Origin of the sequence: Acinetobacter sp. NRRL B-65365 (assembly GCF_001605865.1) — a bacterium.
Taxonomy (GTDB): Bacteria; Pseudomonadota; Gammaproteobacteria; order Pseudomonadales; family Moraxellaceae; genus Acinetobacter; species Acinetobacter vivianii.
In genome coordinates, this window is record NZ_LRPD01000038.1 from 1 (window position 1) to 45,425 (window position 45,425).

The window sequence follows — 45,425 nt, forward strand, 5'->3', positions numbered from 1 at the left end:
CCGCTCTGCCACGCTTCCAATGGCGGCTATAATATAAATAAAAGTTCGACTTGGCAAATCTTTTATTTAAAAACCTGCATCAAATGCTCAAAATAAAATCAACAAGCTGTATTTTTACGAATTTTCAGGCTTTTCATAGCGAATTGAGTTGATATACCACAATTTTTTGCCCAATGGTGTATGCACTTCCACTTCATCATCAACCTGTTTACCCAACAATGCACGTGCCATCGGTGACTCAATCGAAATATGTTGCGGATGGTGGTCATAGATTTCATCGACACCCACAAGACGCAATTTTTTTTGCTCCCCTGCATCATTTTCGATTTCTACCCAAGCACCAAAATAAACCTTGCCTTCTTGCTCAGGCACATAATCTACAATTTTTAATTCTTCCAGACGTTTGCCTAAATAGCGGACACGACGGTCTATTTTTCGAAGTAACTGTTTATTGTACTGGTAATCGGCATTCTCTGAGCGATCACCTAAACTCGCAGCCCAATTCACCTTTTTGGTAATTTCAGGACGTTCATCGTGCCAAAGTTTCTTGAGTTCGGCGACCAATAAATCATGTCCAGTACGCGTAATTAAATTCGATTTCATAGGCTTAAAAATACGTTAAAACAACATTCCACTTACAAGTTTTTGCATTGTATTCCTTATTTCGCCACGACTAAAGTGTATAAATTTTATTCTTTTTCGAAATCATGTATTTGTGATGCAATTCTCATATTTTTTTAATCCAAAATTTGACAATCACATTTTTGACGCTTAATATGCGCGCCTAAGTTTGTTTTTGTCTATTTTTTGTACGCCTTATAAATGTTGTGAAACATTTGCGTCTTTTTTTCCTTTAATCAATGTCATTTTGAATGACGTTCATGATTTGCCCACCCCTTATTGAATTTATCAACTTTTAAAAGTTAAGGCAGTGTATTGCTGAACTTTTAGGGCATAAATTACCTGTAGCGGAGACAACATGCACAGTAATTCAAGTTCTGGGTCTAGGCCTAGCCTTAACTCTTTATCTTCCACGCTCCCGTTTCAAGCATTAGCTTTAACTATTGCGGCTTTACCTTTCAACAGCTTGAATGCAGAAAAATCGCATCAATACAACACTGTTGTAACCACCAATGTCCTTACTGTCGTTGCAGTTGAAAGTCCAACAACAGTATTTAACGATGGTCAATTTTTACATGGCTTTGGCTATGATCTAGCACGTAACTATGCGCAAAGCCTGAATGTAAAACTTGATTTTAAAACTGTCCCAGACAATGCCACTGCATTAAAATGGGTTGCTCAGGGCAAAGCCAATCTTGCCATGACCACAGCAAACCTCGCTGCAATTGAAAACAAACAACTTGTTTCTTTTTCAGCAAGCTGTGGCGATCAGGCTAGCCTGAGTAAGAATGGTCTAAATCCCGAGTTAAACTGGGTATTTAAACAGGCAGATGATCCACTCACTTTAACAGCGAGTGGTTATGTATGTCAGAGTAAGCAGACGGGTACGACCCAACAGCTGGCTTCATTTTATAATCGTAATGTTGTGAAGCCAGAATCATGGTCAACGATTCAGAAAGATCTGAAACAACGCTTACCAATTTATAAAGCTAGCTTTAAACAAAGTGCATCTAGATACAATTTGGACTGGCACTTACTCGCTGCAATTGGCTATCAAGAATCTTATCTTAAACCGACCTCAGTCTCTCCCACTGGTGTTCGTGGTTTAATGATGTTGACCAATAGCACAGCTCAAGCCATGGGTGTGAGTAATCGTTCTGATCCGAACCAAAGTATTCAAGGCGGGGCCAAATATTTTGATCTGATGCTAGACCAGTTCTCGAATGTTCCATATCCGGATCGTAACTGGTATGCATTGGTGGCTTATAATATGGGCCCTGGCGCAGTCAGCCAGATCCAGAAGCGTATCCGTGCCCAAGGCAAAGATCCTAATCAATGGGTCAACCTATATGATCACTTGCAGCGCAATCAGGCGCGTAATGGTCGTTATAAGCAAGCGCTACAATATGTCACGCGTATTCGTACTTATTTAGAGCACATCAAAACCAATAGTCGTATTGATGTCTAAATTTAAGGCAATAAAAAAGCTTACCTCAGGGTAAGCTTTTTTATAGGGAAAGGATTTAAGCAGTTTGCTCAAGTACTTTCTTGAATAAATCTTTTTGCTCTTGGCTTGGCTTCGCTGTTTGTAAAGCCATAAGCTGAGACATATCACCTTGAACCTTGATTTTACCAGTCATGAATGCTTGCATTGCAGCAGCCATGTCAAACTCAAGGAATACTTTACGTAAAGTTTCAGCATCCATGTTCAAAGTTGTTTTAGCATTTGAAGATAAACCTTTTTGGATTTTACCCGCATCTAAAGCTAACTCTGTATTACCAGCTGCATCTGTTACAACCAAGTTAATCGCTAAATTCGCAAGCGCAGGTGGCAAGTTTAAATCACCAGCTTCAGCAGTAAGTTTTTCAACAGTTGCAAACCAATCATCAGTTAAAAATGCAGCCATGATTATTCCTCAAATGTATTTGTTCAATTTCTTGTGTCATCTATCCAGACGACATCTCATGAAGCAATTTGCTTGTGCCCTGTTATAGCATGTAATTTTTATTTTAGGCTATGATTTTTTGTACGCGGGATTCAATTTTTAAATTTTTTATAAAAAAAAGGTACTTAACCAGTACCTTTTCAAAAAGTTTTACACTTTACTCTGCTGCAAAACTCAGGTTGACCACATCAAGACGGTTCTTCATCTCTTCTGGATCCTTCATATCAAACTCGCGTTGACCATCTAAAGCTTCAAAGTCGAATAACTCACGATCTGCCAATTGCGATGGAGAAACGTTCTGTAACGCACCGAAAATGCTGTGCAGACGTTTTGGATGTTGCTTGTCCCATTCACGTAACATGTCATTGATAATGGCACGCTGTAAGTTTTCTTGCGAACCACACAAATTACATGGAATGATCGGGAACTGACGTAATTCAGCATACTTGATGATGTCCTTCTCTTCGACATAAGCCAAAGGACGGATCAAGATATTCTTTTTATCAGAAGATAGAAGTTTTGGCGGCATCGCTTTCAAACTGCCACCATGGAATAAATTCAAAAAGAATGTTGCCATGATGTCATCGCGATGGTGACCCAACGCCACTTTAGTCGCGCCGATTTCCTGTGCAAAGCCATAGAGTGAGCCACGGCGTAAACGTGAGCATACCGCGCAATAGGTCTTACCTTCAGGCGTTAAACGCTTGGTAATGGTATAGGTATCTTTTTCCAGAATGTAATATGGAATATTGTTCTCTTCCATATAACGTGGCAAGACATCTTCAGGGAAACCTGGCTGTTTCTGATCTAGATTGACCGCCACAACATCAAAGTTAATTGGCGCAATACGCTTGAATTGCAACAAGATATCAAGCATGGTATAGCTGTCTTTACCACCAGACACGCAGACCATGACCTTGTCACCCTCTTCGATCATGTTGTAATCACGAATCGCATGCCCCACCTGACGACGAAGTTTTTTCAACAGGCGATAATACGCCGAACTTGTCGGAAGCTCTGGCTTGAAATTAAATCCTTGGTTGGACTCCACTGGCGCGTACATAGACGTGATTTACTCATAAACAAAAATACCGCGCGATTTTATCTCATTCCGAAAAAATGCGCATCTAAAGAATTTTTCAATTTCTTTCAATCGTCATATTTCAGTTTCATACTGGTAAAATTCTGATCAAAATAATCCAGAATGGCCTAGATCGCTTATATTTCAAACTTTTCCACAGTTGTCCACAAAAGCTGTGGATAAATTTGTGGATTTCTTAGCTATTGACAAACTGCTTTTATCTTAAAATAAGGCTTCCCATTAGATTGATCATTTTTTAACCAATCATTTTATTCAATTAAAATCAATAACTTATATAAGTCAAGACTTACTTTTTAAAAAAAATATTTTAATTTTTTTTGCTGAACATTCGAACAAATTGACTTGATTTTTGTCTGACACTAAAAAATAAAAAAATTGTAGCAAAAGATCTTTTTTTACATTTTTTTGTTAAACTGCCACATGAAACTTATGCTCATCCTTTCGCGAATATTATAACGATGAACAAAACAACTTATTTTTTTGCTGTTTGCTTGGGAACAATCGGTTTTTTTAATGGTACAGCATCAAGTTATGCTGGGCAGACGATTTATCAATTTAAAGATGATAATGGTACAACGCTACTCACCAATAAGAAGAAAGCAGAGTACAGTCATTTAAAAGTCGTTAAAGCAACTTATTATCCCGACAGTAATATTCATAGCTATAGTAACTGGGGTGCAAGTGAAGCCTCTGTACTGCCAAGCTATAGTCGCAATAAAAATGCATTTGACCAACTGATCCGTCAGGCCGCTCAACAGCACGGGATTTCTGAAGGCTTAATCAAAGCGATCATGCATACCGAGTCTGGATTTAATATCAAGGCTCGCTCTCCTGTGGGCGCTCAGGGTCTTATGCAGCTTATGCCTGCTACAGCCCGCCGATTTAATGTCAGTAATGCTTATGATCCGCAACAAAACATTTTTGGCGGTGCCAAGTATCTAAGCTGGTTACTGAAACGTTTTAATGGTAATACCCAATTGGCCATTGCTGCCTATAATGCGGGTGAAGGCAATGTAGATAAATATGGCGGCATTCCCCCATTTCGTGAAACGCAAGATTATGTCCGTCGTGTCACCAGCCGTTATCAAAATCTCTATGCATCTGGCTTAGGCACTTTTACAGATTCAAGTAACAACAACCAAATACTGGCTCAGTCAGCCAATTACAGCTCATCATCCAATAATATTGTCGAACCGCCTCCAGCGCCTAAGCAATATAACCGTCAGATCATTACCCTGGCAGATGGTACCTTTACCGATGCCCCATCTGGTACCTATACCACCACCAATGCCACTGCATCGGCCCGAATACGTCTCAGTGATTAACAATTCAGGCCATCCATTCTCATAGAATGATTTTGCCTGCTATTTTTTAGACAAAACAGCTTTTAAGTCCCTGTTTCACAGCCAGTTCATAATTTTATTGACTAAATGTATCTACGCCCATTTTTTTCTTGAATTTTTAGGGTTCGCCCTGCATATTAGCGTTATGATTTATAATTTATAAATCAGATCACTTTTTCTTTATAAGAGGGTTTTCTCAATGATGCGGATTGGTTTGTTCTTGCTAACCAACCTCGCGGTACTGGTTGTAGCTGGCATTATCTTGTCACTCTTCGGTGTCGGTAGTTACCATGGCGCGGGTGGCTTGAATCTAGGCAACCTACTGGTCGTCTGTTTTGTCTTTGGTATGGTGGGTTCTATTATTTCCCTATTCATGTCGAAGTGGATGGCTAAAAAAACCACTGGGACAGAATTAATTGACCCAAATGCACCCCGTAGTCAAGCAGAAGCTTGGTTATTACAAGAAGTGGCGCAATTATCTCAACGTGCAGGTATTAACATGCCTGAAGTGGGTATTTTCCCTTCTTACCAATCCAATGCATTTGCGACAGGTTGGAATAAAAATGATGCTTTGGTAGCTGTTTCAACAGGTCTACTCGAGCGTATGAACAAAGATGAACTTCGTGCTGTACTGGCTCACGAAATCGGTCACGTTGCAAATGGTGACATGGTGACCCTTGCGCTGATCCAAGGTGTCGTCAACGCCTTCGTGATGTTCTTTGCACGTATTGCAGGTGATTTCATCGACCGTAACGTATTTGGTCGTGAAGATGGTGAAGCACCAGGTCTTGCTTATTTTGCCATTACGATTGTACTCGACATCGTATTCGGTATTTTGGCTTCTACCATCGTGATGTGGTTCTCTCGTCAACGTGAATATCGCGCAGACGAAGCTGGCGCACGTTTAGCTGGTAAACAGGCCATGATTTCTGCCCTACTTCGCTTACAAGCAGAGTCAGAAATGCCAGATCAAATGCCGAAAGAAATGAAAGCATTTGCGATTACGGAAGGTAAGGAACAAGGCTTTAGCTTAGCGGCTTTATTCCAGACCCACCCAACCATTGAACAACGTGTTGCTGCATTACAGCAATTAAACGTTCAATAATCAGTATCAGATAAACGATAAAGCCTCCACAATGGAGGCTTTATTTTTGTCTAATCATCTAGTGCGATTGGAAGGATTGATAAAATTGCCACAGATAACTAAAGCCAGCCCATACCGCCAGCACCAGTAATATCACCACCGCAATTCCCAATAGATCTGGAATTCGTAACCAGATCCAGCTCACCACTGGATTACGCCAAAAGGCAGAAGTTTTCTGTTTTTGCTCAAGTGACTCATGCAGGAATGGATGAACCACATGAATATCGCTGTGTACCTGATATTCATCACGAATATGTGCATGCACAATCTCAAGCGTCTTACGGCTCGGACGTATAAATACGTCAAATACGGTCCCGACAATCGGTACGAAGCCAACCAGCATATCCATGATCGCCAGTTTCACCACGCCTTTGAGCTTATGTTGTGGTACACCCACTTCTCTGGCTTTTTTAAAGGCATATAAAGTCAGGATAAAACCAGCAATATCTCCGGCAAACGGAATGGTGCTCAATGCAGCATCCGCCCCAACGCCCTGCTTGGTAAATGGTATGCGAACCAAGCTGTCCATAGTATTGGCGAATTTTGCCAAATCACGCTCGACCGCGATGGCTTGCTGCTGAGTTAGTTTTTTTTGTTCTGGATAATCAGTCATTCACTCAACCTAAAAACGATGTTTATCCTTGAGAATAAAGTAGTTTTTAGGTTTTGTCGGTACAATTATTATTACGGCCTAGAATAAAATCATCGAGGCGATAAATAAGTAAACGATTACGCCTGTTGCATCACAAATCGAAGTGACCAGAGGCGCTGAAGCACTGGCTGGATCAAGCCCTGCTTTATTTAAAATAAAAGGTAAGCTCATCCCGATCAGACAACCCATCAACACAATCCCCATCATGCTTAATGCAAGGACTAGAGCCACCATTTCGTCACCACGGAAATAACCCAGTAGTGAAACAGCCACCGCCATGGTTCCACCTAAACACAGAGCGACCAGACTTTCCCGACCTAGTAACGAGAACCAGTCTTTAAATTGAACATCTCCTGTTGCCAAAGCACGGACCATCAATGTGGAAGATTGGGAACCCGCGTTTCCGCCACTCCCCACCAGCAATGGCAAGAAGAATACCAGTACCAGATTCTGCGCAATGACATCTTCATAATGCGCAATCCCGATCCCAGACAATAAACTTCCAAACACCAAGAAAACCAACCAGAACACGCGTTTCTGGTAGAGCTGTAAAATCGGCGCAGATTTAATACTGAGTTTGGATGATGCATCAACCGCCCCGACTTTTAAGAAGTCTTCAGTGGCCTCTTCACTAGCAACATCCATCGCATCATCGTAGGTCACGATCCCGACCATCATGTCATGGTGGTCAATAATTGGTAGTGCCAATAGATCATAACGTGCAATAGTTTTGGCGACTTCATCCTGATCGGTATCGACATACGCGGTCAGGACATTGGTTTCCATCAACTCATTAATATTCTGTTCTTCAGCCGCCAGAATTAACTGTTTAAGAGATAAAACCCCAAGGATTTTTCTGGCCTGATCCAGCACATAGGCAAAATAAATCGTTTCAGTATCTGGCGCTTCCAGACGCAACATTTTAATCGCATCTTTCACGGTGATATTCGGCTTAAGCGTGGCGTATTCAGAACTCATGATCGCCCCTGCTGTTCCTTCCAGATAAGAAGAAAGTTGGCGAATATCTTCCCTTTCAGCCTGAGCTAAAGCAGGCAATAAAGTATTCTGTTGCTCCTGATCCAGACACTTGAACACATCGGCGCGCTTATCCGAAGACATCTCGCCAATAATCTCTGCCAGAATATGTCTCGGCATGGCTTTGGCAAGTTTGACCTGTTCATTGGGCGGAAGATAAGAGAAAACGTAGGCACGCTCAGGTAAATGGGTGAGCAATAGTTGGCTTTGCTCTACAGAGAGCTGGGTTAAGACATCGGCAATATCCACTGCCCGAAAAGTCTGTACAGATGCGAGTGCAAGTTCAATATGATTATTTTTGAGCGCGTCGCTTAATAGATATAAAAAATTATTGTAGCTCATGTCAGCCTCTTCACTACAAATGCTCTGCAATGAAGAACTACAAGCAGCTTATGAGTTTACTGCTAAATAGAAAGCTTCATGCAGATTTTGATGAATATAAAAATGTGTAATCTGGGATAAATTACAACTCTGCGTGTCCATTTAGGCAATCAAACCTCATTAGACCGTTTATACGGCACGGCAATACTACAAATTTTTTTTAATATTCTCAACTTACTCAACAAAAATGAACAATTCCTGTCTGATCTTAATCAAGGAATCATTCATTTCTGTTGAGGTACTGAAGCCATTTTATTGAATGGCTTCAACCTTTTGTTTAGGCTTAAACCAACTGGTCACCAATACATACATAAAAGGAATGAAGATCAGTACCAGTATCGTACCAAAAACAACCCCGCCAAATACGCTATAACCAATTGCCTGTCGGCTCAACGCGCCCGCACCGCTCGAAAACATAAGCGGGATAACACCCGCACCAAAGGCAATCGAGGTCATCAAAATTGGACGTAGACGTAAGCCTGCTGCACGTAAGGCGGCTTCCAGTGGCGCCTGACCCTGTTGTTGCAGACTGGCTGCGAACTCAACCATTAAAATGGCATTTTTACATGACAAACCAATCGTGGTAAGTAAGGCAATCTGGAAATAAATATCGTTGGCAAATCCAAACAAATAACTGAATAAAATCGTTCCACCGACACCTAGAGGAATTGCAGCCATCACCACAGATGGAATTGACCAGCTTTCATAAAGTGCTGCAAGACACAGGAAAATAAAGGCGACAGAAATCAGATAGAGCCAGATCGCCTGATTACTTGATTCCTGTTCCTGATAGGATAATCCGCTCCACGCCAATCCAACATCAGGCATTTTATCGACTAGTCCCTGAATGGCCTGCATCCCTTGTCCACTACTGAAACCACTGGCTGCATCCGCTTCTGCGCTAATTGCTGGATAGCCCATAAAACGTTCTAGCATTGGTGGGGCACCTTGCCATCCAATCTGACTAAACTGTGAAAATGGCACCATTTGTCCATTGGCATTTTTCACATACCAGTAATTGAGATCTTCTGGCTTAGAACGGTATGGTGCATCACCTTGTAAATACACGCGCTTGATCCGACCACGATCAATAAAGTCATTGATATAGCTACCGCTCCAAGCCGTCGATAAGGTGCGATTAATTTCACTGACATTTAGGCCATGTATCATTGCCGCTTTATGGTCAATCTTGATATTCAGAACCGCCTGATCGTCGTTGCCTTTTTTATCCAGATTGTCAACGGAATCCAGTGCATTGCCCTGTTGCTGTAAATCCTGAAAAGAAGCTAACAGACTTTGTCTGCCCAAACCCTTGGTATCCTGTAGCCAAAAATCGATCTTATCCGAGTTACCTAATCCTCGAATAACAGAAGGCATTAACACCATAATGCGCGCCTGATTATTCTGCGAAAAATACTTCATTGCACGCGCACGAATTTGCTGGGCACTATTTTCCGCCCCCTTTCGATCATCCCAATGTTTTAATGAAACAAAGGCCTGCCCAAGATTTTGTCCAGTTCCCGAAAAATTGCGTCCATGAATCACCATCACCCCATTTAAGTTGGCCTTTTCATGTTGGAGAAAATAGTCGGAAATATATTTGCCGACTTCTTCCGTTTTACTCATCGGTGTCCCTTCTGGTAAACGGAACTGCACCCCTAAAGTTCCCTGATCTTCTTGAGGTAAAAAGCTGGTTGGCAACTCACGATAGACCCAGACAAAACCGCCAATCAGGATTGCGATACCAATCAAGGAAATACTTTTTACACTGATGACTTTCTTAGACACGTTCAGATAACGTGTTTTGATATAGTCGAGCCCGTTATTAAACATAACCGCCCAACGCGCTTGCTTATGTTGGGGTTTCAGCAAAATGGCACATAAAGCTGGTGTCAGGATCAAGGCCACCAATAAAGACAGTCCCATTGCAACCACTAAGGTAATGGAGAACTGTCGATAAATAATGCCTGTCGCACCGCTAAAAAAGGACATCGGGATAAAAACGGCGGTCAGCACTAAGGTAATCCCGACCAATGCACCACTAATTTCCTGCATCGATTGAATAGAAGCCTCTTTGGCACTGAGCTGCTGTTCATGCATGAGACGTTCAACGTTCTCAACCACAACAATCGCATCATCGACCAACAAACCAATCGCCAGCACCATAGCAAATAAGGTCAATGTGTTAATACTCATGCCTAAAACGGCCAATACCGCAAAAGTACCTAAAATCACCACAGGAACGGTGATCGCAGGGATCAAGGTCGCACGCCAGTTTTGCAAGAAGATGAACATCACCAGCACGACCAGACCGATGGCTTCAATCAGAGTGGACACCACTTGTGACATAGATTCTTTAACAAATGGCGTGTCATCTCGTGGATACATCACGAAATAGCCTTCTGGTAAAGTTTTTTCCAGACGGGCAACTTCTTTATACACCGCATCGGCGACCTGCGTCATATTGGCGCCAACACTCAAAGACAGTGAAAGACCTGACCCTGGATAACCATTCAAACGGTTAAAAACCTGATAATTTTCTGCCCCGATCTCAACACGCGCGACATCTTTTAAATAGATAAAACTGCCATCACTATTAGCTTTAATAATAATATTTTCAAATTGCTCAGGCGTTCGAAGCAACGAGCCTGCAGTGACTTTGGCATTCAAGTATTGATCACTTGCTGCAGGTAAATCTCCAATCGCACCAGCAGCCACTTGTGTATTCTGATTTTCGATCGCAGTTCGGACATCACTGACTTGAAGCTGATAACGTTCCAGCCGTTGCGGGTCCAACCAGATCCGCATGGCATATGGCGAACCAAATACACTGACTTCGCCAATCCCTTCGATCCGGCTCAGATTCAGTTCAAAATTATTGGTAATATAATCTGAAATATCAAGATTGGTTGATCGGCCAGATTTGTCACCGACCCCAATCACCAAAAATGAATCACTCAAAGACTTACGAACATTGACGCCTTGTCGTTGAACATCATCAGGAAGACGGTTAATCGCACCATTAACGGCATTTTGTACCTGAACCTGTGCCTGATCCGGATCGGTACCTTGCTCAAAGAACAAACTGATTCGGCTATTACCACTGGCATCACTGCTAGAACTAAAATAAAGCAGATGATCAATGCCTTTAATTTGTTGCTCTAGAACCTGCGTCACACTATCTTCAACCGCTTGGGCATCAGCACCACTATAGTTAGCCGCAACAGTAATTCGGGGAGGAGCAATATCGGGATAACGTTCTACAGGCAAATTTAAAATTGCAAATAGGCCAACAGCCATCACAATAATTGCCAGTACAGTCGCAAAGATAGGACGATGAATAAAAAACTTAGATAGCATGGCTGTTTATTCCATTAGCGAAACAGTCAATTTTTCAAAAAGATAGGCAAATACAGGCACTTTTCAGAATATGATCATTACCGAGCTTACAGGCAAACGCCATCCCTATTAACATATCATTTCAAAAAGCGTAAATTGCGGAGAAATAATGAATTTCAGGTTATTCGCAATAAAAATTAATGCGTTAGCTTTGCAATAATTCAACAGCTTAACTGTGCTAATCAATTTAATTTGCTGTGCAATCAAAGACTTCTTAATTTTGAATTGACACGTCCCCCACTTAAACCGATATTAGCACGCTTAGTTAATCTCCCCCCATTGTATTAGGCATATATGAAGGCCAGCTTAAAAAACTTGAATATTCTGCTGCTGATCTTACTGCCAGCCTTGATCACAGGCGGCTTATTGATTGCAGTTGGTAATCTATCTGATGGTTTAAGACTTGGCTTTTTATCATTGCCTGGTGTGCTTTTTATTTATCTGGCGATTAGCAGACAAAAAATCTATTGGTATATCCTTGCGATTATCTGGTGGTTTTTGGCTTGGTTAGATGCCTTGCTTCGCTCAAGCACATGGCTTTTATTTAATAGTGATAATGAAGCCTATTTCATTATTGAGGCACTTGCCAATACGAATCGTCAAGAGAGTCTGGAGTTTTTTCAGCTTCATCTTGGCACAATGCTCACTGTGGCGGCAGGACTATTTGCCTTAGTCATCTTATATAGTGTTGCTGTTTTCAAGCTGGTTAAACCGATTCATTTTAGCCAACTCTGGCAAAGCCGTATTTATCGTGGCTGTATTATTTTACTGATCTTACTGGCAACCACCAGTTATCTGATGAAACCATCACGCAAGGTACACCCAATTGTGTTCTGGACTGACTATCAGGCCAAAATTCAGGATTTCAAAGATCGAATTAAACAACATAAAAATGTTCATCAACAATGGGACAAAAGTGCCAAGCAGAATCTGGTACTGACAGAACAGGCTAAAGGTAAACAAACTCATGTACTGGTACTTTCTGAAAGTTTAACCAGTTTAAATCTAGGCGTCTGCGGCTACCCACGCAATACCACGCCTGAGCTGGCAAAACGACTGGATGAGATTAAGGTCTTTTGTAATGCTTTCTCTCCTTCACCGTCTACAATCAATGCATTACGTGTACTGTTAACCGAAAGCCCTGCTTCAGAACATAATAAATATTCATCTGAAAGTGTATTGGCCTATGCACGAGCAGCAGGATATAAAATTTACTGGCTCAGTAATCAGGACGATACTTACTTATCTTCTTTATTCGGTTCCTATGCCGATAAAGCAGTCTATAAAAACAAACGCTCTGGTCGTAGTAGCACCTCGTTGGATGAATCACTCATTCCAGAGTATCAACAAGCTCTTGCCGATCCTGAGCCGAAGAAACTGATTATTCTTCATCTTATCGGTGCCCATCCAAACTATAAAGAGCGTTATCCAGCTGCCTTTAACTGGTTTACAAGTGAAAGTAACGATGCCGTAGAAACTGATCTAAAAAATAGAGATATTGATCCGTGGATTCGTTCATTGCGCAATGACTATGATAATGCTGTCTTATATGAAGACTCATTACTCAGTCAATTTCTTGATGATTTAAGAGCAGATGCTACATCAGATTTTAGATCTTTTACTATGGTTTCTGATCATGGCAATGAAGTCGGACATGAAATTGATTATGCAGGCCATAGCCCAAATACCAAAGCAGGATATCAAGTGCCTGTGATCATGTGGTCAGATCGCTTAAAGAGTACCGGTGTAGATCAGAAAAAGACTTTAAATACCGCTGAACTAGACAATAATCTGATGCGCATCATGGGACTGAAAGACAAATCATCCCCATCTCAAACCTATTGGCTTGATGACAATTATGATTTCACGCCAGAAGCCAGCTGGCCTTATTGGAGGAAATAGCTCGTAATTATCTAATTGTTTTTGAATCCAGTTTGGACCCAAGCTCAAACTGGATTTTTTATTTCAGTGTGACTGCTTTTAAAATTCTTAATATTTTCATAAAACCATCATCTCATTGTCATGTGTTTGATAACTTCAATGCTCAAACTAGCGGCTTGAATAAAAAACACATGAGCTTATCTATGTTTAAAAAAGCAGTTCTTTGTCTGAGCCTGATCAGCCTTGCTGGTTGTAATGATGACAATAACAACCAAAACAATACCAAACAGCCTGATTACCAACTTCCTAAAATTCTAGTGATAGGACATCGCGGTGCCAGTGCATTACGCCCAGAACATACCCTTGCCTCTTATCAAAAAGCGATTGATGACGGCGCTGACTTTATTGAGCCAGATCTGGTTTCAACCAAAGATGGGATTCTAGTTGCCCGTCATGAAAATGAAATTGGGGGTACCACCAATGTTTCAACCCTGCCACAATTTGCAGACCGTAAAACAAACAAAGTGATTGATGGAACATCTTTTAATGGCGGTTGGTTTACTGAAGACTTTACATTAAACGAATTACAACAACTGAAAGCACGTGAACGTATTCCACAATATCGTCCTGAAAACCAGAAGTATAATGATCTCTATACTATTCCGACATTAGAACAAATCATTGAACTTGTAGACGCACATTATAAGAAAACTGGCAAAATCATTGGTCTTTATATCGAAACCAAACACCCGACCTATTTTCAAAAACAAAATTTGGCAATGGAAGACACACTTCTTAAAACGCTATCTAAATATAAATATACTCGAGATATCGCACCGATCTATTTGCAGTCTTTTGAAGTGGGCAATTTAAAATATTTAAAAAACCAGTTAGATCTACACAAAAGCGTGAAACATGCTCAACTGATCCAGCTTTATGATGCTCCTGATACTCAACCTGCTGATTATGTAGCAGAGAATAATCCAAAAACCTATGCAGATTTGGCAACAGCAAGTGGTTTAAAAGATGTTGCCACCTATGCCAATGGCGTCGGTCCATGGAAAGTCTATGTCTTTAAAGATGACGCAATGACTAAAACCACGTCCTTTGTTAAAGATGCACATCAAGTCGGCTTAAAAGTACATCCATATACTTTCCGTCCTGAAAATAATTACCTACCAGCGACGTTAAAATGTAGTGCAGATAAAGCCAAAGAAGCAGAACGTTGCGCAACAGGCTCAATCAAGGAAATGCAGCTGTATTTCAAAGCAGGTGTGGATGGTATCTTTACCGATGATCCAGCACTGGGTCGCCAAGCAGTACAAAGTTATCAAGCCACTGCAAAATAAATCTTGTTTCTAAAGAAGGGCAGCCTATGCTGCCCTTCTTTATGCATGGCCAAGTTGTTTTTGTTTGACCTGTTCCCATTGCCACCAGCCATAAGCAGCCAGCCCGACAAAGGCAGCATATAAAGCCGCGGTTAAAAATAACTCTTTATAACTAAACATCCCGACATAGAAGATGTTGACGAAGATCCATAAGATCCAGGTCGCAATATGTTTACGACTGGTCCAGTAAGTTGCCAATAAACTAAATGCCACTAGTTGCGAATCCAGCATTGGTACCGCAGCATCAGTAAAATGCTTGAGAATAAGACCAAACAGGAAACCACCCAGTACGGCGAGACCGAGTTGCAGAAGTACAGTTTTGATGGCAATCGTTTCAATCCGAATCTCATGATCTTGGCGTTTGCCTTTTAACCAATAATAAAAGCCATAAACATTCATCAGAATAAAGAAGAATTGTAGAAGTGTTTCTCCATATAATTTGACCGTAAAGAAAAAACAGGCATACAGCGCACAGGCAATAAAATTAAACCACCAACACCACATATTCCGTCGGATGGTCAAAGTTACACCAATAACACTAATAATCACTGCAATAATTTCTAGAGGAGACAAGAGCACACTTCTTTCATAATTGAATGGCATTATTATGGAAAAATATTCAATTTAAGCAATCACAAATTCTGCCTTTGCACTGATTATATTTTTATCTTTATTTGAGAAAATGCCTATTTTTCAAGCAGGCCCTATGCTATAAAAGATCAGAATCATCTTCGAATGTCTTATATGTTTAAGCCTAAAGTTTCCTCTCCACACCCGAATGCGATTGCGCATGACATTGCTGTCTATGCGGTATGGCGACGTGTCTACGCGTTACTGCGAGGGGACTTTATGTATTTCAGATGATGACACTCTAAAACATCAATTGAATTCAAAGGTCGCCTCTGTAGCGACCTTTTTTATTGTCTTAATTTTACCGTTGTTATAACAGGAATTATGCCATGACACAGTTACCCGAAAAGAATGTTCTCTCCATGCCACAGCTACAACCGGCTGTAGCCCCTGTCACCCCTCGCCTTGCTACAGTCGGTCAATTCATTGCCGTGGTGCTTATCTGGTCTTTCACACCTTTAGCTGCCGTCTGGACAGTGCATGAAATTCATTGGGCTTGGGGATTATTCTTGCGATTTAGTCTTGCTATTCCACTGGCATTGGTATGCCTGCTTTATTTTCGCTTGAAACTGACGATCAATAAAACTGCGCTGCTGAGTTATGGTGCAGGGGCTATTGGATTGTTCGGCTCCATGACCTTTTGTTATCTGGGCGCAACACGCGTGTCTTCGGGCATGATCTCGATTATTTATGGCACAGCACCGTTATGGTCTGGGCTAATCGCAGTGTTTATTCTAAAACGCGAACACTTCCTTAAACGTCAATGGTATGGACTTACTCTAGCTATTTTTGGGCTCTTTCTCACCTTAGGGATTGGTGCAGCACATATCCAGCTAGATACGCTCGGTGTCATCTATGAAATAATCGCAGTGTTGCTCTATGTCCTGTCCATGTTTGCAGTTGCACAGATTGGTGCGGGAATTCACCCGATTATTCAAACAACAGGTTCCACTATCGTTTCATGGTTGGGATATTTGTGTTTATTACCATTTTTCCTTAGCCATGCCCCCACCCAGCTTCCGAGTCTGCAAACAGGCTTAGCCTTGTTATATAGCGCATTATTTTCATCAGTACTGGCCATGATTTTTTACTTTCATTTAATCCAGAAACTAAACCCGACCACGGTGATGCTAATTACAATCTTAACACCCGTACTTGCAACTTGTTGGGGGATATGGTTCAACAACGAACCTTTGAGTTCGCATCTGGTCATTGGGCTGATTTTTTTATGCTTCGGCTTATTTCTTTATGCTTATCGTCGAAAAGAAGGTGTAGATTAGGTTTTAAAACTGGCAGGTCAATCAATACGGCCTGTCAGCAATAGTATCTATCAACAGGGCACAGTAAACTATCTCAATCACATCGTGATTTCTCAAAGATTTGCTCAAGGATGAAATAATCTATGCGTTCTTACGTCTTCTGGCTCTGCTCCAGTTTGTTGTTTGTCTTGCAAGGCTGTGTACATGCCACTTCACAATCAGCATCTGTTACAGGCAAAAGCGTCGAGCTAAAACAGCGCTATTATCAGGCAAAAACAACGGCACCTGATGGAACTGTACTGGCCTTTACGGTTTATCAACCCCATTTAAAACCAGGCCAGACTGCGCCTTTAATTCTGCATACGCATGGCTTTGGCCTTTCTCGGATGAAACGACCAGAACTGAGCTTATATGGTTTCCTCTTGCCAACAGGACAGGTCGCAAAAACAGCATGGAAAAATGGCTATTGGGTGATGAGTTATGACCAACGTGGTCACGGCGATAGCCAAGGGAAAATTCGTCTGACTGATCCAGAAAAAGAAGCCCAAGATGTCATCACCATGATGAATTGGGCAGAAAAAAACTTGCCGCAACTGGCAACAAACCAACACGGTGTGCGAACAGGCATGATCGGTGAGTCGTATGCTGGTGGCGTGCAATATATTGCTTCGGCGCTTGATCGCCGATTACAGGCCATCGTTCCTGTCACCACTTGGTATGACATCATGAATAGCCTTGCACCGAATGGTGTACCGAAAAGTAACTGGATCGGTTTTCTCAACCTGATTGGGGATTGGTGGAACTGGAATAAGTTTGATCCCGAACTCAAACAGGCTTATCTTGAAACGCAACAAGGTCAACTTAAAACATCGACCTATAATTTTCTAAAAACTCATCAAGCCAGCTGGTTTTGCAATCACGCACAGGCACCTCAAGCCGATGCACTGATTATTCAGGGTTTTAGAGACATTCTATTTCCATTTAACGAAGGCGTAAAAGCAGCCCAATGTATCCAGCATGCTCAGCATGAAGTTCATTTGATTGGCGTACAGGGCGGACATTTGCAGCCTTTTGCACAGCATTCTCCTCGAGGCAATACGCCATTTTGGTATATTGGTAAATCAGTGAGCTGTGGTGATCAGCAACCCTATAACCTGCAAAAAACCATATTGGTCTGGTTCAACCAAAAGTTGAAAGATCAAGTACCCACAACGACCTTACCAGAAGTATGTGTGGATCAAAGTCCTGTAACAACCTTAAATGATCTAACCGCAACAAATGCTTATAGATTGAATAAAACATGGATAACGCCGACTGCAACTCAAGCAGTATTTGTGCCCATCCATACCGCGACCCAGCGCAGTTATATCACTGGTGCTCCACTACTCTCTTTAAAGGTAGAAGCACCATCTAAAGTAGATCCGACCCTATTTATCTCTGTTGCCATTAAATCCAAAGTCACAGGAAAATATGACGTTTTAAATGATCAAACTGCGCCGTTTAATGCGGTCCGAAAACAAAGTTATGATCAGATGATTCACGGCACAACTCAACTGGATGCACAACATTCCACGATTGAGTTACCCAGTATCAATGGGCAATTGAATCAAGGCGATACGCTCGGTTTACTCATCAATACACAGAGTATTTATTATCAGAAAATAAAACAGCCTAAAATTGAAGCATGGATTTCAGGACAAATTGTTTTACCTAAACTTTGGAGTGAAGCTGCTTCAAAATAATTACTTTTATAAAAAAACCAGCGAGAGTGAATTCTACCACTCTCGATTGGCAATCAATTCTTCCATTTCAATATCCAGATAACCAACATCTTGCACCACCATCATCATGGCTTCAGCAATATAATCTGCGGCAGTGTCATCTAAACTTGAATCCAGATCTTCAAATTGCGGTTTCATTTCGTTAATTTCGATCATGGTTTGATGTGCAAAACGATAGATTTCCGTTTCAGATAAGTCAGTCCGGCTCACCTTTTTTGAAAACTTCTGGATATGCTGTTTCACTTCAGCAACGAGAATATCGGGATAATATTCATCGTCAAACATGGGGAGGAGTAAATCTTCAAACATAAAAAATAATATGCCAATAAAACGCCATGCTTATAACATAATCTAACCAAAATCACGATATTTAGATATAAAAAAAGCGGTTTTTCCGACCGCTTTTTTTAGCTTATCCAACTCTAATCCTTTTTCGCACTTAAGCTTTTGGCAATCTTCGCCAACTCGACAAACTCCTCTCGCATTTGATAAGGATCAGGTTTCGCTGATTGTTGTGCCAATTGGATAATTTGATCCCATCCCAATGTACCATTGTACTGCCCGCCTTTTAACTGCTGGGCATAAGAAGCAACTGCGATCGCAAAACGGGTATCATTATTGGCTTGAGCAAGGGGCTTACTTTCAGCTTTTACAGCTTGGTTTAAAAGAATGCTTTTTTGCTGATTTGGCAGCTTATAGCGCAAGTTTACAAAAGCATATTCAGACTTTTTCGCTGGTTCTGTTTTTGCCGATGCCTGATAACGTGAATCATTGAGCCAGCCCTGTTGACCGACTGGAACGATTTCATAAATCGCCGTGACATTATGTCCAGCGCCAATATCCCCTGCATCAACTTTATCATTATTGAAATCTTCCTGTTTCAACATCCGGTTTTCATAGCCGACTAAACGGTATTCTTTTACGGTTGCTGGATTAAATTCGACCTGAATTTTGACATCCTGAGCAACGGTTGCAAGCGTTGATGAAAGCTGACGTTGTACCACTTTTTTCGCTTCATTTTTATTGTCGATATAGCTGTAATTGCCATCGCCTGCATCCGCCAGTTGTTCCATCAACTGCTCATTGTAGTTTCCTGTACCAAAACCTAATGTCGTTAAAGAAATACCACTTTTGCGTTTCTCAGCCACCATGCCTTTTAAGGTACTAAAATCAGTAATACCCACATTAAAGTCACCGTCCGTCGCCAGTAAAATGCGGTTAATGCCATTTTTCACAAAGGCTTTTTCAGCCTGCTTATAAGCCAGTTGAATGGCTTGCTCACCTGCGGTTGCACCACTTGCCTGTAATGCATTAATCACGGCCAATATCTTATCTTTTTGGTCACCAGCAGTTGGTTCCAGTACCAGCTTTTCACCGCTGGCATAAGTAATAATGGTGACTTTATCCTGCGCTCGAAGTTGCTCTGTCAGTAAACGCAAAGTTTGTTTAACCAAAGGCAGTTTGTCGGCTGCATCCATACTGCCCGAGACATCAACTAAAAATACCAGATTGGCAGGTGGCAATTGTTTCGTGCTTAAATCTTTGGCTTGAATCCCAATTTTGATCAGTTTGGCATTTTCTTTCCACGGCGAATCCACCGTTTCAGTCGTGACTGAAAATGGATGAATACTATTGGGTTGTGGATACTGATAATCAAAATAGTTAATCATCTCCTCGGCACGGATGGCATCGACAGGCGGTAAACGACCATCATTCAGGAAACGACGTGTGTTGGTATAGCTACCTGTATCCACATCGATACTAAAAGTTGAAACGGCTTGATCAGCAACACGGTGAACTGGATTGACCTCATTTTTTTGGTATTTCTCAGTGCTCTGTTCTAAACGTGGTCTTTCCATGGTCGGCATGACTGCAATATAAGATGCTGGTGCGATCATCTTACGCGTTTGTGCCAGTCGTTGATTTGACATGGTCATCGGTGCTGGCGACACAGGGATCGCAGTTTCAATTGCAGCTTGATCGTATTTAACAGGTGTACTACACGCCGCCATCATACAGCTGAGTGCAGTTAAGACGAATATTTTTGTTGACTGATGCATTATGAAAACTCCCCAATTCTAATTCGTTTTTTCAAATAAAGTCGCTATACAAAGAATTGTATGCAAAAAAAGAAAGATACACCGTATTCGAATGTATCTTTCAAGAATGGCTGATCAATGATCTAAACGGTTGTTTTACTCAATCGCATAATTGATGGTCACCACCACACGGGCAATTTTATTAATGGTGGCTTTGTCATAAGCGCCACCATAATCACTGTCATCATCCGAGCCACTTTCTGGCAGGATATAAAATGCACCTTGGCTCGCTGAACGCATCATGCCCACTTTCACACCACCCACTTTGGCAAACTCATTGGCACGGCTATAGGCATTCTTGGTGGCATTGGCAATCAAAGACATTTTGATTTCTTCTAAATTCGACACCAGATATTCAGGTTTCTGTTCAATCGCAATGCCTTTTTCATCTAGGAGGTAAGCATCTTTGGCCGCCTGTTCAATCTTTTTAATATCACGGCTCGCAATGACTAAGGATTGTAATGCCATATAGCCTTTAAATTCGCGATTGATGCGCCCTTCTCCCATATTAATTTCTTCATAATAGGGCTGAGAACTTTTATTTCCGAGTTGCATATCAGCCGCTTTAAAACCATGCTCAACAAAAAAGCTTTGTAATTCTTTCATTTGTTGATCAAGCAATTGATACGCTTGTGGAATTGTGCCAGACGTGTGGCTGGTTTGTAAGTGAATCTCCCAACGTGCTGAATCAGCCTGAATTGGTTTTTCAGCCAAGCCTTTGACTGTAATGGAGTTTTTGGTGCTATTAAACTGTTTCAGTGCATAGCCCATGACGCCAGCAGAAATAATAAATCCAAGACTCAGAATGAGAGCAAACACCCATAAACTTTTATATGTAATTGTTTTATTTTCCATTTTTAATATCACTTAGTTTATTTTATAGCCTTGTTATATTTAATATGATCAGGCAAGTCAATAGAGCCCTTGCGCTCTACTGACATCTCATTCACTTTTAAGCCTGCATCATTTTCCAGACTTTTATCGCATCGCTAGTGGCTTTTACATCGTGTGCCCGAACGATACTTGCCCCTTGTTGAATACTTAAAAGGTGTCCTGTCACACTGCCCACTGCACGCTCTTGAGCAGGCACACCATTTAAAGCTTCACCAATAAAACGTTTGCGTGATAAGCCTGATAAAATTGGATAACCCATTCGATTGAGCTTCCAGAACTCATTCAATAATTGGAAATTTTGCTGCGCATTTTTGGCAAAGCCAAAACCAGGATCGATAATAATATTTTCAGGTTTAACTCCAACCGCAATGGCCTGATCCAGTCGTTGTTGTAACTCCTGAATCACATCTTCAGTCACATTATCATATTGATCCAACTGATTCATATTGGTCGGTTCACCACGCATGTGCATCATTACCACAGGAATATTTAACTCGGCAGCAGTTTCTAAGGCTTGTGGTCGGGTTAAAGCACGTACATCATTCCAGATATGCGCACCTGCTTGGACGGCAGCACGCATGACTTCAGGCTGACTGGTATCAATCGACATGATTACATCATATTTTGATAATGCCTCAACCACAGGAATGACACGGCGGAGTTCTTCCTCCAATGCTACAGGTGATGCATTTGGGCGTGTAGACTCACCACCAATATCAATAATGCTCGCCCCATCTTCAATCATTTGTAAGGCATGCTGAATCGCCTGATCTTTTTGGTGGTGCTGTCCACCATCACTAAATGAATCAGGCGTAACATTCAAGATTCCCATCACCTGAGGTTGTGAAAGGTCTAAACTTAAACGACCACAAGGTAAATGAATTTGGGGTAATGGCATCAACTGCATCATCAAAACTCTTCGCACTTTAACCGGTCTAGTTTAACAACACAGCTTATCGCGCGTTGCTGATTTATTTTCAGTTTAGCTCAAAATCCAGACAAAAAAAGAGCGACCGAAGTCGCTCTTTTATCTAATCTTTGATTAGCCCATTGCTGGTAATGGTGGTGGTGTAGATGGACCATCTTTCGGTGGTTCAAATGCAGCCACTGGATTATCAGCAACATAAACTTTAGGTGGTTGCGGTTCACGACCTTCCATGATGTCACGGATCTGGTCACGATCGATTGTTTCCCAATCCATCAACGCTTTCACCATTGCATGTGCGATATCTTTGTTATTTTCCAAGATGTCACGTGCAACTTTATATTGCTCATCCAAGATACGACGAACTTCTTCATCTACCTTTTGTTGAGTCGCTTCAGAAATTGTACGGCTACCGACATTACCGAAGAAACCATTCTGGTTTTCATCTTCATAAACCATGACGCCAAGCTTATCTGACATACCATATTTGGTCACCATTGCACGCGCCATTTTAGTTGCACGTTCAAAGTCGTTAGATGCACCTGTCGACATTTGGTTAATGAACACTTCTTCCGCAATACGGCCACCAAACAAGATTGAAAGTTCATTCAACATCTTATCTTTATAGTGGCTGGTCTGATCTTGCTCAGGAAGCTGCCAAGTCACACCCAATGCCCAACCGCGTGGCATGATCGTTACTTTATGCACAGGGTCTGTACCCGGTAAAATCTCAGCAACAATCGCATGTCCCGCTTCATGGTAAGCCGTTGCACGACGTTCTTCTTCACGAATCACCATCGATTTACGTTCAGGACCCATGTAGATCTTGTCTTTGGCATCTTCAAAGTCATGCATATCCACCGTATTTTTATTACGGCGAGCAGCAAACAATGCAGCTTCATTGACTAAGTTTGCAAGTTGCGCACCTGAGAAGCCTGGTGTACCACGTGCAAGAACTTTAAGATCCACACCTGTCACTGAAGGAAGTTTCTTCAAGTGAACATTCAAGATTTGTTCACGACCACGAATGTCTGGTAAACCAACCATCACTTGACGGTCAAAACGGCCTGGACGAAGTAATGCTTTATCCAATACGTCTACACGGTTGGTCGCAGCAATCACGATTACGCCTTCATTGCCTTCAAAACCATCCATCTCAACAAGCATCTGGTTCAAGGTTTGTTCACGCTCATCATGACCACCACCTGTGCCCGAACCACGATGACGACCCACTGCATCAATCTCATCAATAAAGATGATACATGGCGCATGACGTTTCGCTTGTTCGAACATGTCACGAACACGAGAAGCACCGACACCGACAAACATCTCAACGAAGTCAGAACCAGAGATACTAAAGAATGGAACCTTAGCTTCACCAGCAATTGCTTTCGCTAATAATGTTTTACCCGTACCTGGAGGACCAACCATCAGCACACCACGTGGAATGGTTGCACCAAGGCGTTTAAATTTGGCTGGGTCTTTTAAGAAATCAACGATTTCAACCACTTCTTGTTTTGCTTCATCACAGCCAGCTACGTCACTAAATGTTAACTTGATTTGATCTTCAGATAACATTTTCGCTTTTGACTTACCAAAGCTCATAGGACCGTTTTTACCACCAGCACCACCGCCCATATTACGCATGAAGAACATGAATAATAAGATGATGAGTAATACTGGGAAACTTGCAATGAGAAGTTGCATCAAAATGCCTTGACGTTGCGGTGCTGTGCCCTCAACCACTACATTTTGTTTATTCAAGCTTGGTAGCAACTCAGTGTCTTCTACTTGTGGACGAACCGTCTCAAAAGAAGAACCATTGGTTTTTTCACCATTAATATTTAAACCGTCGATTGTGACTTGTTTAATTTGCCCAGCATTCACCGCTGCAACGAAATCAGAATATTTCATCGCTGCAGGCTTATTGCGGTCACTGACGTTGCTAAAAATCAAAATCAGAACACCGAGTATGATGAGCCACAATACGGCATTCTTGAAGTAATCGCTCAAGGCTTTATTCCCATATCAATCTAATTTGATCATACCTAATCTTGGCTGACCTTCACAAAAACAGCAATGAATTTGCGTTGCAAAAAACTTAAAAGGTACAAAATGCACAATTTTTAACAACTTGGCAAGTACACTTTTATTGCAATGCCTTTTTACGACCTTGACCAATCAAAAAAACTTCTTTCGATCGAGCACGTGATGCCGCAGGTTTGGCTGTTTTTAATACATCAAAACTATCGACCACCTGTTTTCGGAACTCGTCAAATCCTGAACCTTGGAACACTTTAACAATAAACTGTCCGTTTGGTCCGAGAACTTTCTGAGCAAAATCCAAAGCCAATTCACATAAGTAAATCTGACGCGGTTGATCAACAGCCCTATTACCTGATGTATTGGGGGCCATATCCGAAATTACAACGTCTACTTGACGCCCATTTAAAATATTTAACAATTTTTCGAAAACTTCTTCTTCACGGAAGTCACCTTGCAAGAAGGTCACATCTGGAAGTGCATCCATTTCCAAGATATCTGATGCAATCACCAGACCATTGGCACCAACCAATTTACCTGCAATTTGTGACCAGCTTCCTGGCGCTGCACCCAAGTCAACCACGGTCATGCCGGGCTTGATCATTTTATATTTTTCTTGGATTTCAAGTAACTTATACGCCGCACGTGCGCGATAACCTTCCTTTTGTGCTTTTTTTACAAAGGGGTCATCTAAATGCTCTCTCATCCATGCACGACTGCTTTTAGACAATTTTTGATTGGTAATGCGTGTCGCCATAACTCACTAAATTTCAAAAAACTTCTGATGAGTCATTGTACGTGAAAATTACGCCCATTACAGTACGGATGTACTTCATTCACACGAACTTTTACAGATTTTTTTCGATCATCCTGATTGGTTATTTCAGCAATTTTTCACATATTTGTTTGAAGTGTCTGTCTGCTGAATCTATCTTAGAATCGGGATGCAAGTTATACTAGGTCGTTTTTCGAATCAGGTATTTTTAATGGCGGCTTTATCTATCCATGAACGTAAGCGTTTACGTCAAATCGGTCATGCACTTAATCCAGTTGTAATGATTGGTAGCCAAGGTCTTACAGAAAATGTCATTGAAGAAACAAATCGTGCGTTAAACGACCACGAATTGATTAAAGTGAAAATTGCGGGTGAAGACCGTGATGCACGTGGTGCAGTGATTGACGCGATTGTAGAAGCAACTGGCGCCGAATCTGTACAAAAGATTGGTAAAATTGTTCTGCTTTATAAAAAAGCGGCGAAACAAAACCAGCACTTGTCTAATTTAGTTCGTTTTGCTCACTTAAGTAATAAGTAATTACGATGGCGAGTTATGAACTATCCGCTTTTGATCGCTTTAGTGCCATTACGGTCGTTGGGGCGATTGAGCAACAAACACCAGCAACCTTAAATGTTGGTTTTTGGGTTCGTGACCCAAATCAATTTTTGATTTACCCAGATCAGGTTACGGCGCATCCACGCCATGATTTTTTATGGGAACAGACGTGCTTTGAAATTTTTGTGGGCGTGAAAGATGAAGATTTCTACCGAGAAATCAATCTTTCCCCTTCTCAAGCGTGGCAAGTCTATCAATTTGAAGAATATCGTTTCCCTGAAGATATGCCGCCTGTCGCTGCGTATGATATTGAACTGAACCATTTGCAACGCACTCATTATGGTTTGAATGTCAGTCTGGATTTCTCCCAGTTTATGCGTCAGCATCAACTTAAATGGACTGACATTTATATCGGTTTAACGGCTGTACTCAATACCACTCAAGGTATGCATTATTTTGCAATGCAGCACAGCAGTCCTCAAGCTGACTTCCATAACAAGCGTGACTGGTTACATCAGTTTTAATATTTTAAGCAGAAAAAAAAAGCGAGAAAAATTCTCGCTTTTTTTAATTTCCGGACAATTAGCTTGTACGAACTTTATTCCATGCTTCAACAGCCTGTTCTTTGGTGCGCTTAAAACTACCGACCAATGTATCTTTATGCTTCACTGAAATCTGGCTAATGTCATCTTTCAGTTCTTTGCTGACTTTAGTTAAGTCTTCAATCAATGCATTCAATTCAGTTTTCAATGCATTTTTCAATTCAAGTAAATTGCCTTGAGATGAATTCAGCTGAGTTTTGATGACTTCAATACGTTCCAAAAGATCCTGCTTGATTTGCGCAAACTGGTTTTGAACATTTTGATTTAACTCTTTTGCTTCAGTCTCAATTTTTTCCTGAGTTTCCGCCAAAGCTTCTTTCACTTGACCTTGAGTTTCAGCGATCACTTCTTTCGCCTGTTCTTGCGTTTCAGCAATCACTTCTTTTGCTTTTGCTGTTTTTTCTGCGACAACTTCTTTCGCTTTCGCAGTTTTCTCAGCCACAGCAGTCTTCACTTCAGCAGTTTTTTCAGCAGCAACTTCTTTTGCCTTCGTTGTTTTCTCAACGATTGCTTCTTTCACTTCTTCAGCCGTTACAGGTGTCGTTTGATTCTCAGCCATTTGGATTCCCCTCTTTATTGATTGTTAATTTTGGCTGTGTATAGGATAAAACGGTCACTTCTTAAACACTAAAAAAATTGTTAGACAATTTGCATAATATCTCATGATAACCATATCAACATGATAGATTTGGCAATAGACACCGATCTAACCGCTTTGGAGAAGAAATCGTGTAATTCCTGATTTTAATAAATAAAAACACATAGACTTTTCACGCACTCATGCGTATAATGCGCTGTTAAGTTACAAGCGAGCAGACTGGAAGGAGGGGCATGTTTTTTTTAAGACGGCCTGCCTTTTTTTATGTCTTCTCGCTTTTTTACAGCCTTATTTTTGTGGTCTTAGTTCAGGAGCTTTGGTTTGAGCACCCCCGCCATTTTAGCCCTCGCAGATGGAACGATCTTTAAAGGAACGTCTATCGGTGCATCGGGTAGTACGACTGGTGAAGTCGTTTTTAACACTGCCATGACTGGTTATCAAGAAATTTTGACCGACCCAAGCTACGCACAACAAATTGTGACGTTGACTTATCCTCATATTGGAAATACTGGCTGTAATAGTGAAGACGTTGAATCAGGTCGCATCCATAAGGTATGGGCGAATGGTTTGATTATCCGTGATCTTCCTTTATTGCACAGCAACTTCCGTTCTGAACAATCATTAAGTGAATACCTAGAGCAACATAATGTGGTTGCCATCGCAGATATCGATACCCGCAAATTGACACGTATTCTTCGTGACAAAGGCGCACAAAACGGTTGTATCCTTGCTGGCGAAAATATTACAGAAGAACAAGCTATTGCGAAAGCACGTGAATTCGGCGGTTTAAACGGTCTCGATCTTGCGAAAGAATGCTGTGATCCTGAAGGTTTTGAATGGACTGAAGGTTCTTGGACTTTAGGTCAGGGCTTCACTCAACCAGAATTAAAATATCATGTTGTTGCATACGATTATGGTGTCAAAACCAACATCTTACGTATGCTTGCAGACCGTGGCTGTAAATTGACAGTTGTTCCTGCACAAACACCTGCTGAAAAAGTTCTCGCTTTAAATCCAGATGGCGTGTTCTTGTCAAATGGTCCGGGTGACCCAGCAGCATGTGATTATGCAATCGAAGCAGTAAAAACAATTGTTGAAACGACAACATTACCTGTATTTGGTATTTGTTTAGGTCATCAGATTTTAGCACTCGCTTCTGGCGCAAAAACCATGAAAATGAATCATGGTCATCACGGCGCGAACCATCCTGTACAAAACCTTGAGAACGGTACAGTGATGATTACTTCTCAAAACCACGGCTTTGCTGTCGATGAGAGTACTTTACCAGCAAACTTGAAAGTGACACACCGCTCACTGTTTGATGGTACAAACCAAGGTATTCATCGTACTGACAAACCAGCTTTCAGCTTCCAGGGTCACCCTGAAGCCAGCCCTGGTCCACATGACTGTGCTCCGTTGTTCGATCATTTCATCGAACTTATCGAAGCAGCTAAGAAGTAATTAAGGAGCGAATAATGCCTAAACGTACGGATATTAAAAGCATCTTAATTATTGGTGCTGGTCCTATTGTCATTGGTCAGGCGTGTGAGTTTGACTATTCAGGTGCGCAAGCATGTAAAGCGCTGCGTGAAGAAGGTTATCGCGTTATTCTGGTCAACTCTAACCCAGCGACCATTATGACTGACCCTTCAATGGCAGATGCAACGTATATTGAGCCAATCACTTGGCAAACTGTTGCACAAATCATTGAAAAAGAACGTCCAGATGCAGTCCTTCCAACAATGGGTGGTCAAACTGCATTGAACTGTGCCCTTGCATTAGATGAGCACGGCGTTCTTGAAAAATATAATGTTGAACTGATTGGCGCATCAAAAGACGCGATTGAAAAAGCAGAAGATCGTAAACTGTTTGATATCGCGATGCGTAAAATTGGTCTGGAATGTCCAAAAGCTGCCATTGCTGAAACAATGGAAGAAGCTTTGGCAATTCAAGCTGGTTTCGGTTTCCCTGTCATCATTCGTCCATCATTCACGATGGGTGGTTCTGGTGGTGGTATCGCTTATAACCGCGAAGAATTCCTTGAAATCTGTGAACGTGGTTTCGACCTCTCTCCTACCCACCAGTTATTGATTGATGAATCATTAATTGGCTGGAAAGAATACGAGATGGAAGTTGTTCGTGATAAAAACGACAACTGTATCATCGTCTGTGCGATCGAAAACTTTGACCCAATGGGCGTTCACACAGGTGACTCAATCACCGTTGCGCCTGCGCAAACATTGACAGACAAAGAATACCAATTAATGCGTAATGCATCGGTTGCAGTTCTTCGTGAAATCGGTGTTGAAACAGGTGGTTCGAACGTTCAATTCGGTATTAACCCGAAAGATGGTCGTATGGTTGTGATCGAGATGAACCCACGTGTATCACGTTCATCTGCGCTGGCATCTAAAGCAACAGGTTTCCCGATTGCAAAAATCGCGGCGAAACTTGCAGTGGGTTACACCCTTGATGAATTGAAAAATGACATCACTGGCGGCGTAACTCCAGCATCTTTCGAACCATCGATTGACTATGTTGTTACCAAGATTCCACGTTTCAACTTCGAGAAATTCCCACAAGCTGAGCCTGTATTAACGACTCAGATGAAATCTGTGGGCGAAGTGATGGCGATTGGTCGTAACTTTCAGGAATCTGTACAAAAAGCACTTCGTGGTCTTGAAGTTGGCGTAAGTGGTTTTGATGAAAAAATTGAAGCTGGTACTGCCAATGCCAAAGACATCATCCTAAAAGAGCTTAAAGTACCTGGCCCAGAGCGTATCTGGTATGTTGCGGACGCATTCCGTCACGGTTTCTCTTTAGATGACGTATTTGAAGCAACCAAGATTGACCGCTGGTTCCTGATCCAGATCGAAGACATCATTAAAACTGAAGCTCAAGTGAAAACTTTAGGCTTTGGTGATTTAAATGCTGACAATATCCGCTCGTTCAAACGCAAAGGTTTATCTGACCTTCGTATTGCGGACTTGATGGGCATTTCACAAAAACAATTCCGTAAACATCGTTGGAACTTGGGTGTATATCCAGTTTACAAACGTGTTGATACTTGTGCAGCAGAGTTTGAATCTGGCACTGCTTACATGTATTCAACTTACGATGAAGAATGTGAAGCAAATCCATCAAACCGTGACAAGATCATGGTGATTGGTGGTGGTCCTAACCGTATCGGTCAAGGGATCGAGTTTGACTACTGCTGTGTACACGCTGCGCTTGCAATGCGTGAAGACGGTTACGAAACAATCATGGTGAACTGTAACCCTGAAACCGTTTCTACCGACTATGACACATCTGACCGTTTATACTTCGAGCCTGTAACACTTGAAGATGTACTTGAAATCGTACGTACCGAGAAGCCTAAAGGCGTAATCGTACAGTACGGTGGTCAAACACCATTAAAATTGGCACGTGCTTTAGAAGAAGCAGGTACACCAATTATCGGTACATCTCCAGACGCGATTGACCGCGCTGAAGACCGTGAACGTTTCCAGCAAATGATCCAACGTTTACAGCTTCGTCAACCGAACAACAGCATCGTAAAATCTGCTGAAGAAGGTATTTCTGAAGCGGCTAAAGTAGGTTATCCGTTAGTTGTTCGCCCATCTTATGTATTAGGTGGCCGTGCGATGGAAATCGTGTATAACGAAGAAGAGCTTAAACGCTACCTTCGTGAAGCTGTACAAGCATCAAATGAAGCGCCTGTCCTGCTTGACCACTTCCTTGATGATGCAACTGAAGTCGATGTTGACTGTGTATCTGACGGTAAAGATGTTGTGATCGGCGGTATTATGCAGCATATTGAACAAGCTGGTATTCACTCTGGTGACTCTGCATGTTCGATTCCTCCGTACTCTCTTTCTCAAGAAGTTCAGGATGAGATGCGTCGTCAAACTGTCGCAATGGCAAAAGAGCTTGGCGTAATTGGTTTGATGAACGTTCAATTCGCAGTAAAAGGCGATGATGTTTACGTACTCGAAGTGAACCCACGTGCATCCCGTACAGTGCCATTCGTATCGAAATGTATTGGTGACTCTTTGGCGAAAGTGGCTGCACGTTGTATGGCGGGCCAATCACTTGAATCTCAAGGTTTCACTAAAGAAATCATCCCAACCCATTTCGCAGTGAAAGAAGCGGTGTTCCCATTTGCTAAATTCCCTGGCGTAGATCCAATGCTTGGCCCTGAGATGAAATCGACAGGCGAAGTTATGGGTGTGGGTAAAACATTTGGCGAAGCATTCTACAAAGCAGTACTTGGTTCAAACGAACGTTTACCTGGCCTGCCAACTGAAGGCGAAGTGAAGCATGCATTCTTATCTGTTCGTGAATCAGATAAGAAATACATTGCCAACATCGCTCAACAATTGATTGACTATGGTTTCAAACTTGTTGCGACCAATGGTACACACCGTGTATTGAAAGAAGCGGGTATCGAATGTGAAGCAGTCAATAAAGTGACCGAAGGTCGCCCACATATTGTTGACCGCTTGAAAAATGGTGAAATTCATCTTATTGTCAACACAACTGAAGGCAAACAAGCTCAGTATGACTCTGCCATGATCCGTCGTGCTGCCCTCCAAGGCAAAGTGTATTACACCACCACGATCAACGGCGCAGAAGCTGTTTGCCAAGCATTTGCTGTGAAATTGCCAATGGATGTATACCGCTTGCAAGATTTACAAACTGTAGGTTAATTCTCTACCGATAAAGTCCCGTCACCTTATCGGTGGCGGGCTTTTTCTTTTTTTAATCCTGTATTTTCCCAACCAATTTAGAGGGACTGAAATGCAACGTTATCCTATGACTCCCGAAGGCAAGGTTGCCTTAGAGAAAGAATTACAACAGCTCAAAACAGTTGATCGCCCACGTATTATTCAGGCGATTGCTGAAGCACGTGAGCACGGTGATTTAAAGGAAAATGCTGAATATCATGCTGCTCGTGAACAGCAAGGTTTCTGTGAAGGCCGTATTCAGGATATCGAAGGTAAACTCGGTGCAGTTCAAGAAATCGATGTTAGAACACTTGAGCAAAATGGTCGTGTTGTATTTGGTGTGACTGTTACCATTGAAAACCTAGATACCGAAGAACGTAAGACTTATAAAATTGTAGGCGATGACGAAGCAGATTTTAAGATCAATAAAATCTCAGTAAATTCCCCGATTGCACGTGGTCTTTTAGGTAAAAACGAAGGCGACGAAGTTAAAATTCAAACACCACAAGGTGAAGTTGAATACGAAATCGTAAGTGTTGAATATATTTAACGCTCTCGATTAAGTCTCCAAAGAACTCTTCATTTATTGAAGAGTTCTTTTGTTTCGGGCATGCTGTTTTGAATGAAAATAAAAAATGAGATCACAAGATGCAGGATCGACTGATAAGCGCCTTTGTTTATGCGATTGCCGGGATTTTTTTAGGTCTTTTAATCACGGTGGCATGGGCTCCTTATCTTGATAACAATACCCATCCCGTTGCAATCATTCTAAAAATTACCTTCCTCTGTGCCTTTATTGGTTTTTTATTTCCCAATCAGATTCAACGCCTGTTTACGTGGGTGTGGAAATTTTTCTCTCATTAAAAAAACCACATTCACTTTAGTCGTTATAATGGCAGGGCTTTCTTCTAATTGTTATTGTTAAGATATGGATCAATTAATCAACTCTCCTGTGAAACACTGGTGCGAGTTCGAGTTTATTTCTAAAACGGTGAAAAACCCCAATATCCATATCAAGGGCAATTATTCTTATTATTCTGCTTATTGGGATCAGGGCTTTGAACGTTGTGTAGTGCGCTATCTACATGATAAGGCTTCCACACCAGAGAAACCGATTGATCAACTTTATATTGGTAATTTTGTCTGCTTTGGGGCCGAATGCGTGATTATGATGGGTGGTAATCAATTACACCGCCCTGACTGGATCTCAACCTTCCCCTTTGATACACGCAGCTTTCTGCCTGCGGGCGACACAGTCATTGCAGATGGTTGCTGGATTGGTAGTCGTGCCATGATCATGCAAGGTGTGAAACTGGGTGAAGGTGCAGTTGTGGCAACAGGTGCTGTGGTTACTCAGGATGTTCCACCCTATGCAATTGTTGGTGGCGTACCAGCCAAAGTCATTAAATACCGCTTTTCTGAACAAGACATTGAAAAACTGCTTTCTCTAAAGCTTTATGATCTGGATGAAAAGCAGATTTTAAACATGCGAGAACAGTTGCAAAAGGATGATGTGAAAGCACTTCTCGAATACTTTGAAAAAAATTAATCTGACTTTTTATAAATAAATCATACTTATATCTCATGCTCTTTTTATATAAATTTCATGTAATTTTAATAAAATCGGCGCTTAACCATACTCCTATAAATAATAACTATCCCTATAAAAATGCTAGGTTTTATTCTCATCGCAACAGGTTTAGAATAGAACCATAGCTCATATATTAAGCAAATTTTATTGACTTAATTCAATGCAAAATCATAAATATAAGGAGTAACAACATGGCTTATCAAAAAATCTTGGTTGCAATCGATGACTCCGAAATTGCTGCAAATGTCATTCGTGAAGCAGCTCAACTGGCGAAAGCATTAGACAGTGAACTGACCGTAGTTGAAGTAATGACACTCGATCCCTATCTTGCCGATGCCTATATTCGTATGGGCCAAAGCAATGATTTGATCGAACGTGTTCGTGGCTATGTTCAAGATAATTTAACCAAAGCCGAGCAAAAATTTGAAGAACATGGACTGACCGTAGCAACACAAATACTTGAAGGCTTTGCGGTACATCAGGAAATTATTGGAGCAGCGCAAAATCTGGGTGCAGACCTGATCATTATGGGTTCACATGGTCGTACTGGTTTCAAACAGTTTGTATTGGGTAGCGTGGCGCAGAAAGTTTTGGCTGAAAGCCATATTCCAGTATTAATTGTTCGTTAGAAAATAAACTCAGCTGAATTGATAAAAAACATGGTAAATACTTACCATGTTTTTTATTTTTACTTATTGAGTTTTTAGCTCAATGGGTTTGGCTTTTTCTAAAACGTCATTCGAAATTTCATTTGTCGATATAATTGTTAATGACTGACCATTGGCCTGAAGTTTCTCTTTATTCAGGTCATTTAAAACAACATTTGTATCTTTAGTACTGAGACTATACATCGCACCTGTTGCAGGATCGATAATTAGCAAGCCAATTATCCCACCAAATAAAATATTCCCGATATACCAGCCATTCATGCTCGAAGTGACTTTGATTTCTTTCTTTTCATAGCCTTCTTTTTCAAAAATAACTGTATATCTTTCAGGAACAAAGAAACCAGCACCACGATTTAGGCTAACCGTAACAGGTGCTTTACCAACATGAATTTTTTTCCCATCACGATTTAAAATCGTGATATCACTTAATTCAGGTGTGCTCTGAAATGTCATGGTTTGAGTTTTACCCGAAATGATGCTGGCACAACCAGATAAACTGAGAACTACAGCCCCACAAAGTAGAGAAATTTTTTTCATTTAAATACCGAAAACACTAATGTAATTTTATGTAATCAAATTGTAAATAAGCTGTAAATTAATTTCAAGATATTAATTTGGGTCTAAGTGGTGATTATTTTAAGGCTGCCAGCCAAAGGTTTTTAAACTCACCTTGCCATTCAATAAATAGATCCCCTCTTGTTCTAATAACATTTGTTGAACATTTTCACCGCGCTCATTGATTCGGGTCACACTGATTTTCCCTTGAGAATTAATGACACGATACCACGGGATTTCACTTTGCTTGTCTAAATGCTTAAGTACATAACCGACTAAACGCGCATGTTTAGGCAAGCCAGCAAGCTTGGCAACTTGACCATAACTTGCCACTTTGCCATACGGAATCAAGGCAATCACTTCCAAGATTTGTCGATGTAGTTCATTGGTATCTTGCACAATACAACCTATAAAAATCTGCTAAGATGATAAAAATCATGCGAAAACGCTAAACACAATAATTAAAACTCTACGACTTGAGAGAACAAAAATGCGGTTAAAACTCACAGCGCTGACAGTATTTTGTCTGATCTTGAGTGCGTCCTGTACGACTCAAAAATCACCTGTAAAAATCACACCTTATAAATATCATTATGGTTCTTCCGATGATCTACCCGTGGTCAATGTCAGTTTTATTTTTACCACCAATCGCCCAGAAGCCCAAGCCTTTGATACGAAACTGCAAATGTATAAAGAACTGGGGATCTTAAACCAGTATTTTGTCGATGAAGATAATCAAAAAATCTTTAAGTTCAAAATACACCGCTATTATTCTTATCAGGACTTTAGCAAACGAAAATGTGATCTGGCCAATCAACTCAACCAGCCTAGAGCGTTAATTGCTGATCATATTCCTGGCGCCGTTAAAAGCTGTTTTCCCCGTCGTAAAAGCAAAGAAGTCCTCTTCATTATTTATGATTCATACGGCGATAAACTCAAATATGCCGACGTGACCAGTTGGGGTTTTAGAAATCGTGGTCAGCCTTTTATCCTGATCGACTGGGAGCGTCTGAATTATCAAATTCAAGCCGCCAGTGTGCACGAGATGGGACATGCTTTTGGCTTAAGCCATGTCTGTGCTCCTAAAGCGACCAAAGCCACACCAACCAATATTATGACCAGTTACGACTGTAAACTTGGTAGTGGTGGCTTACGTAATCTTGGCTTCACCAAAGAACAGCTCAGCATCATGCTCGATAATTACAACCGTTATCCTTAAAATTTCAGTTGTATATAAGCCCCTAATTGATCTTGTCCCAAAGTGTAATCTGCTACGTTAAGTTGTCGGGTTAAAAAATGCTGTGCCTGTTCAAACTGTGTTTCATTCACAGGATAAGGCTGCCAAAAGCTCTGTAAATTATCAGTGAAGATTGGATAAAGCTGTACACTTTGTGCCTTTAAATTAATTCGAACCACCATCCCATACGGCAACGCTTGATATTTTTCAAACTCTCCATTGCTATTAAACACACCATTGCCAATCCCGAAGATTACGGGTTTATGGTGCATCCGTTGAATAGGCTGGATGGTATGTGCCCCATGACCAATCACAAGATCAGCACCGATTTGGGTTAACACCCGCGCAAGCTTTTCCTGCTCAGGATGAGTAATTTTAAAATCGATGCCCCAATGACAAATCACAATAATCTTATGCTGTGGATATTGCATTCGATATTGCATGATTTGTTCAAATAGAATGGCATTGATACTCGCCACACCTGCACTCTGCCCCAGTGCATAAAAATCATATTGCTGATAGGCCGTCTGCCGATGCCAATAGCCATTAAAAATCGCAACACTTTGCTGTTCATTATGGATTTGCACGCATTGGTGGGCTTGCTGCTGATCACTGCCTGCCCCGATAAAATTGATCTCAGCTTGATCTAGCAATTCCAAAGTATGTGTGAGACTTGGTTCACCATAGTCCTTTAAATGATTATTGGCGAGGCACAAGGTATTCAAATGTATCCGCTTAAACTCGGCCAGCGTTTGCTTAGGTTGTGCACCCAAAATAAAGGCTTTTTTATCTGTTAATGGTGAGTTTTCATCAAGGTTAAACACGGCTTCAAAATTGGCAATATTGATCTCATCTTGGTGGAAAAAATGTTTGATCTTCTCAAAAGAATACGCATAGCCATAACGTTGTAGCGCATCCTCTATTCCCTTGTTTTTTCTTTTATTTGTATAGAACTCACCGAAATAGGTATCGCCGATGATATTGATCCATTCACTTTTTGCCTGAATCTGTTTGGCAGGTAATACCCCTTGTTCAAAATAGTGATAATACGGCACCAAATGATCAATTCGATGCAAATCATCCAAGAGATGAAAAATGCCCAGACTCTGATTTTCATGGCGATAAGAGAAATAATAGGGTTGCTGCTGATGAGAGAGAATGAGAACTGCATCAAGCTGGTGACAGGTTAATACCGCACTGAATGGTGCGATCTCCTGTCCTGCAAGGTTGAATGTTTTGACAAATAGCTTGTGCAATAAGGACAATGGCATTTTAAAGATGGCTTGTGCCAGATTTGCTAAATTTTGCAGAGTATTTTGCGCATAATGATCTGGATGAGAAAGCTGTAACCCAAATTGCTGAGCGGTCTGCTCGATCTGAATTTGAGCCTGTTGCCAATCTCCAAACAAAGTACAGCCAAGTGCCTGCTTATACTCAAGTGTCTGAGTAAAACTCCAATATTGCAATAGCGCTAAAACGGAAGTGTCCTGTTTCAAAAACTGCGCTTGTTGATCGCTCTGTTCAAACCGTTGCTCGATTGCAATTCGATCCTCAAATTGCAAATGACCTGCGAGGATACGTTGCAGAGTCAGATAAACTAAAATCCAGTCACCACAGTCCCCTGCGATTTCAGTTTGCCAGAGCGGATGCTGAAAATTCTCATTGCCAATTTGGCTGATGATCTTGATCTCTTGAGGAAGGCTCATTTATTTCATCCTCAATAATTCAGTTTTCAAAATGCTGAACATAGGCCACATAACCAGATAGATTATGTTCCTGATCATCAATACGGACACGGAAGCGGTCATGCCGGACATAAAAGGCATTGAGGCACTTCTCAGGACATGCCATATACATGGCCACTTCAGGATAGAAAAACCCTGTGCGCTGAAAATCGCTACGAAATTCGATCAGCTTTTTTAAATCCTCAAACTGTGCCTGTGCAAACAACTCATTTAAACCTAAATCCCGACTCCGGCACAGCATTTGATAAGCCGCCATCATCATTTCCAGCAAAGTGGCGTAGGCCGTTTTACGATTGCGGATAAACACCAGATGCCTGAGGTAATTATTGATACCAAATTGAAAATATTTTTCTTCTGGACAAATTTTGGTGAGCTCATTGGTACAGTAACTCAACCAATGGTCATGATAACGATCGTATTTTTGTTCGATAAAACGCTCGAACATACACTTGACTGTGTTCAACAGCTTTTCATCGGCCTGTAGCTGATACAGACGTAACAAGGCCAAAGCGGCCTCACCATCATAATAAATAATGCGGAACTGCTCTTTCACCCCATATTCAGGATAATGAAGAACATGCACGGTTTCCCCTGCTACATTCACCATCGACAAAATGCCATTGGCCAAGGCTTGGGCATATCTCAGATACTGATCATCCCCTGTGGTTTCCTGATATTTACTCAACATTAAAATCGCAGCTGCATTGGCACCCAGTTTGATTTCATTCAGTTGGTTTAGATCTGCACCATCTCGCATATAGGCCAGATCATTTTGCTTTTCGATATAAAAATGTTTTAAGGCATATTCAATGGCTGCTTGGATTTTTGCGATTCTTTGCTGTTGTGAATGTAGGGTCAGCGTCTCAATCAAAGCATAGGTCGAAGTACAATGCCGTACTGTATTATAGCTACGGATTTCACGATCATAGGCGGGAAAAAAACCATAGATAAAACATCCATCCGCCTGAATCTGCTGTTCAAGAAACTGGGCGTTACCCTCAATCATCTGCGTGAAATGCTGTTTTTTGGATTCGGTTAAATAGCGGATACCATTTTCAGTGAATTGGCTGTGCAAGGGTAATAATTGACCATTTTCATAAAATACGGCATGACTATCGAAGCTCCAGACCTGCTGGATTTGATTGAGCCTGACTGGATGCGCTTGATGCGGATATTTCTTTGAAATACTCGCATTCAGATTATCTTGATCAAAAAAGTTGGGCGTGTCATAGCTCAAGCCACGGATGATCGCCTTACCATAAAGCTCCTGTTCCAAAAAACAGATATGGAAATTCTGATCAAAACTGATGCCTTTACGATAATGATTATTATGAAATTGACATTTTAAGTCTTGCTCGATTTTCTGCCAGTGCTCTGACTGAATGTTATAGGCCAGATCGAATTTTAAAAATTCTGCCAGTTGCCCCTGTGCCTGCAATTCTTGATCAAGAAAGGTAAACAGCTCCTGTTGCGCATATTGAAACTCGGTCAAAGATGTATTCCAGACGTGGCAACGTTGTGTTCTTTCACCATAAGACAAGAAAATAACCGTGTCGGTTAAATCCAAATGTTGCTGAACCCTTTCAAAGTAAGCGCTGAGTCGGTTTTTAAGTTGTTCAAGTGCTGAAATCGTCGTAATCGTCATAGATGCAGTTGTTAGAATTTTTAAGCGTTTTAAACAAGATAGCACAATTTTTTATGATCTTCTCAAAATGAAAAAGAGAACCCGAAGGTTCTCTTTTTACGCTAAAGATTTAGGATTAGTAAATGATCTGATGATTAGCAATCAATTCATTCAATGTCGTATTGACGCCTTCCAAAGTTACCAGATCAGTATAGTTACTGGTTCCGATCAGATTCGCACCGTTACGATCAATCGCGATAATCGTATTACCACCACTTGTGGTTACACGTAGATACTCGCCGATATTGAGCGCATTTTGATCACCATCCAACAGATGCTGGATATCGATCTTGTCAGCCTGATCATTGTAGTTTGCTGCACTTGTATCTGTATTACCCACTACAAAGTCAGTCCAGTGATCTCCACCTGCACCTGTCGTATTACCGCCAGTATTTGCACCATTACCAGCCGATGCAGCACTACCATTCAGGATTTGGAAGATCAGGGTATCTGATCCAGTACCAGTCGTGAAGGTATCGTTTGCAGCTGTACTGGTATAAAGCAGGTTGTAATCAGAATGAGTCAAGTCAATATTCAAGGTTGAAGTCGACTCAGTACCTGTTGCAGAAATGATCTTGTAATCAATACTATCCGCAGATGTTAAATGTGTGGTCACATTGACATCATTTGGACGGTATTCATACGCACCATTGGCCTGCATGATCAAGATACCGTTACCTGTATTAATGCTTTGTCCAACAGCATCTACATATGTTCCAGCAACACTATCCCACACCTGAAGTTTATAACCCTCATGTGTTGGTAGTCCTGTATCCGCAACCCCACCAATATCATCTCCAAGTAACACGTTACCGTTGATCCAGTCAGAGCTGTATTGATCCAGATGAATCGTGGTTGTAGTTACACTGGTATCAACCGTTGTTACACCAACCGATACACCTGTCATGGTGTATTGAACACGATACAGACCTGCTGCCAGATAATCGACATTGTCCTGGAAGGCTACACTGCCCGCCTGAATCGTTGCAACACTACCCAACGCAGTTTGTGATCCAGTATAGATGGTATTGGTCCATGTTGTACCGCCATCTGTACTACGTTGAATCACATAGCTGATGGTTGGTAACAGACTTGCCAATGGCTGTGCTACATAAACCGCAGCCAGATCAATATTGGCTACTGTTCCACTTGCTACTGTAAAGGTATTTGAAGTAACAGTCTGAGTGAGATTCAGTAATGATGCACCAATCGTAACATCAGGACTTGAAACATCTACTGCTGCATCTCTGGCATTCGAGAAGTCTGTTGTTGCAGTTGCAGTATCTGCATTTGCAGCAAACTCAACAACACCATCATTGCCCGGGTTGGCTGTATCCCAAACCACAGTTGCATCAGGTGAACCCACCTGAATATGCAATTGCGCTGTATCCGTCGCACCCGTCAGAACATCACGGATGGTATATGTAAATGTATCGACTTTGCCTACCGCACTCAAATCAGTGGTATTCGGTGTATAAGTGTACGAACCGTTGGCAGAGATCACCAAGGTACCGTAAGCCCCAACGATTGTTGTATTGGTTCCAATCGTTTCAGTTGGCGCACCAGCAACTTCTGAAGTCACTGTTGAAACCTGTGTGGTCAAGGTAATTGAATCGCCTGTTAACACATTACCTTCAGCCTCAATCGCTGTATTGGTCGGTGCAACGGTATAGTCGAAGTCATCTTTCACTACACTCATGGTACCCAAGATACCGACGCCCACACCTGTGTAGACCATGAAGGCACGGTATTCGCCCTGACCTAGATCAGGCACTGTTACACCAATACCACCACTACCTAACAGACCGATATTAAGCAATCCAGTGCTTGAACCACCATCAATGTTATGCCAAGTACCATCTGCTGCTTTTTCTTGCAGAACCACCTTGTAGTCATTGAATAAAGACAGTGAAACTGTTGGTGCGTAAGAGAATGTCACATCCGCGCCATGTCCAGCTGCAATATTAAATTTCACACTTGGTGTACCCAGTAATGAAAGGTTGAGGTTCTCAGACAATCCAACCAGTAACAGATAACTTGCCGAACCGACTGCAACACCCAACTGACCTTGTGGAACAACATCAATACCCGCAGACACCACATCATCAATCGCATCTACAGGTGTAGCCACGATATCAGCTGGTTGTGAAGGATCCGTTGGATTCCAAGTCATATCGACAGCATCACTATCAATATGGAAGTACAAGGTGGCTTGCGATGAATTCACACCATCCGTCAAGGTATAGGTAAATTGATCGACTTGGCCCACACCACTTGCATTGGCAGTTGGTTGATAGCTGTAATTACCATTTGCGTAAATCGACAATGTACCGTAGTCACCGACAATCGTTGTGACACCCGTCGCATTCACGGCATGTGCAACACCATTGAATTCAACGCTGGTGATGCTACTGAAGCCAGAGGCTGTATCTGCATGTCCATTGAGACCAATGTCATGGATCACATTACCTTCCGCAGCTTCTACGCTGTAACCCGTAATGTTGGTTGCATCAAATACATCTTTCTGAACAGAAAGCGTACCCAGCAAGCTAACACCAATACCGCTACCCGCATAGGTCATAAAGGCTCTGTATTGACCTGCACCTAAACCATCTAATGTGATTGAATTACCACCAAAGGCTGCAAGGCTCAGTAAATCAGCATCGCCTGTACCATGTACAGCTACCCATTGGTTGGTCGCAGTATCAAATTTCTGAACCACGAGTACATAGTCAGCAAGCAAGCTTGCATCAATTAATGCACTGTAATTGAACGTCACATCATTTAAGGTGTTATCGGTTAAGGTAAAGCCGACGCCTTGTCCACCCAACTGGAAGTCAAAATTCTCAGTTAAGCTTACTAAGGCCAGATATAAGTAACTGCCTACCGCAACATCGTTGCCAATTTGCAGATATTCTGGATTAATCTCAGCAACTGCAAGGTCATCTACCGCAATCACTGGCGTACTGTTGCCAATCGTGAAGTCTAGACTTGCACTTGACGAGTTGCCGCCCAATGGATCTGACAAGGTATAAGTGAAGTGATCCACCAGACCTAGATTTGCATTGGTATTATTCGGTGTATAGATATAATCGCCATTTGCAAATATTTGCAGTGTTCCGTATTGACCGACAATGGTTGCGCCATTGGTGAGATCAACCGTGGTTGTTACACCATTGAACGTTACAGAACCCACAACTGTGTAGCCTGTGACTGAGTCAGCATTGGTACCCACACCTAGACCAGTAATCACGTTGCCTTCTGTCGCAACACCTGTGTAATCCACTTGTGTTGGATCAAAGACATCCATGGTACCTGTCAATGTGCCAAGGATACTCTTACCATATAGGCCGTTATAGGTCATGAAGGCACGATATTGTCCTTCTTCCAGACCTTCAAGAACCACTCCCGGAGTTGCATTCAAGCCGATACCTAACACACTAAGGTTAAGTAAAGATGCTTCACTGCTACCCGTAATCGATTCCCAACGATTCGTTACGGTATTGAATTTCTGTACAACAAGCTGGTAATCGCCCAATGCACCTTCATTAATCAGACTGCTATATTTGAAGGTTGCTGTACCTTGCTCACCCGCAGCCACATTGAAGTTCACTGTGCTGTTCACGAATGGTAAAGGTGCTTGTAGGTTGATACCCGCCAACGATAGCAATGCAAGGTAAGTTGCGCTGCCCAGTGCACGATCATCTTCAATAAGATGAGGTTGTGCGCTAATTCCAGCATTCACTGCATCATCAGCTGCAATAATCGTTACTGTTGCTGGTTCTGAAGGATCCGCTGGGTTCCAGTTCATATCGACAACTTTACTATCGAGGTGAACATAGAAGGTCGCTTGTGAAGTCGTACCTGATGCCGGATCTCGTAAGGTATAAGTAAACTCATCTACCTGTCCTAAACCAGCACTGTCAGGATTTGGTGTATAGGTATAGTCGCCATTTGGATAGATCACTAAAGTACCGTGATCACCTGCCACCGTAGTTGGAGAGCCAGTGATAGCAACGCCATTAATTTCACTAATCACGCTGTTCGGCGTTGCGATATCAATCGCACCATTGGTATTCGGATCAGAGATCAAGTTACCATGAGCTGCAACAACATCGTATCCGGTGATAACCGCAGGGTTGTAGAGATCCACCTCACCATTCAAGGTCACACCGACTGCACCACCAAGCAGACCGTTGAAGGACAAGAATGCTCGATATTCGCCTTCAGTCAAGCCAGCAATTTGCGCGGTTGGTGTCGTACCTAATAAGGTCAGATTCAATAATGAACGGTCACCTGTACCATTCACCGCTTCCCATTGACCAGTCACTTCATTGTATTTTTGCAATACAACATTGTAGTTACCGAGTGCCGATGCACCAATCAGGCTGTTAAAGCTAAATGTTGCAACACCTTCTTGTCCAGCAGCGACATTGAAATCAACGGTATCCACAGTAAGCAGTTGCAAGTCGACCAGATTTCCGACATTCAACAAGATGCCATAGAATGCCGAATCTATTTCTGTGCCCACCAATTGATATTGTGGATTGATTTCCACTTCAACCAAGTTGTCCGCAGCACGGATTGAATCGAACACAATATTCAGATTTGCTTCTGTCGTCGCACCTGTGACTGGATCGGTTAAGGTATAGGTGAATTGATCTGTTTGACCGACACCGGAACCATTCGCGAACGGAACATAGGTATAACTACCATCTTGATGGAAGGTAATCGTTCCATATAAACCATCGAAGCTTTCGCCATCGGCATCAATTGCATGGCCATTCACAGAAGATACGATGGTTGTCGATGTAATTTGATCGACTTGTCCTGTTGGATCTGGATCAAGGATCACGTTACCTTCTGCATTGCCGACTTCATATCCGCCAGGGATCGATAGATCATAATCATCCATCGTCGCAGACAAGGTACCCAGTACACCAACACCTAATAAGCCATCGTAAGTCAAGAAGCCACGGTATTGTCCCGCTTCCAAGCCTTCGAGTACGACACCTGGAACATTTCCAATGCCAAGACCAAGTAAGTGCAGGCTAAGCAATGAAGCATCGCTATCGCCGTGGATAGATTCCCATTGATTCGTTGTCGTATTAAATTTTTGTACAACTAATTTATAGTCTGACAACAATGCAGCATCAATTAAGCCACTGTATTGGAATGTCACAGTACCTTCATGGCCTGGATCGACCTCAAAGCCAAGTGAGTTACCACCAAGTTGAAGATCAATACCTGCCAATGAGGTTAACAATAGATATGAAGTACTACCCAAGCTCACATCATCTTGAACCAATGATGGTTGTGGGCTAAGGACAGCGTGTCCAATGTTGTCGTAAGCGATTAAGGTACCTGTATTCACAGTATAAGTAACATCGCTTGTCACATCACCCACGTTACCTGCTGCATCTGTCGCCTTAACAGTGACGTTAATCACTTTATCAGCATCGGCAACCAGCTCCGCACCAGCTACAGAGATACTCCATAGACCGCCCGCTTGAACTGTAGTGCTGATATCCACACCATTTACATTGACGATGACTGCATCACCAACCGTAAACTCTCCAGTGACCGTACCACTAATGGTTTGGTTCACTCCAGCTTCAGTTGAATCAACAATATTGTCTCCTGTAATCGGATCAATTGTGACCGTCGTTGTAGAACTATCTGGTGGCGTAATATCCACTGTATAGACTTGAGTATCGGTGATGTTACTGCTGTTACCTACCGCATCCGTGAAGGTTGCAGTGGCTGCAATGGTCTTGTCATTGTCAGCCAGCAAATCACTACCCGCCACATCTGCAGTCCAGTTACCTGTCGCTGCATCAACAGTTGCGGTGTACGTCACACCATTGATAACGAGGGTCACCACCGTGGTTGCTGCATCTGCAGGAATACCGGTTAAGGTACCTGTCACAGTCACTGTGCCAGTTGATTCTGCGGCATTCAACACGTTGTCTGCAGTCACATCATCAATTGTTAGGGTTGCACCTGCTGGATTTGGTGGAGTGAGATCCACTGTTTCTGTACCTGGTACAGATGGGTTGCCTGCAGGGTCAGTCGCAATTGCCGTGATGGTATCACCATCCACCAAGCCACCTGGGTTTGGTACGGTCCATTCGCCTGTCACTGGATCAGTCACTACATCAACG

At 41.9% G+C, this 45,425-nt stretch carries 36 protein-coding genes; 17 read left to right on the top strand and 19 right to left on the bottom strand.

The genetic code is table 11. The features are described from left to right. Positions 1-114 precede the first annotated feature (114 nt). Entirely contained in the window at positions 115-603 is a 489-nt protein-coding gene (greB, locus tag AWW72_RS13885; RefSeq protein WP_047426566.1) for a transcription elongation factor GreB, read from the bottom strand. Positions 604-979: 376 nt separating this feature from the next. Here greB and AWW72_RS13890 point away from each other — a divergent pair, with 376 nt between their 5' ends. After that, entirely contained in the window at positions 980-2,089 is a 1,110-nt protein-coding gene (locus AWW72_RS13890) for a transglycosylase SLT domain-containing protein (protein ID WP_047426563.1), read from the top strand. A gap of 55 nt (positions 2,090-2,144) precedes the next feature. Here AWW72_RS13890 and AWW72_RS13895 read toward each other — a convergent pair whose 3' ends face one another. After that, positions 2,145-2,528, bottom strand: a complete 384-nt coding sequence (locus tag AWW72_RS13895; protein WP_004651955.1) for an SCP2 sterol-binding domain-containing protein — start codon at positions 2,526-2,528, stop codon at positions 2,145-2,147. Positions 2,529-2,724: 196 nt separating this feature from the next. Further along, entirely contained in the window at positions 2,725-3,630 is a 906-nt protein-coding gene (gene ttcA / locus AWW72_RS13900) for a tRNA 2-thiocytidine(32) synthetase TtcA (RefSeq protein ID WP_004774851.1), read from the bottom strand. 497 nt (positions 3,631-4,127) lie between these two features. Between ttcA and AWW72_RS13905 the strand changes: the two genes are divergently transcribed. Then, positions 4,128-4,994, top strand: a complete 867-nt coding sequence (locus tag AWW72_RS13905) for a lytic transglycosylase domain-containing protein (protein ID WP_062847730.1) — start codon at positions 4,128-4,130, stop codon at positions 4,992-4,994. A 217-nt stretch (positions 4,995-5,211) separates the two neighbouring features. Next, positions 5,212-6,117, top strand: coding sequence for a protease HtpX (gene htpX / locus AWW72_RS13910; RefSeq protein WP_005259145.1), 906 nt, complete (start codon positions 5,212-5,214; stop codon positions 6,115-6,117). Positions 6,118-6,175: 58 nt separating this feature from the next. On the opposite strand, the gene AWW72_RS13915 is transcribed toward htpX, so the two are convergent. The 3 genes from AWW72_RS13915 to AWW72_RS13925 form a co-directional block, all read right to left on the bottom strand. After that, entirely contained in the window at positions 6,176-6,769 is a 594-nt protein-coding gene (locus AWW72_RS13915) for a DUF4112 domain-containing protein (RefSeq protein WP_005259146.1), read from the bottom strand. Between the two features lie 78 nt (positions 6,770-6,847). Beyond that, positions 6,848-8,185 carry a magnesium transporter gene (gene mgtE / locus AWW72_RS13920; RefSeq protein ID WP_005259147.1) on the bottom strand — a complete coding sequence of 446 codons (1,338 nt, stop codon included), beginning with the start codon at positions 8,183-8,185 and terminating at the stop codon, positions 6,848-6,850. Between the two features lie 291 nt (positions 8,186-8,476). Then, complete coding sequence (locus AWW72_RS13925) at positions 8,477-11,584, bottom strand: efflux RND transporter permease subunit (protein WP_062847731.1); 3,108 nt, start codon at positions 11,582-11,584, stop codon at positions 8,477-8,479. A gap of 333 nt (positions 11,585-11,917) precedes the next feature. Between AWW72_RS13925 and AWW72_RS13930 the strand changes: the two genes are divergently transcribed. Together AWW72_RS13930 and AWW72_RS13935 are read left to right on the top strand one after the other, a co-directional pair. Next, positions 11,918-13,525, top strand: coding sequence for a phosphoethanolamine transferase (locus tag AWW72_RS13930; RefSeq protein WP_062847732.1), 1,608 nt, complete (start codon positions 11,918-11,920; stop codon positions 13,523-13,525). A 182-nt stretch (positions 13,526-13,707) separates the two neighbouring features. After that, a complete protein-coding gene (locus tag AWW72_RS13935; RefSeq protein WP_062847733.1) occupies positions 13,708-14,853 on the top strand; it encodes a glycerophosphodiester phosphodiesterase in 1,146 nt (381 codons plus the stop codon). Between the two features lie 39 nt (positions 14,854-14,892). Here the strand turns inward: AWW72_RS13935 and pnuC are convergent, their stop codons facing one another. Continuing rightward, a complete protein-coding gene (gene pnuC / locus AWW72_RS13940; protein WP_212815498.1) occupies positions 14,893-15,465 on the bottom strand; it encodes a nicotinamide riboside transporter PnuC in 573 nt (190 codons plus the stop codon). Between the two features lie 162 nt (positions 15,466-15,627). Between pnuC and AWW72_RS19790 the strand changes: the two genes are divergently transcribed. From AWW72_RS19790 to AWW72_RS13950, 3 genes are all read left to right on the top strand, one after another. Next, complete coding sequence (locus tag AWW72_RS19790) at positions 15,628-15,756, top strand: hypothetical protein (protein WP_283231989.1); 129 nt, start codon at positions 15,628-15,630, stop codon at positions 15,754-15,756. A 95-nt stretch (positions 15,757-15,851) separates the two neighbouring features. Beyond that, on the top strand, positions 15,852-16,802 hold the full coding sequence (locus AWW72_RS13945; protein WP_062847735.1) for a DMT family transporter: 951 nt from the start codon (positions 15,852-15,854) through the stop codon (positions 16,800-16,802). A gap of 122 nt (positions 16,803-16,924) precedes the next feature. After that, positions 16,925-18,523, top strand: a complete 1,599-nt coding sequence (locus AWW72_RS13950) for an alpha/beta hydrolase family protein (RefSeq protein ID WP_062847736.1) — start codon at positions 16,925-16,927, stop codon at positions 18,521-18,523. A 33-nt stretch (positions 18,524-18,556) separates the two neighbouring features. Here the strand turns inward: AWW72_RS13950 and AWW72_RS13955 are convergent, their stop codons facing one another. The 6 genes from AWW72_RS13955 to rlmE form a co-directional block, all read right to left on the bottom strand. Continuing rightward, positions 18,557-18,871 (bottom strand): DUF5713 family protein, encoded by a 315-nt coding sequence (locus AWW72_RS13955; protein ID WP_032870273.1) that lies wholly within the window; start codon positions 18,869-18,871, stop codon positions 18,557-18,559. Positions 18,872-18,984: 113 nt separating this feature from the next. After that, positions 18,985-20,622 (bottom strand): vWA domain-containing protein, encoded by a 1,638-nt coding sequence (locus AWW72_RS13960; RefSeq protein ID WP_062847737.1) that lies wholly within the window; start codon positions 20,620-20,622, stop codon positions 18,985-18,987. A 135-nt stretch (positions 20,623-20,757) separates the two neighbouring features. After that, the gene (locus tag AWW72_RS13965; protein WP_062847738.1) at positions 20,758-21,516 is read right to left on the bottom strand and encodes an SIMPL domain-containing protein; all 759 of its coding nucleotides are present in this window, start codon (positions 21,514-21,516) and stop codon (positions 20,758-20,760) included. Positions 21,517-21,613: 97 nt separating this feature from the next. Beyond that, positions 21,614-22,462 (bottom strand): dihydropteroate synthase, encoded by an 849-nt coding sequence (folP, locus tag AWW72_RS13970; RefSeq protein WP_062847746.1) that lies wholly within the window; start codon positions 22,460-22,462, stop codon positions 21,614-21,616. 135 nt (positions 22,463-22,597) lie between these two features. Then, positions 22,598-24,493 carry an ATP-dependent zinc metalloprotease FtsH gene (gene ftsH, locus AWW72_RS13975; RefSeq protein ID WP_004651936.1) on the bottom strand — a complete coding sequence of 632 codons (1,896 nt, stop codon included), beginning with the start codon at positions 24,491-24,493 and terminating at the stop codon, positions 22,598-22,600. 136 nt (positions 24,494-24,629) lie between these two features. Then, positions 24,630-25,280 carry a 23S rRNA (uridine(2552)-2'-O)-methyltransferase RlmE gene (rlmE, locus tag AWW72_RS13980; protein ID WP_004774825.1) on the bottom strand — a complete coding sequence of 217 codons (651 nt, stop codon included), beginning with the start codon at positions 25,278-25,280 and terminating at the stop codon, positions 24,630-24,632. Positions 25,281-25,509: 229 nt separating this feature from the next. On the opposite strand from rlmE, the gene yhbY reads away from it, so the two are divergent. Both yhbY and AWW72_RS13990 read left to right on the top strand, forming a co-directional pair. Next, entirely contained in the window at positions 25,510-25,836 is a 327-nt protein-coding gene (gene yhbY / locus AWW72_RS13985) for a ribosome assembly RNA-binding protein YhbY (protein ID WP_004774823.1), read from the top strand. 5 nt (positions 25,837-25,841) lie between these two features. Further along, the gene (locus AWW72_RS13990) at positions 25,842-26,378 is read left to right on the top strand and encodes a DOMON-like domain-containing protein (protein ID WP_004774822.1); all 537 of its coding nucleotides are present in this window, start codon (positions 25,842-25,844) and stop codon (positions 26,376-26,378) included. 58 nt (positions 26,379-26,436) lie between these two features. Here AWW72_RS13990 and AWW72_RS13995 read toward each other — a convergent pair whose 3' ends face one another. Continuing rightward, the gene (locus tag AWW72_RS13995; RefSeq protein WP_004774819.1) at positions 26,437-27,015 is read right to left on the bottom strand and encodes a hypothetical protein; all 579 of its coding nucleotides are present in this window, start codon (positions 27,013-27,015) and stop codon (positions 26,437-26,439) included. A 360-nt stretch (positions 27,016-27,375) separates the two neighbouring features. Here AWW72_RS13995 and carA point away from each other — a divergent pair, with 360 nt between their 5' ends. The 6 genes from carA to AWW72_RS14025 all read left to right on the top strand — a co-directional run bounded on the left by carA (position 27,376) and on the right by AWW72_RS14025 (position 34,001). Further along, complete coding sequence (gene carA / locus AWW72_RS14000; RefSeq protein ID WP_004774818.1) at positions 27,376-28,515, top strand: glutamine-hydrolyzing carbamoyl-phosphate synthase small subunit; 1,140 nt, start codon at positions 27,376-27,378, stop codon at positions 28,513-28,515. Positions 28,516-28,529: 14 nt separating this feature from the next. Continuing rightward, entirely contained in the window at positions 28,530-31,763 is a 3,234-nt protein-coding gene (gene carB, locus AWW72_RS14005; protein ID WP_004774817.1) for a carbamoyl-phosphate synthase large subunit, read from the top strand. A 91-nt stretch (positions 31,764-31,854) separates the two neighbouring features. Continuing rightward, on the top strand, positions 31,855-32,331 hold the full coding sequence (greA, locus tag AWW72_RS14010; RefSeq protein WP_005231898.1) for a transcription elongation factor GreA: 477 nt from the start codon (positions 31,855-31,857) through the stop codon (positions 32,329-32,331). A 98-nt stretch (positions 32,332-32,429) separates the two neighbouring features. Continuing rightward, the gene (locus tag AWW72_RS14015) at positions 32,430-32,645 is read left to right on the top strand and encodes a hypothetical protein (RefSeq protein ID WP_062847739.1); all 216 of its coding nucleotides are present in this window, start codon (positions 32,430-32,432) and stop codon (positions 32,643-32,645) included. Positions 32,646-32,709: 64 nt separating this feature from the next. Next, on the top strand, positions 32,710-33,330 hold the full coding sequence (locus tag AWW72_RS14020) for a CatB-related O-acetyltransferase (protein ID WP_062847740.1): 621 nt from the start codon (positions 32,710-32,712) through the stop codon (positions 33,328-33,330). 233 nt (positions 33,331-33,563) lie between these two features. Further along, positions 33,564-34,001: a universal stress protein gene (locus AWW72_RS14025; RefSeq protein ID WP_004774810.1), complete on the top strand. Its 438-nt coding sequence runs from the start codon at positions 33,564-33,566 to the stop codon at positions 33,999-34,001. Positions 34,002-34,064: 63 nt separating this feature from the next. Here AWW72_RS14025 and AWW72_RS14030 read toward each other — a convergent pair whose 3' ends face one another. After that, positions 34,065-34,577 (bottom strand): hypothetical protein, encoded by a 513-nt coding sequence (locus AWW72_RS14030; RefSeq protein WP_062847741.1) that lies wholly within the window; start codon positions 34,575-34,577, stop codon positions 34,065-34,067. 99 nt (positions 34,578-34,676) lie between these two features. After that, positions 34,677-34,994 carry an MGMT family protein gene (locus AWW72_RS14035; protein WP_062847742.1) on the bottom strand — a complete coding sequence of 106 codons (318 nt, stop codon included), beginning with the start codon at positions 34,992-34,994 and terminating at the stop codon, positions 34,677-34,679. A gap of 91 nt (positions 34,995-35,085) precedes the next feature. Between AWW72_RS14035 and AWW72_RS14040 the strand changes: the two genes are divergently transcribed. Further along, the gene (locus tag AWW72_RS14040; RefSeq protein WP_062847743.1) at positions 35,086-35,814 is read left to right on the top strand and encodes a zinc metalloprotease; all 729 of its coding nucleotides are present in this window, start codon (positions 35,086-35,088) and stop codon (positions 35,812-35,814) included. Here AWW72_RS14040 and AWW72_RS14045 read toward each other — a convergent pair. The 3 genes from AWW72_RS14045 to AWW72_RS14055 form a co-directional block, all read right to left on the bottom strand. Beyond that, entirely contained in the window at positions 35,811-37,538 is a 1,728-nt protein-coding gene (locus AWW72_RS14045) for a CapA family protein (RefSeq protein ID WP_062847744.1), read from the bottom strand. The two genes, AWW72_RS14040 and AWW72_RS14045, sit on opposite strands and share 4 nt — an antisense overlap. A gap of 19 nt (positions 37,539-37,557) precedes the next feature. Continuing rightward, complete coding sequence (locus AWW72_RS14050; RefSeq protein ID WP_062847745.1) at positions 37,558-39,222, bottom strand: hypothetical protein; 1,665 nt, start codon at positions 39,220-39,222, stop codon at positions 37,558-37,560. 115 nt (positions 39,223-39,337) lie between these two features. Further along, a partial coding sequence (locus tag AWW72_RS14055) for a BapA/Bap/LapF family large adhesin (protein WP_212815500.1) occupies positions 39,338-45,425 on the bottom strand: 6,088 nt, incomplete at its 5' end.

Excerpts from the sequence above, each read along its gene's own strand:
- greB (WP_047426566.1), bottom strand. The coding sequence starts at position 603 with ATGAAATCGAATTTAATTACGCGTACTGGACATGATTTATTGGTCGCC.
- AWW72_RS13890 (WP_047426563.1), top strand. The coding sequence starts at position 980 with ATGCACAGTAATTCAAGTTCTGGGTCTAGGCCTAGCCTTAACTCTTTA.
- AWW72_RS13895 (WP_004651955.1), bottom strand. The coding sequence starts at position 2,528 with ATGGCTGCATTTTTAACTGATGATTGGTTTGCAACTGTTGAAAAACTT.
- ttcA (WP_004774851.1), bottom strand. The coding sequence starts at position 3,630 with ATGTACGCGCCAGTGGAGTCCAACCAAGGATTTAATTTCAAGCCAGAG.
- AWW72_RS13905 (WP_062847730.1), top strand. The coding sequence starts at position 4,128 with ATGAACAAAACAACTTATTTTTTTGCTGTTTGCTTGGGAACAATCGGT.
- htpX (WP_005259145.1), top strand. The coding sequence starts at position 5,212 with ATGATGCGGATTGGTTTGTTCTTGCTAACCAACCTCGCGGTACTGGTT.
- AWW72_RS13915 (WP_005259146.1), bottom strand. The coding sequence starts at position 6,769 with ATGACTGATTATCCAGAACAAAAAAAACTAACTCAGCAGCAAGCCATC.
- mgtE (WP_005259147.1), bottom strand. The coding sequence starts at position 8,185 with ATGAGCTACAATAATTTTTTATATCTATTAAGCGACGCGCTCAAAAAT.
- AWW72_RS13925 (WP_062847731.1), bottom strand. The coding sequence starts at position 11,584 with ATGCTATCTAAGTTTTTTATTCATCGTCCTATCTTTGCGACTGTACTG.
- AWW72_RS13930 (WP_062847732.1), top strand. The coding sequence starts at position 11,918 with ATGAAGGCCAGCTTAAAAAACTTGAATATTCTGCTGCTGATCTTACTG.
- AWW72_RS13935 (WP_062847733.1), top strand. The coding sequence starts at position 13,708 with ATGTTTAAAAAAGCAGTTCTTTGTCTGAGCCTGATCAGCCTTGCTGGT.
- AWW72_RS19790 (WP_283231989.1), top strand. The coding sequence starts at position 15,628 with ATGTCTTATATGTTTAAGCCTAAAGTTTCCTCTCCACACCCGAATGCG.
- AWW72_RS13945 (WP_062847735.1), top strand. The coding sequence starts at position 15,852 with ATGACACAGTTACCCGAAAAGAATGTTCTCTCCATGCCACAGCTACAA.
- AWW72_RS13950 (WP_062847736.1), top strand. The coding sequence starts at position 16,925 with ATGCGTTCTTACGTCTTCTGGCTCTGCTCCAGTTTGTTGTTTGTCTTG.
- AWW72_RS13955 (WP_032870273.1), bottom strand. The coding sequence starts at position 18,871 with ATGTTTGAAGATTTACTCCTCCCCATGTTTGACGATGAATATTATCCC.
- AWW72_RS13960 (WP_062847737.1), bottom strand. The coding sequence starts at position 20,622 with ATGCATCAGTCAACAAAAATATTCGTCTTAACTGCACTCAGCTGTATG.
- AWW72_RS13965 (WP_062847738.1), bottom strand. The coding sequence starts at position 21,516 with ATGGAAAATAAAACAATTACATATAAAAGTTTATGGGTGTTTGCTCTC.
- folP (WP_062847746.1), bottom strand. The coding sequence starts at position 22,462 with ATGCAGTTGATGCCATTACCCCAAATTCATTTACCTTGTGGTCGTTTA.
- rlmE (WP_004774825.1), bottom strand. The coding sequence starts at position 25,280 with ATGGCGACACGCATTACCAATCAAAAATTGTCTAAAAGCAGTCGTGCA.
- yhbY (WP_004774823.1), top strand. The coding sequence starts at position 25,510 with ATGGCGGCTTTATCTATCCATGAACGTAAGCGTTTACGTCAAATCGGT.
- AWW72_RS13990 (WP_004774822.1), top strand. The coding sequence starts at position 25,842 with ATGGCGAGTTATGAACTATCCGCTTTTGATCGCTTTAGTGCCATTACG.
- AWW72_RS13995 (WP_004774819.1), bottom strand. The coding sequence starts at position 27,015 with ATGGCTGAGAATCAAACGACACCTGTAACGGCTGAAGAAGTGAAAGAA.
- carB (WP_004774817.1), top strand. The coding sequence starts at position 28,530 with ATGCCTAAACGTACGGATATTAAAAGCATCTTAATTATTGGTGCTGGT.
- greA (WP_005231898.1), top strand. The coding sequence starts at position 31,855 with ATGCAACGTTATCCTATGACTCCCGAAGGCAAGGTTGCCTTAGAGAAA.
- AWW72_RS14015 (WP_062847739.1), top strand. The coding sequence starts at position 32,430 with ATGCAGGATCGACTGATAAGCGCCTTTGTTTATGCGATTGCCGGGATT.
- AWW72_RS14020 (WP_062847740.1), top strand. The coding sequence starts at position 32,710 with ATGGATCAATTAATCAACTCTCCTGTGAAACACTGGTGCGAGTTCGAG.
- AWW72_RS14025 (WP_004774810.1), top strand. The coding sequence starts at position 33,564 with ATGGCTTATCAAAAAATCTTGGTTGCAATCGATGACTCCGAAATTGCT.
- AWW72_RS14030 (WP_062847741.1), bottom strand. The coding sequence starts at position 34,577 with ATGAAAAAAATTTCTCTACTTTGTGGGGCTGTAGTTCTCAGTTTATCT.
- AWW72_RS14040 (WP_062847743.1), top strand. The coding sequence starts at position 35,086 with ATGCGGTTAAAACTCACAGCGCTGACAGTATTTTGTCTGATCTTGAGT.
- AWW72_RS14045 (WP_062847744.1), bottom strand. The coding sequence starts at position 37,538 with ATGAGCCTTCCTCAAGAGATCAAGATCATCAGCCAAATTGGCAATGAG.
- AWW72_RS14050 (WP_062847745.1), bottom strand. The coding sequence starts at position 39,222 with ATGACGATTACGACGATTTCAGCACTTGAACAACTTAAAAACCGACTC.